The organism is Jannaschia pagri (genome assembly GCF_019655435.1).
Taxonomy (GTDB): Bacteria; Pseudomonadota; Alphaproteobacteria; order Rhodobacterales; family Rhodobacteraceae; genus Jannaschia; species Jannaschia pagri.
On record NZ_BPFH01000012.1, the window covers coordinates 1 to 44686 of the forward strand.

The following is a 44686-nucleotide window of genomic DNA, read 5'->3' on the forward strand; positions in this document are numbered from 1 at the left end:
CGTAAGCGTCCGGTGAAGACGCGGATTGCTCAGCGTTTTGTGGGCCGAACCCCGATCCATGGTCCGTTTCGGTTCTCTCGCATGATTGATATCCACCGGTTTTGGCCGGATTTGCACCACTCCACCACAACTGGGTCGATTGGTCTATCGATGTAGTCGATGCGGTTTCCTGTTTCGAGCTCGATCCGTTCCAAGTTGGTCGGGGGGATCAACTGTGAGATTGCCTCTCCTAGACTGGCAAGCTTACCTCGCGTGGTTTCATCGTCTTTGGTGAAGCTGGCGCTCATGTTCAGGCTATCGGTGATTAGCTCAATTTCTTTGGGCAGGTCCTTTTGCTTTCCCGGGACATAGAATGTTTGACCGAGCTCCTTTTCTGCCATTGGCAAGAGTGCCATGTGATGTTCGAGGGAGTACTGCCAACTTGAGAAGCTCGCCGAGATTTGCAACTGTCCCGACTTTGGCAAGATACCTTCCCCAGGGCTTACTTCGATATCAGTCAAAAGAGATGGGCCGTCGATCAGATATACGCTTGCAGTATCAAGCTTCTCTGGTGTCGTGAGTTCAACTCTGTCCAACACCAACCCTTCGTGAGGCTCTGGTTTCACATAAATTGGTTTTACCAAAAGTGCGTTGGGGAACGCTGACCGGGCTTTGTCGACGATTTTTCGCGACGTTTCGATAGTAATCCGATGCAGGTGGACTTTCCAAAATGTCGTTTGGCCGGTCAGATTTGCGTAGAGATGTGCTTCGGGATCAGTTTCTTCAGGAATGCCCCCTTCAACTGTCACGCCAAAGTTGGTGCAAAACTGGGTGAGTGACATTGTTCCGTCGAATGGAGGGCCGATTTCGGCTTCCAGGATACACTCTCCGTCGTCCAGAGCATCATCTCCTGGCTCGTGGGCAACGTGAACGCGTAGTGTTCCGCCGCGATACCTAACATAAACATCAAGGCCATCATGCGTTTCCCCATAGAACTCGGAGGGACAAGATCCGCCACCGTGAAGCTTAGCGAGATCAAGGCCAAGGGGGTCGGGAAGCTCCGGAGTATGGAAGCCGATCATCTTCATGGCTTGACGCTCCAAGGCAGCAGGTCGTTCACGCGGGTGATCTTGTAATCGGGGATGCGCGCGATGGTGTCAGCGAGCCAGGTCTGGGGATCAACGCCGTTGAGTTTTGCCGTTCCTATGAGTGTGTACGCCACGGCAGCGGCGCGGCCACCGGCGGGTGATCCGACGAAGAGGTAGTTTTTGCGGCCCAAAGCGATAGCCCGCATGGCGCGTTCGGCTGTGTTGTTGTCGAGTTCCAGGATACCATTGGCCAAGTAAGGCCTGAGCCGCCGCATGCGCGTCAGCGCATATCGGATCGCCTGAGCGAGCGGGGATTTGCCCGATATGATCGTGAGTTGCCTACCCAGCCAATCCTGCAGGTCATCGAAGACAGGTGTGGCCTTGGCCTGCCGGACGGCAACACGCTGATCTGGCGGTGAACCACGCGCCTCTTTCTCAACGGCGTAGAGCTGGCTGATCCGCAGGATCGCTTCTTCGGCGATGCTTGAGCCCTGAGATCGATGAACATCCACGAACTTGCGCCGGATGTGGGCCATGCAGGCGACCTCTTTGATGCCGTGGTCGCGATAAAGCGCCTCATACCCGGCATAACCATCGGCGTGCATCCAGCCTTTGTATTTGCTGAGATGATCCTTCGGGTGCGCCCCGCGCCGGTCTTCAGAGAACTGATACCAAGCAGCGGGAGGCACACCGCTGCTCCATGGACGTTCATCGCGGGCATAGACCCAAAGACGCCCGGTCTTGGTCTTGCCTGTGCCAGGTGCGAGCATGTTGACCGGTGTGTCATCCGTGAAGATGGCTTTGCCCTTCAGGGCATGTTTGCCGATGGCATCTGCCAGTGGAGCCAAGAGGGTCGTGGTCTTTCCAACCCAATCCGCAAGGGTAGAACGGTCGAGATCAAGTCCGTCACGTTCGAAGATTTGGCTCTGGCGATAGAGAGGCAGGTGATCCGCGTATTTGCTGACAAGCACATGCGCCAGCAAACCCGGCCCAGGGCGACCACGCTCAATTGGGCGCGATGGCAGAACAGCTTGCGTGAACTGTTCGCAGCGTTTGCAAGCAAAGCGCGGGCGGGTGATCTTGTTCACGACGAACCGCCCCGGCACGTATTCCAGTTCCTCGGTCACGTCCTCGCCAATCTGACGCAACGCCCCGCCACATGTGCAGTGGTCCTTGGGCGGCAAGAGCTCAATGTTGTTGCGCGGGATATGATCCGGGATCGGACGGCGCTTGGGTTTGTCTTTAGGCTCATCCGGTGGGAGCTTCATTTTGGCTGTCATCGCAGCCTCAGCCACTTCGCTCGCCTCAAGCGCCAACATGAGCTGTTTGGTCTGTTCAGACGTCGATCCGTAGCGCCAAGCGTTTTGCCCGGCGACTTGGTGCCGTAGCTTCTCAATGAGCATAGCCTGGGCTTTGATCTCAGCCAAAAGCTGGGTCGTGAACTCTTTGAGTTCCCCATAATCTTCCGGCAATGTCATCGCTTCAGCCATCATGGCGTGAGCTTACATCACTGGAAAGACAGAGGGAATCCTATCCCGCGCGCAAAGGTCGCCAGGTTCGGCCCGGTGTGCGCCAGTCGATGCCCTCCAGAAGCATCGCCAGTTGCGCAGGCGAGAGGGACACTTTGCCTTCCTTGGTGGCTGGCCACACAAACTTGCCCCGCTCCAAACGCTTCGAGAACAAGCACGCGCCCTGGCCATCCCACCAGATGATCTTGATCAGATCACCCCGGCGGCCCCGGAACACAAACAGATGCCCGACAAAGGGATCGAGCTTCAGCACCTTCTCTGCCTGCGCAGCCAAGGATGCATACCCCTTGCGCATGTCGGTGACGCCTGCGGCCAGCCAGACCTTCGTGTTCGCGGGAACGGGTATCATGTCAGATGCCGCACCAGACGCGCTATCGCCTCAGGATCATAGCTCCCGCTGATCCGCAGGCGGTGCCCGTTCGCCAGTTCCAGTTCGATCAACCCGGTCGGCTCCGGCAGAGGTTCTGGTGGGGTCGGCTGTGCAATCACTTCTACCGGCAGAAACGCCGCTTCACCTTCCTGGACATGGTCGTCCGGTGCAAACTTCGGGTCTTTCAGCCAATTGAAAATCTGGTTGGCGTTCAAATCGTACCGCCGCGCGACCTGTGCAACCGAAACACCGGGAACAACAGTCTGCGCGCAAATCATGCGCTTCTCGTCATCGCTCCACTTCCTGCGCTTGCGCCGCTTCGCCATCCCGGCCTCTTAAGTGTCCACTTAGCTAAGTGGACACTATCCGACATTAACGCACCTCCGGCAGGGCAGTCAGACCGGACGCTTACTCTGAGCCTCAGGGTAACGTCAATCAAATCTACATGTTGGGGCTGGGCTAGAGAAATAGACGTTCAACTCTCCAGGACGGCGCGATGCACGACCACCGCAGTCTGGGTCATCGAGGAGCGCTCTGGATATGTGGGCCGTCTTCGCACTTAGCTTCCCGAGAACGACCAGGCGTGAAGTGGTACGCATCGCCCAGCTTCTCAACTCTTCCTTGAAAAGTTCCGGATTGTGCTAGTCATTCCAGCCAGGTGGAGTGACTTAGGGAGTGGTGCACGTGGCGGTTCTGTTTTTCGCACATGTCACGCTTTTCTCGGGGTTTGCGCTGCTTCTATCGGCGATACCCAGGCCGTTTCGCGCAGTTTATCTGTACTGTTACTTAGCCGTTCTTCTTACTTTTGGGGGCTTTTTAGGCAGTGTTTATTCCCTCACGTTGGCGGACGGAGTGGTGATAAGCGGGGGGAACCTTCTCTATGGCGCGTTCATGGTGACCTCGGTGCTGTTCGTCCTGGCGGAGCGCGATATCTTCGTCTTGCGTCGGATTGTGCAGCTTGTAGTCCTCGTGAACGTGTTCGTGCTCAGCCTCTCCGTTCTGGCGTCACGCACACTAGGCGCGCCAGGAGTTGTGAATCAACTTGGCGTACCAGTCGGTTTGTTCGAGACATCGAGCTTTTTAATTGTCTTGGGCGGCGGGATGATCGTGCTGGAACTCACGTTCATGGCGTTTGTGTTTGAGGCGACAAAGGCCCGTATTCACTCGGCCGTGGGGATCAGGATCACCTATTTAGTGATCTTCGTTGCAGTACTATGTTTCGATGGCCTTGCATTTCCGATTGTCGCCTTCGGACCGTCTCCAGAGACAGTTGCAGCGGCCGTTGGAAGCCTATCGGGCAAGCTGCTGACAGCCGTGGCCTACGGCTTGGTCGTCGTTAGTTTTTCTTTGATCTTTCAGAGACGTTTCTCTGCATACCTTGATGAGCGCGTCTTCTCGTGGCGGGCCCTCCTCTCGCCCAGCGGTGCAATTCTACGCGACATGGAACGCAAAGACGCTCAGTTGGCGAAAGCGAGGGGTCGGTTGGCACATTCGGCTGAACTGGCTAGTCTCGGTTACGCGGTAATCGACGTGAAGGCCGACCGCGTCGTGGAATGCGATGCGATTTACGCTGATATGCATGGCCTGGAACGCGAAGTGCTCATGGCGATGCCGCCATCACAGATTATCGAAACTCTGATCGCAGAAGAAGACCGCAAGGCGGTTCGCGACCTCATTGGAGCTTTCTCGATCGAAGGAAAGCGCGCGTTGGAATTGCGCCACATCACACCTGACGGCTCTGTCCGGTCGTTGCGTAAGATCTATGCACCACTTCCACACGAACCTGGGCTTACCGGTTCCATGATTGAAGTCGTTGGACAAGACATCACCGAAGCTCGGCTACTTCAGGAACAGCTATTCAGAAGCCAGAAGGCAGAGGCCCTAGGGCGCCTCACGGGCGGCGTAGCGCACGACTTCAACAATCTTCTAGCAGTGATCCTCGGCAATCTTGAGCTTCACGTTCTCGAAACCGAACCGGCGGAGCGCGAAATACTAATTAGAAACTGCATTGCTGCTACGAAGCGCGGCGCGGATCTAACGCGAAGCATGCTCAGCTTTGCTCAACAGGCACCGCTCGAACCCAAGATCGTGAATGTAAACGACATCATCGAAGACTTAGGGCGCATGACCAATCGCGTGCTACCCGCCTCCATAGAAATCGCGATGGATTTACGCCCGAACATGCCACGGGTCCGGGTAGATCCCGGCATGGTCGAGAGCGCTGTGTTGAACCTTATACTCAACGCGCGGGATGCCATGCCGCAAGGGGGACGGATCGAGATTAAAACTACGCTTGTGGCGACCGAGAACAACCGCGACGAACGCCATCCGGGGGAGCTGCCACCCGGGCGCTATCTTGTGTTGTCGGTTATCGATACCGGTCAAGGCATCGCCAGAGAGAAGCTACCTCGTATTTTCGAGCCGTTTTTTACGACCAAGTCACCGGGAGCGGGTTCCGGGTTAGGGCTAGCAATGATCGACGGGTTCATGCGTCAGTCAGGCGGCGTCGTCCAAGTTGCGTCCGTGCAAGGGGAAGGAACTCAGTTCGATCTTTACTTTCCTGCTGTGAGCGATCCAACGAACGCGTCTACGAGCACTCAAAAGTACCTCGAAGCGCAACGGGAAATGTCAAAGAAAACAATTCTCCTAGTCGAAGACGATACCGATCTGCGGGCGTCACTAAGCAAAGCCCTGTCTTTCTCTGGACATGACGTCATGGAAGCCGCTGACGCAGAGGCGGCGCTAGCTTCATTCCTGGCGTCCGACCACGTCGATCTAGTACTGACTGACGTGATCTTGCCCGGGCCGATGCAAGGTCCGGCCCTGCTGCAAGCATTGCGAGAGCATCGGCCCTTTCTGCCTGCCATCGTGATGTCGGGAAACATGACAGACCAAGTTGCGCAGACTGGATCGCCTCAGGCCGAGGACATTCGATTGTCAAAGCCCATCGAACTAGCGGTACTTCTAGACGCCATCAAGCAAGCGTTCGCCGTGCGGCCCCCATCACCATAGATGATAGAAATAGACCTCTGTTTACCGCAAATAGTAATGTCTAGTTAGGCTTCTGAAGCTGCTCTACAATACAGAGAAAAGCTCACCACCTTTGATGATGCGTCGCGAATTGCATGTCGAGGCCCTCAGCACATGGCAAGAAACGACTCTTTGTAGTCCCTGCATAGCAAGATACCGACATCATCGCGAGCCCGTAACCCTATCAATACTTGCTAATCACATCCCCGAGGCGGTGGATGTGGATCTGACACAGAGGGCTACGATCCCTACAACACTGTATACCGCCAAAGCAATCACGGCCGTCATCAAGCGGGCCTCCCGTAGTGTACGGGAGGCCTTTCAACTCAGTAGATTTGACAATTTGATACGTTTAGTAGGCACTGCTAGGCCGCAGTCAGGCTACCAGACAGTGATTAACGGAAAGTTCTTTTCGAAAGCTCGATTTCCATCGCTCCAATAGACTAAAACCAAACGCCACTAAGACTCGGCATCCGGTTGTCTTATTTTCCATCCAAGCGCCCCTGATCTTAGAGACCATCTCCCGAGCCCCCCGCCTTAATAACGGATACGTGCCTGCTTCCATCGCTTCCAGCCTTCTAGCTGCGCACGTTCAGCGTGTGCGCACAGCGATCCGCCTTACCGCACATCAACGTAATCGTCCGTGAGCCAGAACCGCCTTTATCTCAATTAACGAGCACCATCCACGCGGCGCGCTCAGGCGCTTCTGAAGAAAACATCTTCGTAGCCTTGTAGCCTTATTCATCATGGTCCATCACACCCAGGAACCCGAGCGAGTGAAAATACCAGACCGGTTCCAAGTGCGGCTCGACAACATCTGAACATCGGAACCCGGCCACCTAATCGTCAATCCTCCACAACTGATGCAGCGACTACACTGGTAAGCGCCGAGAGTGGTGTCATAGCAACTAGAACCTCCGTGCATCTCAATATCTCATATCCTATCTGCTCCGAACACCAATCTGTACGTCCTATTAGTTGCTCTGTTAAGAATTGAATCTTTAGCAACGCTGACTGCGCCGACACAGCATCCATACAAAGCACTTCTTCACTAATTTTCAATGCCTCTTCTTCCATGTCACATATCGTGTTCTCTAAAGAACAGCACTCTTCTGTTTTTGATTTTATGTCAAAGCACACTGTGCCCCGGAAAACGTCTTGTTCTGGCACGCCAAGACAAGACCATCTCGATTGATGCTCATGTAGGCGATAAGACAGCTCCCTAGGCTGCTCAGAGTGGCGCCTTTGATCGTTCAAGACATAGGTCGCCTTTTTCTGTATACTGTCGAAAGTTCTCCTCTGCCTGCACTGACTCGTCAGACTTCTTAGATTTAGCAATTCGACTTCAAGCGTCCGCAACCTGACAGTTAACAAGGTTACCTTTTCTCGGATTTGAATATGTCTTCTTATTAAAACAGGAAGCACATCTCCATAGTTTATTTCTCTTGCATTGCTCGCAGATTGAAGGACCGGTTCCATTACCTAATTCCATTTTCTGTAACCCGGTGTTTTTCACTCTTAGGTTAGCCTTCGCCATACTGCTCAACTGACGGGCGTACCGCCCGGCTCTTAACAAGGCGTTAACTACAATCGGCGACCAACTCCACCACGCTCCATGCATGTTAGATGCAAGAGGTTAGTCTTATAATTCTCAATTTACTGTTTATAAAAGAAAAACTGTTACCTTCCCCTCGTGCTTATTAAGCTGTTTTTTACGGATTGTTCGTTTAATGTTCGGCGCTATAGTCAAGATTTGCACTTAAAGTAGAGGTTTTTTGACCCTACGTAATGCAAGCGTCCGTTCGCAACTCTCTGACCGAGATTGTCGCGCAAGTGGGGTGAGGGTGACCCTGTTCAGCGTACATTGACGTCATCTCAACGTGCTTAAGTCTGACGCCGCCCAGCTCAACCTGATCAGGCATAGAAGGCTCTGTACAAACTTAGTCGTCTGTCGAATCGGGATGTCAAAGAGGAGCCTTCTGCCAGCCAAATCTACATGGCCTCATTGCCGCAGGCCTAGCACCGACCGCACTTATCAGGTGGAGGATACTGATTTGTGTTATAGCTCTTTCACTAGATTTGCGCAAAGAGGCAGCCGGATCACGTGCAAGCGCTCACCACAGAGTATAATAATTTACATAATAAAAATTTTTATATACTACATTATCTAAGCATGCGACTTCGACAGTGGCGCACATCTTGTTCGCTCGCTACTGTATGAAGGGACGATAACATGTCTGGAGGCGCAATATGACAGATATCAATCTGAATAGTCTTTCATTCGAAGAGCTTAGAGCTCTAGAAAAAAATGTCGCGAAGACGATCAAAAATTTTGAAGAGCGTAGGCGGAAAGAAACGCTCTCCAAGGTTGAGGCGATAGCGAAAGAAGCCGGATTTACTCTTGCTGATCTGTTGGACAGCGTAAAACCTTCCAGTAAGACAGCACTACCACCGAAGTATCGACATCCCGAGAATGCCGACCTGACGTGGTCTGGACGTGGTCGGCAACCGGCCTGGTACAAAGAAGCGATTGAGGCAGGTGTGACTGAAAGAGAGCTGCTGGTCATGACGTAATCCGCGCGCGGCTGATCAAGATGGCGTCGTTAGTGAAGTGTTAACCATTTTGACCGTACGGCATGTCTATGACTGATAACTGCGAACTTTGCGGAGGCATTGGCCAGGTCGACGAGATCGACGGCCATCCCGTGCGATGGATGCGGCGTATACCCTGCCCCGCTGGCTGTGACGATGGTCTATTATTCTTGATGACATGGCCGCGGTTGGTAGATTTACCATGGGAGCCAGTCTTAGATGATACGTCTCTGCGCCCGCCATATGGTTGGATACGGAGCCGATCACCGGAAACAGCGATAACAATCACCCATTAAGTTGGGGAAACTGTAACTGCAAAACGTATCAGCCTTTATTCAACCTCTCGCTTTGTAGGTGTCTGAACGCTTTGTTTCGTACAGCTTGACGGAACATCTGCAACCCCCATTGCGCAGGTTCAATAAGCTCGGGCATGCCTCGCAGGCTACACTGATTGAACCAGTGGATGCTTCTCACACTTACCGCGTCGTGGCATAGTCACCCCACCATATCTGCTCTGTGTCTCTTCTCTGGACCGCCTAGGTCTGAAGTTTCTGGGGGCAGAGCACATCCATCGCCTTCCAGGGCTTTGCAAAGACATGTTTGCAGGGAATGCGAATATAGGTAGTGGAGCCCGCTTCGATGTTGATGCCGGCGCGCATGGCAACAGACAATCATCGCACGAGCTTCGGCCGACAGAGCGTTTCTTTGATCCCAGACGAAGCTCGTACAGGTTTTAGGCCCACGTGGCACCTCAGCTCACGTCTTCTAGACAACGCACTGCGCTTAGAATTTGGTTAGTTCATCTGAGACAGATACAAGAGCTAGCCACCACTCTTTTCAAACGTCGATCACGCAGGAGCGGGTCCTGACTCGATGAGTCTCGGAAAGAAAGCTCGATAAAACAGATACTTATTGGCACCCAACACTTCGTTTCGGCGCCGAAGATTTCCTTAATAGTCGCTAAAAAACAACGCTTATCATACACCTGTGCGTACATGAGGAGCATGAAAACCTTGATAACGATTTGGTAACTATTTCGATAGTTAAGATGGCCTTCACACTTGTGGCTCAAAAAAGGCGCGGAAGGAACGTATCTTGTGCAATCTGTGTGACGACTACGGACTGATGGAAGAGTTGGATCAGGTTCCTCCAACTAAGTCTCGGATCGTGTTGTGCCCCGTGATGTGCTCTTCCGCCCGCAAAAACGCTGCGCTGTTTCGCGCCGAGGATACTATTTGGCAGTCAACCGATAGAGCCACTGAACTGGAAGCACTTGTCATCCCCGGGACGCGCCTTGTGCCGTTGGGAATGAGGCAGATCCTGCAAGTGACCGAAGGTAAGCGGAGATCACCCGCTCGGAAATTGCGCGTCTTGGACAGACGCGTTCTTCAAACACTTGAGCCTGGCAACGTGGTAGCCCATCCGACGTCAACGTCCGCTGATGTAGCGTCAGCAATTGCCCCGACTTATGGTAAGACTTGCAGGCCGGCTCCTCCACTTGGTCATTAGCGTGACAAGCAATATCCTGGAACAGGATGTCGCATTGCTGATTGAGGCCAATAGCTAAATGCATGACAAAAGATCTCCTCAGCGAGTAGTAGCCATTACGTCGAGGAAACACATTAACACGGTGTTAAGATCTGTTGATGGAGTGGCTCAGTGGCAGGTTTTTGCCCAGTTATGGCTTAGAATGTGTTACTAACTGGTCTTCGCTTTCACGGCTGGCTCCAAGCCAGCCATCGCCCGCGCCTGCTGAGTTACCCCCGAAGTTCGGACACTGACGTGAGCTACGAATTGCAATCTGCTGATCTTCGACGGGAAGGAGATCAGAGATGTCGAAACGGAAGCAGCACTCGCCGGAGTTCAAGGCGAAGGTGGCGCTGAAACCGGTGAAGGGTGAGCAGACGGTCGCGAAGCTGGCAAGCCGGTTCGGGGTGCAGCAGGTGACCTAGCATTTGCGCAACGCTGGGCACTTGGTGAACAAGGAATGGATCCGTCGGTTGATGCGGCTGATCGGTCTCATTCCGATCTACCAGAAGCCCAACACCAGCAAGGCGGCGAAGGGGCACAAGATCTGCCCCTACCTGCTGAAAGGGCTGTGGGTGACCCGACCCAACCAGGTCTGGGCGGCCGGTATTACCTATCTGCCGATGCGACGGGGCTTTCTCTATCTGATGGCGATCATGGACTGGCACACCCGCAAAGTGCTGGCCTAGCGCATCTCGAACACACTGGAGGCCGACTTCTGCGTCGAGGCACTGAACGAGACCATCTACCGCTTCGGTCTGCCCGAGGTTATGAACACAGACCAAAGTAGCCAGTTCGAAGGCTACGCCGCGTCCAACGGTTCGGCCTTGTTCCTCTCCATTTCGACACCGCGGCTCTGCTTTCGGATTCTCTTTGACGCAAGAGAATTCTTTTCGCGGAAGTACTCTGATATCAAACGTCTTACATATCCGGCCTGCAGGCATTCTCGCGCAGGCGGGCCGTTCACGGCTGCGGCAAGAGACGTCGCAGGCCCGAAAAGTCGCATGACTTCATGGTGGTCGGTTGCGTTCAAACCGTTCATGACCATCGGTCCAAGCAACAGTGATTCCGACAGACAGCCGTTGGCGGTAACAACCTCATGCCTGTCAAAGGCGAAGTGAACCCAGTTTACGTGAGACTTACCTTTCATATAACGGATGCCTGGCAGGCCTGTCAGTGATTTCGCCGGCGCGAATACCTCAGAGTTGAAAATCGCCTGTAGCTGCCCGGCAGCGCCGACCAAGATACGGTGTTGCGGCGATATGACTAAGTCCTCTGTCGGCAAACATTGACCTAGCGCCCCCGCCTTGACCAGTACCGGTTTAGCGTCGGGCTCAGTATCCCTTAAGTAATGCGCGCTGTTTCGTACCCAGCGGATAACTTGCGCTCCGTTATCCACTGTCATGACTTGGTCGCCGGGTTTGAGAACCTCAACGGCGCGCGGGCCGTCCGGGGTATCGATCAGAGTGCCTGCGGCGAAACATACGAAACTGGTGTTGTCTACCGACCGCGCAGCACTGGTTGTGTACATCCCATCATATTCATCGACAAAAACACTCGTCAGCTCGACGGATTGGATCTTTAAGTTGTCAAGGTGTACTTCATTAGTTGGGATAATGTAAGCTTCGCCGCTTGAAAGCTGTGCGACACCTAGTATTGCAGTGAATGATGAACCATCGCCGAGTGTAATCGTAGCGTTGTATGTTTGAACGCTATCGAGTCCGCTCGTAACGCCATCGACGGTTACGGTTTCCCCACCGCCGAGATCATCTTCCCATATGATGCCATCACCGTTACCATCGTTGGAAACGGCTGAGACAATCGACATCATGGTGTTGTCAATTGTCCCGAGCAAACTGGCAGAATTCTCGCTCTCAAAATTGCCTTCGGTTGGGTCTAGGTCGGCACGGACCCCGATACTAATCCACTTTGCCATTGCACATCTCCGTTTCGAGCAGGTCGTCGAACCCTTTCGGAAACGTCTTAGTGACAAATTGTTGCCAACTGGTTTGTACACGACAACACACGCGCAAAAGAACAAAAGATGAACAATTGAAGTAGAGCGCGGCCAAACAGACAAGGCGCGGCATCGGCGATGCTGGAGAGATGTTATCGCAGCTGAAGGCAGGACGGGCAGGCGCAGTCGCTGATCTCGGAGAATACCTGACTGACGATCACCAGTTGTTTTGGTCAACAGACGCAGCATCGAACCGATCAAAGCCTCCCCCGGCTTCGAAGGGGGACGCCTGAGCGGCGTCAGAGCGACCACGGGGCGTTGATGCCCCGGCAGAAAACCCGGCTCCCTGCGGCCACTGTGCCGCGTCGGAGGCAGGGTTTTCAGATGGGGTTGAGAGGGACCGTCAGCCTGCGTGGCAACTGAACGCGCCTCCCCCTTGAGGGGACGGGAGGGGGTCTGATGCTCGTACAAAGCGCGGCTTTGTGTATACGAGCATATTAACACTCTCTTCACTCTCCCATGCTACGCTGACGTCGTCATGAGGAACATTACCTGCAAAACCACACCAGTTTCCCGATCACGCAAAGGAGCACAATCCGGGCGACGCGCCAGTGCAGTCGCAGGCGCTGCCTACCGGGCCGGAGAGAACCTCAAGCACGAAAACTACAGTGATGACGGAAAAGACAAGTGGTTCCGCTACGCCAACCGGAGCGACGTAGTCCGCGAAACTTTCATTATGGCACCGAGCGACGCACCCGAATTCGTCCACGATCGATCCTCGCTTTGGAACTGGGTCGAGGACAGGGAGAGGTCGGCGACAGCACGGCTCGGGCGCGAGGTCCAGCTGGGGTTCGCCTATGAGCTAAGTCACGAAGAACAGCGCAGCCTGGTGCAGCAGTTCGTTCAGAAGGAATTCGTCGACAAAGGCTTCGTGGCTGATGTCGCAATCCATAATTACGGGCGGACAATCCCATCTATGGGCCTCTCCGAAACCCAAGCCGAGAAGATCCGTGGCCTCGCAGAGGCGGGGATCCGTTTCCTCAGTCGTGAAGACGCACAGGGCGTGGAGAGCGTCCATGTGATGGAGATCACGAACCGAGACGGTCATGTCACAGGCTTCAAGCTCTACCAGCCACATGCACATGTCAGGGTCACCCCTCGCATCGTCGAGGACGGTGAGTTCGCCAACAACAAATACGCCTCCCGAGAGCTCAACAGACATGAGACAGCCATGCGTTGGCGCTACGAATGGCCAGAGCTCCAGAACGGATCTCTCGAACGCATTGGCTCAGAGGTCCGCGTCTCCGCCACCTCTGAGACAGAAGACGAGTTCCCCGATCTCCGTTTCCTCGGTCGCGCGCAAAGCCAGGAAAGCCAGGCCATCGAGGAGCGGCGTGACGCGCTCGACGAGAGCCACGCGACCGATCATGCCGAGGCCCAAGAGGCCGAGGCCGCCGATGATGCCTTCCGGGCAATCCATAACGAAAGTGTCAAGGACGCCTACCTGGAGTTAGAAGACCCAAAGGGGTCGACTAGCGAAGAAGGGCAACGCACGCGCCTGGCGCTCTGGTGGCAGCGACAGGCAGACCGGTTTGGCGAATGGAAAGAAACCTTCCGCGAGCACGCAGACGCGTGGCGAGACCGCTTCGACCAGCATGCACAACGCATTCGGGGCGCGTTCGGATGGGAACTCGATCCCGAGGAGCAGGAGGTCGCCTCCGAGACCCCATCGCCGGAAGTCGAAGCGCCACAAACCGGACCACCCGAGGCCGGGATCGATCGGCCACCGGAACCGGAGCAAGAGGAGCCTGACCGATGATACCGCAGGAAGAAGGCCGATTGATCTCGCGGATCGCGCAGCGCGTGATACGCTCCCGGGGCGAACGACCGCAGGGAGGGCGCGACGGTTTGGCCGAGGGCAGCGCAGACTACGAAGCCTATATCGTAACCCCCGGCTTTCCCCGGATGGGGTTCACGCTGGGGACGTATCTCCGCAGCCCGAAGGAGTTTGGGGTGCAATCCCACGGGATCCTCTACCCTGATCTCAAGAAGCTCAAATGGCGCCAGTATGACGGCGCAGAGTACATCACCTTCACCCATGCGGGAGAGGCCTATACCCTTCGGGGCCGCGGCCTCTACGAGATGTATCTCGCGATGATGGACGGCACCTTGCAGTCCGTTCTGGAGTACGACGCCTCCGTCTTCGCTCCGATCGACCCAAGCCAACCCATCATCGACCGTGTGGCCGTGACCGACGTTGCGGAGATGGTCCGACGAAGCCGCGAGGATCGAGAGAGCCGCCGCACGCATTAGCGAATATTGTGGCATAAAGTATTACTTTATGTTACTCTAATCGTATGGAGGGTCACATGCAGAATGTCGAACGCCTAAGCATCACGCTCCCTAAGGACATGGCGCAAACGGTCCGCGGCGCGGTCTCAGGGGGCGGATATGCCTCCAACAGCGAAGTCATTCGCGAAGCCGTCCGTTTGTGGCAAGAAACCCATGCGGCGCGGCTTCAGCGCGCTGAGACCCTACGCGCCGCCGTCGCGGCGGCAGACGCTGACCCCCGTCCGAACCTCTCAGAAGCCGACGTAGACGCACATTTTGCGGCTAAGCTTGCAAAGGCATCTATGGAGCCGCGTGACTAAGCTCGAATATCGGCCACTCGCCCTCGACGACCTCAACGCGATCTTTGAGATCGTCGGATCCGACTACCCGCAGCGCGGCTACGACTTTGTCGAAGCCATTCGTGAGCGGTGCCGGACCAACCTCCTCCCAACGCCGGGCCTTGGACCAAGCCGCCAGGATCTTGGCCAAGGGATCCGCATCTACCCCATCAAGACGATGCGTGTCGTTGTCGTTTATCGCGTTTCAGATAACGCGCTTGTCATCATCCGGGTCTTCTACGGCGGTGCGGATTACGCCGCCGCTGTTCAGCGGATGGACGACGTCACATGACTACGACGATACGGGGCGCCTCAGGCGCCCCGGTTATGATCAAGTCGGCCCACTGCCCTATTGGGCTGCCAGGGGCCCCTGCCCCGGCTTCCGTTTCGGCAGGGGAGGTTTCGCGGGCTTTGCCGCGGCCGATGTTTTGCGTGTGCGCCGAGGCGCCGGCGTGGTTGGGGCCTGAGACGCCCTAGGAGGCGACTGAGGTGGTTTCGACGCCGTTGCAGCCCCCTGCCCTGCCACAGGAGCTTGAACGACACTGAGAGGCGCCTGAGGCCGTTTTTGCCGCAAAGCCGTCTGAACCTTCGGATCAAGACGCGCCAGGAACGTCTCGATCCGCCCATCCACGAACCGCAGGGGCAGCTCAGGAACCGCACGATAGACGGAATAGGCTTTCAGCTGATGCGCCGGCGGGACCCAGTGTCGGATTGGCGGCATCGGCCGCTGTGGCATAGGGAAGGCCAGAAGGACGTGCTTGAGTGGCGCTTGGAACCACCAAAGACCGAGGAACAGCCCTGCCCCCGCCGCAAGGGCTCCGATTTCGTAGGGCGCGCGGCCCGCGAACCGCGCGAAATCCCCCTGCCAGGTTCCAAGCGCGCTCCGCGTCAAGTCGGCGTGCCAGGCCAGGACATACGGCTCGGCCCAGTCCCGGCCAAAATAGGCTGCTGCTCCGAAGGCAACCGTCACGAGGAACGGCGCCGCACTTCGCGTCAGGAAAATGAGAAGCAGATAGACCCGGAAGAGCGCCGAAAACACGAGATAGAGCGGAAGGCGAAGCAGGTAGATGATCCAATGAAAGAGATTCATGCGCGGGCCCTCTGATCGAACGTGACTTTGAGACGGTTGCGTTTGGCGGCGCGAAACCGTGTAGCGGCGCGCACGACGATCGCATCGACCTTGAACCGGTTTTCCTTGCCGCCATTCCGCAGCTCGTTGCCGAAATAGTCCGGCAACACATCCGCCTCCTCATAGGTATCGATGCTCCGGGTCCGGCCCTGGTTGCGCCCAGCTCCTCCACCCGTACCGCTTTCACGCTCGCCCTGATTGCCACTCCCGCCGCTATTGCGACCGGAGCTTGTGCTCCAGCTGACCTTGTAGCGCCGGGACTTACCAATGATCTCGCTGGCAAAGGCGTTCGTCACCGGATCCGTGTTGGCATGGAACAACCGGGTCTGGAACTTGGCGACGATCTGTTTGCCGCGGTTCTCGGCATTGTCGCCACCCAGAGCCGCGTAGAAGGTCGGCAGATCTTGGGTGATGTAGACGGGACAGGCGCGGTATTCGCGCGATGTCGAGAGAAACTCGGCATCGGCCTCTGAGAAGAAGTACTGGCATTCGTCGATCCAGAGGAACTGCGGCCGCATCTTCGCGTGAATGCGCCGATGCTGGATCGATTTCATCCAGAGCAGCTTGAGAATCTGCTGCGCGACAATGCCAACCGATCCGAACTCGTGGGCACTCATATCGAGCACCAGGATGGCGCCTTCTTGGGTGATATCCGGCACGATCGTGGTGTCGGTCGAGAAGAGCTCCGCGATCTTGCCCGTCATCAACCCATTGAGGGTGGCGCTCAGCGTCGCCACGACGCTGCCGCGCGTGCGATCCCCCAAAGTGGCGAACTGCACCAGCCAGAAATCCGCATATTCCTCAGCAAGGCGCGCAGCATGGCTGTCACCTCCCTGAGCCAGGGCAGCCAGCTTGATCAGCACCTCCGAGCAGAAGGAGGATTTCTGCCAATCAGGAGAACTCGCCTCATCCATCGATCGCGGTGCGCTATCGATGAACCGCTGAAGGTCGCGAAGCCGCAGCTGCGGCATGACCTTGTTCAGAAGCGGCAAAGCGCTGTTCAGGCAGAGCTCAGCGTAGTCGCGGAAGAAGGAATTGTCCCCACCGCCGCCGCTCGCGCTCTTCAAGATCCGCGAAGCCTCGGCGGCCTCCAGCAAGACAGCTGCAAGGTTCTGCTCAAACCCATCCCGAGCGAGCGTAGACGCAACATAATCCATGATGTTGATCCGGTGCGTCCCAGACGCATCGATCACAAACAGACTGCGCTCACGCCCCGCGGCCCTAGCCCATTTGCGCCAGCGATCCGCCTCGTTGTTCTTGGCGCAGAGCACCATGCCACCCATACCTGCCGTGAGGAACGAGGCCGCGATCGTCTGACCAGACCCGCTGGTCTTCCCGGACCCGACCCCACCAAGGATACCGGTGCCCTCGCAGGCATCTCGCAGACGCCAGACATCGCGCCGCCCAAACCTAAGCAGTGGCGTGCCGAGTCGGTGGTGATAGGAGACAGGCGAGGCGGACAGAGCGCGTAGCCCATGCGTAAACGGCCAGGCCATCACTCGATCTCCTGATCGATTTCGATCGGCTCTGGCTCCGGTGCTTGGCCATAGACATCCTCGAAGCCGGCATCGGTGTCGAAGACCTCGTCCTCATAGTAGATCCCGTCATCGGGCTCCGTACCGAAGCCCGGCGCCATGCCAGGCATGTCGTTGGTATCGATGGCATTGGTGGTCGGGCGTTCGCTGCCGCGCCACCCACGCTCCACGACTTCCTGCCGTACGGAATCGTTCACTTCGGCGTACCAACGCCAGACGGCTGCATCACGGGCCATATCGGTCCCCCCTCAGTGGAGTGTCGGTCATAGAAAAGGGCAGGAGAGACCCCCTGCCCTTCGCGCTGCCGGAAGGCAGAAGGTTTTCAGGGGCGAGGCCCTTCGAGCATCTCCCGCTCCTCGAGCTCAGCACGCCGATAGGCGAGCGCAATCAGAGTCGCCGTCGGTACAAAACCGTCGAGCTGCTCGGTCGGGTCGATGGCCTCGACCGCGTACCAGATCCCCTTAGTCCCGAAGAGACTGCAGGCGAGTAGAACGCCGACGATCTCGCCCGCAAAGGGCGTGGCGAAGAGCAGGCGCCCCGCAGTCATGTCGAAGAGATCGTAGAAGACGCAGATCGCGAACTTGATCCAGTACATGCTCCGCCCTCCTCAGTGACACGTGCCGTAGGCACGGTCGCCCAGGAGACAGCCAATGCTGGTATCCGGGCCCGGGAGATTGGGCGCGTCATACTCAAACGGCGCCATCCCGAAGAGCATGTCAGCAACCGTATTGCCGATCGCGCGATCAAGATCGGACGTGGCATTCGAGGCCGATCCATACTTCTCGCGCAGTTCGCCATTGACCGCGTCTTTGGCGAACTGGCCCGCCATCATCGCTCCCCAGAAGCAGACATTCGCTTCGGCAAGGCCCTGAGCACACCAGTGACGCTCTCCTTGGGCAAAAGACGGGTTCGCACAAAACGCCATGGTCGCGGCCGCACAGAGTAGCTGTTTCATATGAGATTCCCCCAGTGAAATGTGACGGTGGAATCACGCTGACATGCAGGCTGCGGCCGCTACCAATTTCCGGCACGCATCTTCTGGAGGATGTTACAGACCCGGCGTCGCCCTGCATAAAAGCGCAGCAAACCAGGCGATTTCTGCTCTCAACTTTCCTCAACTTTCGGCGGCACGACCGACGAAAACGCAGCCGCGTTCTCCATCTCTGTCCAGATCCAAGGATCGACCTCATTTACGGGGCGAAGCCGCAATTGCTCTTCGTTAAACCGTCGTTCCCGTTCTGGATCATCACCCTCACGCATCGCGTCGAAATGGGGCAGGTCCGCCAGATGCTCGATCACGACGGGCCAGATCATCGGTTTGGGTGCATTCTCCTGAGTCATGCCCGTCATCGTGCCCAGCATGAACCGCTTGTCCGGATAGAGCGCCTGTCCAGTCTTGGGGCCGTCCGTCGTAATGGAGATCAAGTCTCGCTCGGAATACGTCCGATGCTCGAAAAGCATTTGGAACACCCCGCCCGCTACGCGCGCAGTGATATACCCATCATAATCAAGAGGGCGCCCGGCTTCGAGATAATCTGGTAGCGTCAACTTGCAGCGCACACGGTTCAACCCCTTGCTGAACCGCTTGGAGCCCGGAAGCCGGTATCGGATCGCGAGGGTCGCGCACAGAAGCGCGGTTGGCTGGCCCGTATGAGCCTCGACTTGTTGGTTCCGCTCCAACCGATAGATCGCGTAGAGTCCACCAAAGCGCCGCATCAAATCTCTGGCAATCTGCGGATCGTGAGAGAACGTCGAGAAGGTGGGCCCCAGACTACCTGCGAGCATATCTATAGCGTACTGACAGCGCGACCGGGTCAGACCCAGGAGCTCGCCAAACTCCATCACTCCCACATCGTCATCGAAGAGATTGAGCGAATGCTCGATCTCGAAGGCCGTTTTCAGTCCTGCATCGACCTTTCGCAGCCTAGATGGTTCCCGGGTACTACCGTTGATCCATTTGCTTAACCCCGCTGCGGAGATAACTCCACCAATCGCATCCAGGCGATCCATGCCCCCAGTCGTTGGCCACTCATCGCGCTGGTCCAGAAGATATTTTACCAACCCAGCTTTGCGCTGAAGCGGAGTTAATCGCGTCATGGCTATTTCTCAATGTCGTGGTCAAAATCCCGACTACAGTCGCATGTCCATGCATCAATACAAGCATTCCTCTCCTCAGAGAGGGACGACGGTGAACCGTCGGGCTCTAATATTGCTCGCCTCCTTCGGAGAGGTTTAGCAAAGAGTGGGGTATCGAACTGGTTAGATTGGGCAGTTCCCAATATTCCAAAATCTAAATCTCCAAGAGTTAATACTGTTAGAGATAGAGTTACGCATTTCGCGGATCTTCACTAAGATACTGATTATATAAAATAAAGTGCTTTTCTTGGGAGGCCTTCGGTGTGTGAAGTGACGAAAAGTGGTGTGTGAAGTGACGAAAAGTGGTGTGTGAAGTGACGAAAGATCCCATATTTACTAACAGAGTTATCCACAGCTTATGGTGTGTGAAGTGACGAAGATTGACGTGGGTGTGTGAAGTGACGATAGTCAAGCATGGTGTGTGAAATGACGAAACTTCTGAAGGCTGCCTCCATGCGGTGTGTGAAATGACGAGCGAGCGCTCCCCGCTCCTTCCGGACCGTCATCCAACGCGGGATATGTTCGTCTGCGATATCGTCGATGCCGTTCCCAAGGGTGACATGTCATCGATGGAGCACCCTGTCTTCTCTCTGGCGACGAAGCCGGATATGCGTCCACGCCGATACGAGAGCGGGGATAGTTGGATCGAGGTCCAGCCGTCACAGCACGGACTCGCTACGGTCCATGACCGCGACGTTCTGATTTACTGCATTAGTCAGTGCATGTCGGCGATCAATGATGGGCGGAAAGTATCGCGGCGCATGCGGTTTAAGGCGTATGATCTCCTGGTAGCGACAAACCGACAGACGTCGGGCCGGGGGTATGATCTCCTTAAGGACGCGCTTCGTCGCCTCCAGGGGACCCAAATCGAGACGAATATCCGCCAAGGCGGGCGAGAGTATTTTAAGGTATTCGGTCTAATCGACTCGGCTGAAATCGTCAGAGAAACCCGTGACGGGCGCATGCTTGATGTGGAGATTGCCCTGTCAGACTGGGTATTCGATGCGATTGAGAACAACCACGTTTTGACGCTCAATCGGCGGTACTTCATGCTGCGCAAGCCGCTGGAGCGGCGTCTCTACGAATTGGCGCGCAAACATTGTGGGCACCAGCCGCGCTGGCCCATCGGGCTGGAGAAGCTCCGTGAGAAATGCGGATCTGGATCGACACCGAAGGAGTTTCGCCGATTGATCGGTAAGATCCTCGAGGACGACGCGGCGCACGACTACATGCCTGACTACGCTTTCAAGTTGGATGCCGACAAAGTTGTCGTCACTCCGAAGCGTGTGGCGCAGCAAACCGACTTACCTTTTGAAACCCCTGCCCTTCGCCTGTCCGCTGACGTTCATGAAAAGGCGCGGACCCATGCGCCTGGCTGGGATGTCCATGCGCTTGAAGGTGAATGGCGCAGCTGGGTGATGAAGAAGAGCATTGAGGTGAAGGACGCGGATTCGCACTTTCTCAGCTTCTGCAAACGCCGTGGAGCCTATCGCTTCACTTAAAGCGCTAACGCGCAAAGGCGTATTGCATGCAACGCGCCTTTGCGACTTTGATGCAACGCGTCATTGTGGAAAAGCGGCTCGCATGCTTCGCGCGATAGCGCAAAGCATGTTATCATTCTGAAAACACAGACGAGGCAGAGAGCAACATGGCTTACATCATTGGAATGGTCTCCCAGAAGGGGGGCGTGGGGAAATCGACGCTTGCACGTCTTATGGTCCGTGAGTTCGTCGCGGGAGAGATGACCGCAAAAATCGCAGATCTCGACACGCAGCAGCAGACCTGTACCTACTGGGCCGGACGACGCGCTGAAGAGCAGATCGCACCTGAGATTCAGGTCCAGAGCTTCGCAAGTGTCAAATCGGCTCTGAGTGAGGCTGCTCGGTTCGATGCCTTCGTACTCGACGGGAAGCCGAACGCTTCAGATCAGACCCTTGAGATTGCCAAAGCGGCAGACTTGGTCGTGATCCCGACCGGGCAGACCGTCGATGATCTTCATCCTGGCGTGGTGCTTGCCCATAGCCTTCGGAAGAAGGGCATCGGGGCGGAGCGGATCGCCTTCGCGTTGTTCAAGACGACGGGGAGCGACCGCGAAACTGAGGCGGCCAAAGCATATTTGGCTGAGGCAGGCTACTGCGTTCTTGAAGGGGCTGTGCCGGTCTCAACGGCCTACGGCTCGGCATCGGACGGTGGGAAGGCGCTGACGGAGACGTCTTTCCGGTCCCTGAACAAGAAAGCGTCTGTCTTGGCTCAGAGCGTGATTGATCGGATCGTCGAGCTGTCGGAACGGGAGGTGGCGTGATGAGCACGAACCTCGCAAAACTGAAGAAAGCCAAGGGCGCTCCGCCCGCAGCCGCGTCCGTTCCAGATGTGATCGCAGAGAACCCGCGTAAAGAAGCCACTGAGCTGCGCCCGATCCAGGTTCGGGTCCCGATCCAGGTTTTCGAAGAATTCAGCGAGCAAGCGGGGCGCGAGTTTGGGTTCACCCATGGCGCGAAGAAGCAACTCTTTCTGAGAATGTGGAAAGCCTACAAGAAGCAAAACATGTAATGCGCTAAGACGCTTTGCATGATTGCATGCAAAGCGTCTTAGCGCTAAGCGATGATCCTTCCGGTCCTGGCCGCCTCATTCGCATACGCCGACAACGGCTTAGTCACTTTGAACCAGCGATCTCGTTCGACGGGGAGCCCGAGGGCGCCGCGACAGGTTTCGAGATCAGCAAGCGCGACATAGCCGAGTTCGGGGAAACCGAAGCCCAGATCGCAGAGTCCGAAGAAGAGCTCCGTACAGGGATCGAACTCTGTGAGGAGCCAGGTCGCATTGGCATCAGGGGTGATGATCTTCACCACGGGACAGGGGTCGAGTGTCTCGAGCCCCTGCTGGTTAGCGCGGAAGTTCGCGATAAGCTTCGTCCGCTGACCTTCCGTGAGGAGGCTCATTGCGAGCCTCCCGCCGTTTCGTCGGTGCGCGGCACGCGTAGGACAATACGACCATCGAAGGCAATAGGCAGGGCGTCCAGGATCAGGCTGCCGCCTTGGCCGTCCTTATGCGCGAAGAAGGCGCCAATATTGCTCCAGCGCTCGGTGTCGGGTTTTGGCTCTGCGACATGGTAGGCGATGTAAGTTGGTCGGTTGGTCTCGGTTTTGGGGTTGGTGGACATAGTCCTCTCCTTTCGTTGGTTGACGGCCCGAAGGACGCGTCCCCATGGCCCGGCGGCGAAGCGCGGGCGGTCCTCCCCCACACGGGAGCGCAGCGAATGGAGCGGGCAGGGTATGGACGGCCCGGGCGCGCCGGGCAGGACCGCGGATCAGGCTTCGGGTGTCCGCAAGGAAAGGACAGAGACTGTTGTCGACCTCAAACCGGGGGCAGGGATCTCGAGCACAGTCGCCATATCGCTCCAGCCAATTCTTGCTTTTGGTGGTAATTAATGCTACCATCGGTCTAGGAGGATCCCATGCCGACAGTCGAAAAACGCAGCATCAGTTTGCCGCCGGAACTGGCCAGCTTGGTCGATCGCGCCGTGGCCGAGGGTGAGTTCGGCAATGCGAGCGAGGTCATCCGTGAGGCTTTGCGGCAATGGAAGGACCGCCGGGACCTGCATGGCTACACCGTTGAGGAGCTGCGGCTGCTCTGGGATGAAGGGCAGGGCAGCGGAACGCCCCGGCCGCTCTCCGATGACTATGCTGCGCGGATCAAGGCGGAAGGCCGTGCCCGTCTGAGCGGACGTGACGGCCACGCGTGACGACGCTCCACCGATTGCCTATCTTTGATGCTGATCTTGTAGAGATCTGGCTGCATGTGGCCGAACACGATCCCATTGCAGCTGATCGTTTGATCGACCGACTTGTTGCGCGTCTCGATATTCTTGAACAGCATCCCAAAGCGGGACAGGCCCGTCCGGAGATCGCCTCTGATTGCCGTCAGCTGGTCGAAGACCCGGTCTTGATCCTTTATCGCTGCACCGAGACGGGAGTTGAGTTGGTCCGCGCGCGCTATCGCGGATGGCCCGTGTCGCAGGACGACTTTCAGGACAGAGACGCCTAAACCTAGCGCTTCAACCGCCCCCAACAGGGTTTCGCGTGGGCGCGGAGTTCCACACCGATGAGCGCGCCGTATTGATCGTTGGCCGTCTGCGTGCGGTGCCCCAGAAGGGCGCGGCGGACGTGATCGGGCGTACCTGCAAGCTTGCCGCGATCATTGTAGCTGTGCCGGAAGGTCTTGGTATGGGCCAGATGTGCCGGAACCCCTGCCTCGAGAAGCAGGGTACGGATCCGGCGCAGCGCGGTCCATCGGCTAAACGGCCAAAGGCGATCCTGCGGGGTGGCAAGGTGGGCCAGGTTGATCGCGACCCGCTCAGGCACAGGGACGGCGCGCAACCGTTCTGCGCCGCGCTGTTTGAGGGTGTGGAAGACGACCAGCCCTTCCTCGGTATCGATGCAATCCCCGCGCAGCGCCAGCGCCTCGGAAAGGCGGCAACCGGTTACGTAGAGGAGCTGACAGAGCAGACGGAGGTCTTCCGGGGCTTTGCACGCTGTTGCGAGCACTTGGCGCTCCATTTCCTTGGTAAAGCTCTTGCGGTCCAGGTTCAGCTTGGCGCGGAGCTCCGGAGATAGAGGATTGCGAGGCTGAGGGCTTGCACCCGTTTGACCTATTCGGGTGCAAGCCCTGATAATCCAGACGGTTATACGCCTTAGCGGCGTGAACGATGCCCTGCCGGACACTGAAATAAACGAATGAAAACAGAATCTAAACACGGGCGCACCCGAATAGGTCAGACGGTAGCATGGCGGCAAGGAAATCTTGCCGACCGGGGCGATCATGCGCGCCTTCCTTCTTTGCTGTGTCGCCTTTCTGGCCGGACCTACGTCTGCCGAAGAAGCGCCTATCTGGGCGACGGCACTTCTGCCGCAGGCCATGGATCGAACCCTGCTGAGCGAACGCATGGTCTGCGCCGCAGGCCAGTTCCACATCGCCACGCGGACGCATCTCCAAACCGTCTCCGAGCGATCCTTCGCTTTGCCGAAAGTGGTCCCCCATTGTCTGGCTGTCTTGGCGGAGACGGCGCGACGAGAGGCGGCGCTCGATCTCTATTGGCGCCTGACGGTCGATAACGTGCTCTTCGATGCGCGTCAGATCGGGCCCCTGCAGTCTGACGAGTTCCGCACGGTTCTCGCGGCGGCGCAGGCCAATGCGACCACCTATGTCAGCATGACAGGTGAGACGCGGGCGTTGCCTTGCCCGCTCGCGTTCGATGCGGGGTTTCACTATGGGGCGGCTCGGCCGAGTGCGCAGGTTGCTGGTCTGGATGTGTCGGAACGGGACAGGTTGACCGCGACCTGTTTCGAAGAGGGAAGCGCCTTGCCATCTGCCTATGGGCTGACGGCGGGCATTCTGGCTGGCCAGGCATGGGCGCGGGCGGCGAATTAGCGAGGTCGCGATCTGTCCGCTGATGGGACGGAAGGGGTTCGATCTGGGACGACCAGCTCGTCTGCCACGGAAAGATCAAGGACGAGGTCCGGTAGGGCAGGGAGGCCGAGAGCGGGCTCAGTGCCTTCGGTATCGCCTGAGACAGGCGAGGACGCTGCCGTGAGAACGGCCTTGGCTTGCTGCGCGGCTCGTTCCCAAGACGCGTCCCGTTCTGTGACATGGGTCGCGATCTCTGTGGCTGCTGTCTGAGAGACCTGGCTTGCAACCTCTGCCCGAAGGGCCGCATCACGGGTGTCCAGGTCGGAGATCGCGCTCTGGCGGTCCTCCTCGACGAAACGGGTCAAGGATACGCCTGAGAGGCCCTGTGCGCGTCCTACAGACAGTGTCTCGACCGCGCGCTCCGTGAGGTAGCGGTCGCGCGCGTTACGTCGCTGCGTTTCCGCTTCTGCCAGGATCGCCTCGTCGGCACCCACAGCCTTGAGCCCATGGACGGTATGCCCTGCGATGACGGCGTCCAAACGGTAGAGGTCTACGCGGTCGCCGCGCCGTTCGGCATCGGCGCGTTCGGCTTCCAGGACGTCTCGGGTTCGACGATAAGCTTCGACATCAAGACCGCTTTCTGCTGCCAGCTTCTCGATTTGAGACAGGGCCGAGCGTTCGAAGGCGAGATATCCTGTGCGCGCGGTGTCATGCTGTGCTTGTAAGGCGCGTGTTTCCGTTGCGGATAGATCCGCCAGGTATTCGATCTTGTCCTTCGGAGAAGATGAGGCGGCGCTGGATCGCAGTAGGCTTCCAACCGCGCCCGAGGAGGGCAGGGACACCATCGCAGAAACTGTTTTGAGACCTGCACTGAGCGCGGCGCGTTCGGCAGTTAGGTTGGCGAGGAGGGTTTCAAGTTCCTTCTGTTCGGGCGATCCCTCTGGAACCTGATGCATTGCCTCCTGAACGTCCGCGATAGCCGCAGACAGCGCGTCCTCTTGTGCTTGTTGATCGTCGTCGTGGCTGTTTGCTGATGTCGGAGGTCTTTTCATGGTATCATAGTACCACAAACTATCCGACCGTATGTTACGGTTCTGTTAAGATTGGGTTTTCAGGCGATCTGACTCATCGCCGATGCGTCCACCTGACCCGCAGGTTCTTTGAAGAAGAGCCGAGGAAAACGGGCCTGGAACCGGCCCGTCTCCATGCTCCCACAGGGAGCACGAGAATTTTGTTTTCTGGCTTCGCTTTAAGGAAAAAACCCGCTGCGCGGGATGCGCAGCGGGTCTTGTCGCCCGGATGAACCAACGGTCAGGCGGCTTCGTTGCGCGCGATTTGCTGCAATCCATCGGTCTCACTTTGGGACACATCCTTCTGCCGATAGCTCCCCTTCGGAAACCCCATGAACCGTGGGACCCAGGTTGGGTCTGCGGGGTTACGTGTACCGTCGATGCAGGCGGTGAGGATGGTGCGCTGCACCTTTGCTGTCGCAGAGAGGTTGGCGGTCGCGGCCTCGGTGCCGGCGAACTCCCCGACCATGGCATTAAGCACCTGCTTATCGCGGACGAGGTCGAAGAAGGTCTGATCGGGGGACCAGTGCTCGCGCATGTCTGTGCCAAGCATCACGCCAAGGCCGTCGATGAGGGGGCTGTCCACGGACAGGCTCTCGATCATGAGGAAGGTCAGAATGCGCAGGATGTCCGCATCGGTGAGCGACTGCAGGCGGGTGAAGATGTCGAGCATTGGCGGACGCGGGTTGTAGTGGCCCGCGCCAGGGAGAACGGTCTCGACCTCGTCCAAACCAAGTAGCGTGGCGATCTCAGCACGTTCGGCTTCGAGGGTCTGCTGGCCTGTGTTGGCAGCAATGCTGTTGGCAATTTCTTCCTTCGGGCTGCGTTGCGGGTCGGCCTCGACGGACCAGAGAGAAGAGGATGAGAGCATATGCGCCGCGATCAGGCGCAGGGCGAGGCTGCCCTTGCCCAGTATGTCGGCGCGCACGGCGGCGTGGCGGTGCAGATCGACATAGGTCTGGGCGGGCTTGGTGAGTTCCGGCTTCGGTGCTGGTGCATCGCCCGTCGCTGCCCTGTCGCGGCGCTGCGCCTCGGCGTGGCTGAGATAGCCTTCGTGCTTGGTGACTTCGCCCTTGTTGCTGACGGCGATGAAGACTTTTCCGCCGTTCTTCTTTGGCGTCTTGCGGTGATCCCACGTCGCGAAATACGCGCCCGTGTCCATGACGACCACGTCTGACCAATCGTCGGCGCGGTAGCAGGTAGCGAGTTGGGCGATGGCCTCGTTCTGATGTGCCCAGAAAGCCTCGGCATCGGCAAAGTAGGCCTCTTCTCCGAAGAGATCTGAGATGACGGTGAGCCCTGCCGCCTCGTGGTCGAAGATGGCATTCTCGACGGGGATATGCGCCCCACCGAACAGCCAATCCTTGAGCCGCTGGCCTGTCGGGGCATAGGCCTCGTCATCCTTGACCAGCGCCCACCAAGCTCTCTGTTGCTTCGGACTTGCCATCGTCAGGATGCGAATGTCGCGGGCATAGATGTCGCCCTTGCGATAGGCCGTCAGGATCGGACCATGCAGATTGCCGAGAGCGAGCCGCTGCGCCACTAACCGCTCGGTCAGACCGAACGTGTCCGCGATGTCCTCGGGGCTGCGACCTTCCTTGACCAGCTTGGTGAAGGCCTTGAATTGATCGACCTCGTCCATGGGCAGGCGCTCGATGTTCTCGGCAAGGCTGGCCTCGACAGCGTGGGCGTCGTCGCCCGCCGCAAGGATTAGGCAAGGCACGGCGGACAACGCGGTGCGCTCGTCTTGGCTTAGGGCGTCCTCGCCAAGGATCGCGGTAAGCGCATGTAGGCGGCGCTGGCCCGCAATGACCTCGAAGCCATCCCCTCTCTCGCGGACGAGGAGCGGTTGGATCACGCCAAGGGCGCGGATGCTGGCCACAAGGTCATCGCAGTCCTTCGCACCATGCTTGCGCACATTGAGGGGGCTGACAGTGAGGTCGGTGATATCGATGTGATGCAGGGTCATTGATCTATCCTTTCGCTGTGTTTGTCGATGCGGAGGCGCATCCCGAACCCCCTTGGGACCGAAGGGGATCGGGGCTGCGCTCCCGTCATCCGCAGCGATAGATCAGGCGCTTTCCGGCGATCTCGGCCTCGGAATAGTCCATGCCGAGGTCCCGCCCGATGGCCTCATAGTCGAGATACGGCGCGAGCCGCTCGGGGATGTCGCCGAACACACCTTCTTCGACGAACTGCTCGGCAAGCTCGCGCAAGTTGTCGTATTCGTAGATATCGAGATCGAAGTCGTCTGGGGTCGTGTCTACATCGAAGGCATAGCCGCAGTCTCCGACCGCCAAGATCACGCGTGTCTTCTCGTCCTCGTCCCACGCGTCAACGATCTCGAAGAAACGGCGAATGGTGTTCTGGTAGAGACCAACCGCACCAGCGAGAGCACAATCGATGGCCTCCCCGTCGATGAACTGGAGTTCGAACTCCTCGACGGGATCGCCGAAGTCGTTCCGCAAGACGGCGGCCTTGGCAGCATACTCATCAAAGGACGTGAAGTAAAAACCAACGGCTTGGATATCGTAAGGCTGGGCATGGAGCGTGACGGTCATTTTCTGTTTCCTCTCAATGGGTCAGGGGTTGCGCATGCAACCCTTGCCCCTCGGCGAGAGCGGGGGTGCAAACGGAGAGGAAAATCGACGAAAGATCCGCTATCTTTTGCGGAGGGTCCGCGCCTCATCGGCGTGGAAGCCGTCAAAGTACGGATCTCTTCGGCCTATTTTGTTCGAAGTGCGCCGGGGGCGGAGACCCAAGCCCGCGGCGGCGCTGCCGACGCTAGCAAGGATTCCGCGGAACGCGGATGCGCCAAGGATTGAAGCCCGAAGGGCGGAGACGCTCTTTCAGCAGCTCCGCGCGCGAGAGCCTGACCCGAAGGGGGGCGGAGGTCACGTATTTACAGAAAAGGGCTTATGCGACTTTGGCACGCTTTCTAATGAACACGATGGCTGTCCCATAGGGAAAAATTGCACAAAGAATCGACCTGACTATCGATAGAGAGTGGGTGCAAAAACTCCTAAAGTATGCTCATATCTCTTTTCCAAACAAGGGATTCGAAAAATGCATTTCAATAAAGATATGTTCTTGTCTATATTCAAGTTATTTCATATATCTCTTTTTTTTGGTGTTATGGTCACTGTCGCAACGAACGCAAAAGCGGATGTGAGGTGCAAGTGTCCGTCGATCAGCGCTGAGGGAGAAGGTAACAGTAGCTGTTCAGCCAATGAAAGCGGAGGTACATGTACCATCGACTTCAACTTGTTTGGAGTCCGTGAAGTGCGGGCTTCTGAGTTTCTCAGCGAGCAACTGGAGCCAAACTTCCAGCCTTTCCCCAATCAAAATACGGTAGACTCACTTCGCCAAGCGGAAGAATCAGGTATTCTTTTCGATCAGGTATTTATGTACCTCAATGTTGCCGCGATTAGTCAAGGAACCCGTAATCCAGAGTCTGTTCCACTCAGCGAAATTGAAAGCCTTTTTTCTTTAGCTTCGGAGTTTCAAAAGGAAATTGAATTTGCTTTCTCACAGCAAGTTTTTGGACAGGTTATGAGCGGAAGCTTAGTGTTTCCAACAGATATGTTTGTCGACATGGGTGAAGTAGTTATTTCACCTGGCTGCGTTGAGATATTGCATAGCGGGCAGTGGTTGATGTTCAAAACGCATTGGTCATTAGCCGCAGAAGCGCCCGGATGTAGTAGCTGATAGGTGATACTGTGAAACATGTTGTAATGATCTTAGTAGGTGGGGCTTTGGTCGCCTTTCTTTTCTGGCGTCTCTGGGCCCCGGATGTAGATGTAAGCCTTTGTGAAGCAGATCCTACCGTCTGCCCCTGTATGCGGATTTTGCCCGAAGATAGACAACTAGGAATAAAGTTCTCAGTGGACAATGGAAAGCTGACTGAGCTTGAATTTGGTGGAAGTAGAGCGCAGGGAGAAGCACCTTCGGCAGATTTAGCCGAGAAATTCGTTCAATGCATTGAACGTGTTCGAAAGGATGCTGTCGTCAAGAATTTCTCAAAATTGAATACTTCGCCAATTGGCCAGATTGCTAATCAATGGCTGCGGAATAATGGACCACAGATCACCCTTCGCCCGCAGAATGAAGAAGAGATCCCTATCATCAACAACTTACAAATTGGCCCTACCAGTGGAGTAAGATGGAAGATTCTTGAGGAATGGTGCTCGGGAGAGATGAGCGATTGCGTCGAGTGTAGTGATACACTTGCTGGCGAACAGACAGTGGCTGTCGAGGTTCGTTTGAGAGAAAATGCGCCAGTATTTCGAGAATTCTGGTCGGACGATTGGCCAATAGTTGATCCAAAGCGCAAGGCTTGGGAATTGGTAGATAACGAAGGCAAGCGTTATTTGTACGCATGCCGCTCCCAAGAATAATCTACGTTTGGTGCACGTGTCATAAGTTGTGCAACATGACGCTTTTTTATTCGCACGCGAGGAGCGCGGATGTAGTATTTCCCGATATAGTTTGAAAACGATAAAGTCAATTTTTCTCTTGGCTGTTGTTCGAGATTGGTTCAACTTCCACGTTGTTTTTTGCAAGCGAAGCAAACAATTCAGTTGTGCCTCGGGTCGCATCCAGTGAACCTAAACCGCCGGTATCACGCAGCACAGACATGACACCATTTACAAAATTGGCCAATTTTGGAGCGCGATTTATGGCATGGACCCCTTCCCGTGCGCATGCTTCTATGTTCCCGTAGAATAGTTGATGAAAATCGTCGTCTTTCTTTTTGCTTAGCTGTCGTCTGGCCATCTTTAAGGTGTCATAGGTTCTTGAAACGTTCACTATTGTTGGTATGTAGTCGTAGGCAGACAGGTATACCGATACTCTCGACAACAAAAAGAAGGCCGCTAGGCTTGTAGCATCCAGCACGGGTAACTCTGAGACGTGTCCAAACCACGCGCCAACCGCAAGCCCAGGCCCTATCATACCGATTATCGCGTTCCGAATTTCAAGTGGCCTGTTTGACGAAAACACAATATTAAACAGTAGATAAAGAGCCGCGAGCGCAGCGCTCTCCCAGATTGCAGCGCTAATGGGGTCTGTGGGAAGCGACAAGGTTTCTAAAATTGGCTGGCCGTCGATCACAGATGGAAATAAGGCGACTGAAATAAATGCCCCCCAACGTCTATAGTATGAAGCCAAGCTTGTTCCGACAAACCCGACAGGCCCAAAATCTAAGTTTATCACTCTATGTTTCCTAGTGTTTAGTAAAGATTGCCAATTATCTTAAATCAATACCAGCGTTAGGCGGCAAGTAGCTGGCCGTGCTGTTTGACTAATGGTTTTGCTTTGAGAGCGCTCCATCGGATCAGCATTTTGAAAGAGGAAGTAAATCTGCGTGATATTTAACACTATTACTAATTCTGTTGGGCAGCAGCACGCGCAGCTGTGACTGACGAGCGGGGTAGCCGAAGCGGAGGCGAACAAAGCAGGGGAGGGCACTAAGTTCACTCCTTCTTGCAGTAGTAGAGGGCAATGCAGGGGGGCAGGTCACTTACTAGTCAGTCTCTACCACAAAATCGAACGGTATCGACACAGGTTTGCGACGACCCTGAGTGTACTCTCTTCGTAAAAACTTGTTTCGAGGTGGCAAGGTGCGATCCATGCTGCTTAATACCGTTGCAATATGTGGACCCTCGCGATTAACAAGAAGCTTTGCCAGAACATTACCATGAACAAAAAGCAAGCTGTTGATCGGACCCTCAGCACCCTCACCATGTCCATCTTGAACGCTTGTAATGATATAAAAGAGCTGTTCCTTATCTAGCGTGTCCCCAGAGTTCCATTTTGCGCTAGCCCTATCAAGTGCACCAATAGCAAAATCAAAATGCTCGATGATTGATACACTCTTTTTTATCTGCTCTTCATCTAAATAATTCACGAGGATTTCAACCCTATGTCGCAACGCATCTAGTTGCCGTTTTGCAAAGTCCAACTCCCTATCAAAGGCTCTTAAGTTGTTACACAAAATAATATAGTTGCCTTCAATCCGAGCGAGTTGTGCGACTGCAATCCGATGCGTTGCCTCTCTATATCCATGCGTCCACTGAAATTCTTCGGCTCCGAGTTGCATGGATTCATAGTCGGCGACCCATGTCATGCTATAGATTGAAAACTCGACATTTGGAGCCTTGTCTTCGACCAAGCTTGTGATCCTCATAGCCTTCCTTACATTTAGGAATCTTATTGCAAGGGGAATTGCAATTGCCAGGAAAACAATCTCCAAGACGACAGAGATGAAGTCATATGAAGGCCAGAAGCAAAACCAGTAACCTAGCTCTCCAGCATCACAGCTTTCAGAAAGCTGTGCCACCATTCTGAATGTATAACTTAGGGCGACATAGGAACATACTATAACGATCAGTAGTATGAGCAACATCATCGCTGAGTCACTTGTAAGACTTAATGTAAATCTACGCGCTGAACCGATTCTAGGTTTCACTACCAGACTCCACCCTTTAAAAGTACAGCATTAGATCCTTCTGCTCCTTGGCGACAAGGCCGTCGCATCATCAGATACAAACTGATCTGGCTATTTAATACTATTGATAATAGTGTTAAACACTTCACCATCCAAGTCTGTGGATCGATAGGGCAGGGGAGGGATTCCTGCTTCGTGGTTTAACAGTTATCGGGTATATTGTTAAATATGAGCGAAATGCGCCTCCACGACACGGCCGGAAACCGGCTTTATCTGAACGCCGAAGAGCGCGCCGCCTTCCTGGCCGTCGCTCGGAAACAGCCGGCCCGGGATCGGACGCTGTGCGAGACGCTGCACTTCACCGGCTGTCGACCGTCCGAACTTCTAGAGATCACCCCGGCCAAGGTCGATCTGTCTGGTGGCACGATCACGATCCGCAGCTTGAAGAAGCGCAAGGATGCCTCAGGAGGCCAGAAGATCGTTTTCCGAAGCGTGCCGGTGCCGCCGGACTACCTGGACACCCTCAACACCGCCCACGGCGTCAGAGAAGCCCAGAGATCACGCAAGGCCGCCAACGCACCGATCTGGCCGCTCAGCCGCGTCCGCGTCTGGCAGATCGTCAAGCGCATCATGATCGAGGCTGGGATACCGGACGCGCCGCAGCGCACGCCCAAGGGCCTGCGCCACGGCTTCGGGATCAACGCCACGGTCAACGGCATTCCGCTCCACATGCTCCAGAAGTGGATGGGGCATGCGCAACTCACGACCACGGCGATCTACGCCGACGCGGTCGGCAAGGAAGAGCAGGACATCGCGTCCCGGATGTGGGGGTAGGGGATGTATCTGATCCGAACGGAACCCGAGGCCAACCTCCACCAGTTCTATCGCATGGAGATCGCGCGCGGTCTCTTCGGCGACTGGAGCCTGATCCGGGAATGGGGGCGGGTCGGGCAGGTCCGCACCGACTGGTTCACCACAGAAGCCGACACCAAGGATGCCCGCTTCGAGCTGCATCGTAGACAGCTATAAACGCGAGTAAGCACCCGCATTGCGTATTAAATGACTGTACTACCCTCACTCCCTACAGCCCTCTTGCACTATTGAGCCCAATGATGTCCGGTAGCATCGGAGGGTTAAGGCATACCGGAGCGCTCAAACTACGACTCCGGCACGTGTACGGCGCGATGGACGGTCAGCGCAATCGCACAAACTTTCCAAATTATCTTATGCGAGGAAAATTAGGCGCATCATTAGTATGAAGACAATCATCGCACTGGTGGTGGCCACCACAACACTGTTTGCCATCGACTATTTGGCAAGTAGATTGGCAAATAACACTGCTCGAGATGCTTCCCTTAATATTGATGACAGTAAGGTCGACTGGCAATCAAGTGGGCCACAGAACTGTATCTCTGAGAGATCCTTAGTGATATATATATATCAAGTTTGCCATGATGTTCGTGCTTGGGGTAGTGATCCAGGAGAATGGACTGCTTCCGTATATTATCACCCACCTCGAGCCATCTTTGATCCAACGCGCTTCCTCATGTCTACTGAATACTACTTTAAGGAGGTGCCGTACGGTGATGTCTTGAGAGTAATTGGCTATAATAAAAATATCAGGCGGGTTAAAAAATGACGGATCTACTCGGACTTTCCCAACTATCAATTGACGTCTATGAGGAAGTAAATCGCGCAAGTAGCCCAGGCTATACTGAGGTGACGGGAGCTTTTGATGTAGATTCAGACACTGGATTCCAAGCCAACGCATATTATAATTCGAGCACTAACACGCTAGTTATTGCGTATGCTGGAACAGATTGGTCATTGACCAATTGGGAGGATATTGGTGACGACGCAGTTCTAGCGCTTGGCGGCCTTCCGGAGCAGGCACCACAGGCGATATCATACGCCGAACAAATAATCCAAGACTTTGAAGATCCAAATAATCCTGATCTAAAAATTGTTTTTTCCGGTCACTCTCTTGGTGGCTATCTTGCTCAGCATACGCACTTAACCTTAGGCCGAGGTTCAGCAGTTGTTTTTAATTCTCCAGGTGTGAATTCAAATACACAGATTTCGGGCGCTCCAAGCGTAACATATGTATTCTCAAACCCTACATCCTGGGGGACCTCTAATTCAATTCATACTCTAGGCGACTATATCGGAGAGGACTATTTCTTTGCGATGGATGCGGTCGGGCATGGAATTGCGTCCATAAGAAACACTCTCGGAGCAGACGGGCAGTCGCCGTTGTCGCTAAGCCAGATAAAACAAGTGATAATAGAGGAAATTGAGGCCGTACAGTTTGATAGTGATATCACCTCGATTGTTGACACCTGGGCTATTCGAGGGGTCATTATTGATGCCCTATTGGAAGCGCTTGAAGAAACAGGGAAATATTGCTTTAGGCCGGGAACGAAGATATCTATGTGGCCTACGGAAACCGCACAGTTTCAGCGGCCTCAAAGAATCATTGGTCGAGAAGACTTTCTACAAAATGCATGGGAGAAATCGATTGAAGCTGTCAAGGAGGGGGATGTAGTAGTTTCGTTCGATTTTGATGGAAACTTAGTTCCTGGCGTCGTAACGCGTCTTTTTAGATCGGACGCCAAGACAGTCTTGGACCTTCATGGAACTCACGTTACCCCTGGCCACGTGTACTACCGCGCTGACAGCAAGAAGCCGCACAAGTTCGAAACCCTGATCGATATTCTCCGTGATGACGGTGTCATCCAGATGCAGGACGGTACGCTCATCCGCGCGTCGACGAATGCGCCTGTGGGCGACCGACTTGATGGTTTCGTGCAGGCCGTAACAGGGACGCGCAACGCAGATGGAAGCCTGACGGAGAAGGAACGCGGGCGCATTCGTCTGGGGACACGCTTCATCGTGGATGGTACGCGCTCTTACTGCGTGGCTGATCTGATCGATGCTGCGGGGGGCACGGTAGATGAAGATGAGCTGATCCGGGTGGGCGACAGCGCATCGATGGCCTTCCACTGGGAGTTCGATGACGCTCTCCCGAAACCTGAGGATTTCGTCCTGGCCTGCTCGGGCACAACACTCGAAGACATCTATCGAGTCTCGGAGTGGGAGGGCGCGCGTCCGCATTTGCCTGCGCCTTTGGTGCGGGATGGGGGACCTGTTCAGCCGCTGCGGGAACCGGCCCGGGCTCTGATGCCGCGCAACCAGCCGCTCGGCATAGATCAGCCAGGACCAGGTAACGGAGCCAAGCCGCGCCAATAGAGCGCTGTTCAAAGAACAGAGAAGCCGCCCCTGGTGGGGCGGAGGGGGACACGCAGGGGGCTGTGAGATCTACTCGCTTCCTGCACGGACATTCCAGAGGTGCGCATGTCTGAGCAATCATATTTCGCCGTTGATCTTTCAAGCTTGAAGGGAGGCGGCGTTCCGCTTGCCGCCTATCCGGATGAGATGGGCGACCAGTCTCTCGATACGGATGCAAGCACGTGGAAGGTCTACAACTTCGAAGTCGCCGAGCATCATACTTACATCGCCGATGGCGTTCGGGTTCATAACAAGTCGGTACTCGCCAATCTCCAGACCGGCGATAAACTTCTCGATATTACTATCGATGATAATGGCCTTCCCCGCGACATGATCGTAGAACGCGATATTGACGCTGATGGCATTCCTGAGACAGTTGAATACGATGGGATCGGGATTCTTGGAGATACTTGGTTAATCTCAACTACAACGACAAAATCCGATGGAACCCTCGAAACAAGCTATTCCGTCTTTGACTTCCTAGAAGGAACTACTGATGCGATCGGAAAGGGAGTCCAGCAATTACTATCAGATGCGGCTGATCGGATCTACCACTATGCTAGTGGGCTCCTTGAGGTGTTCGATGGTACAACTGTTTCGCCTCTCGTCTTGGACCTAGATGGTGATGGGATAGAATTAACCTCACTAGAAGGTGCAACCGCCTTCTTTGATCTGGATCTAGACGGCTGGTCCAATGCAACTGGCTGGATTGGTCCCGATGACGGTCTTCTCGCATTGGATCTGAACAACAATGGATATATTGACGACGCACGAGAACTCTTCGGTGATCAAACTGGGTGGGGCAACGGCTTCCGAGCTTTAGCGGTATATGATTTCTATGCACATGGAGGAACGTTCGACGGCTATATTGATGATCAAGATGCAATCTTCTCTGATCTCGTTATCTGGCAGGATAAGAACTCCGATGGCTATAGTCAGTCACATGAGATGCAAGCGTTATCAGAGGCGGGAATTGCATCTATTGACTTGGGCTATATCGACTGGAGCGCGAATCCTGCGGATGATCTAGCCGGAAATGACAGAATCAAACCTCTCGAATCGACATTCACGTGGAGTGACGGCTCCGCTGGACGAACACTCGATGTTTATTTTGAAAGCGATCTGCTTCGGACAATAAAATCGGTAGATAATGAGTTTCGCTATCACGATGAAGTCTTTGATCTACCGTTTCTTCCAGGAGTTGGGAAGCTAGCTTCAACATGGATCGCGATGAGCGAGGATGCAGCTCTTCGCGCTTCTGCTGGGTCTTTAGTAAATAAAGCTAGCGAAGGGGAAATTATTGAATTTTTGTCGGATTTCCAAGGGTTTCTGTTCGAATGGGCTGACATCCCGCGGGCCTGGGGCGGAGATCACATGGATGGTCAGATATTATCTTTTGTTGAGACGGTATTAGGCCGAGATTTCCGAGACGGTGATATCCCTGGCCATACTCAGGCCGGCCTTCTCACTGGAAATGCCGGTCCTATGATCGCTGCTTTGGCGCTAGAATTTCTGACCCAGGTAGCAAAAAGTGATGCTATGCGGAACTCGCTCGATGCAGATGCATTTAAGGGTCACTTCAATCAACATCCTTTGCGATCACTGACATCAACGGAAAGTGACGCTGCTGCAATCGTAAGTGGCCTCCTTGCGGCGGTTTATGATGGTGGGCTAGAGCTAACGGAAGCTGGCGTTATATTGAACCTATATGTCACTGCGGGTGTCCATTCGAGGAGGTCTATATTATCCGCGACTGAATCAGCTATCTTGGAAGATGGCACAGATGAAGCTATCGGGCTGGATACATTTGCTAGAGTCGCCTTAATCAGATCACATTTTGTTTTCGGAACTGGTCTTGTCGATGATATAAATCAGTATATAGAACCATTCTATCGTCAGGTTATATTTGGACTTGAGGGTGATGACGAAATAACAGATGGAAGAACGGCTGATCTTCATATTTATAGACGGGGTGACGGCTCAGACACAATTACTAATCAGCATCAGAATACTAGTAGTAGCCCGACTCCGGACACATTGTTCTTTGCAGATCTTGATTCGAATGAGGTCATCTTCAGGTGGGAGCCTCATTCGTACGGTATCTATAATTTGGCGATGACCACAACTGACGGGGCAGAGATTGTTTCATTGCGTCAGTACCTTTCGAATACTTCAGTCTATTCACGCAATAGTATTGAACAGATTGCCTTTGTTGATGGGGTGATCTTGGATTTGGCCGGAATATCTGCAAAAGAGTTGTCGGATACTGGTAGAGAGATTGTTCATGGGACATCGGAAGATGACGTGCTTACTGGAAACATAAAAGGGGATTTTCTGTTTGGGTATGTTGGGGATGATCACATCCTAGGAATGGAGGGTGATGATTATATAGATGGTGGCGAAGGCGTTGATACGCTTCAAGGTGGGCTCGCAGATGACAAAATCGAAGGCGGCGCAGACACTGACAGCCTAGACGGCGGTGATGGTGCGGATGAGCTCTACGCTGGCGTAGAGGGGGGTGGCTCAGAGTACAGCTACTACTTCGGCGATGATACGTTACGAGGTGGGGCAGGCGATGACCTGCTCGTCGGGGCCAATGGTGGCCAACTGCTGGATGGGGGCGCGGGCGACGATACGCTCAATGGCGGAGATGATCGCAGCACCGCTGATACCGATAGCCTCTACGGTGGAAACGGAAACGACCTCCTCATATCGGGGCAGGTCATTACACCCAGCTCACCTACGCAGTCTAAAGGCGATCAGCTGCAGGGCGGTTCCGGGCAGGACACACTCGAAGGTGGTGCCGCGAACGATACCTTGGAGGGTGGCTCTGGGACAGACAGTCTAGATGGTGGTGCCGGGGACGATACGCTGTATGCGGCTGACGCATTGGGTTCGAACTTCGTTGGGGCCGACACTCTCCGAGGCGGAGCCGACGACGATCGCCTCGTTGGGGCAAACGGTGGGCAAGAACTCTATGGCGATGCAGGTAACGACACCTTGGAGGGTGGCGATGACATGGGCACATCGGACATGGACATCTTGGTCGGCGGCGCCGGAAACGACCTGTTACGGTCCGGGCAAGACGCAGCCGTCTCGGAAGTAACGCAGTCCCAAGGCGATCTCCTAAAGGGCGGCTCAGGTGACGATACGCTCGAAGGTGGTGCCGCGAACGACACCTTGGAAGGCGGTTCAGACACAGACGACCTCCGCGGAGGCGCAGGGGCAGACGTGCTTTGGGCGTCGACGGCCACGGAGAACGATGTTGGGAGCGACACCCTACGGGGAGAGGAGGGTGACGACATCCTCAATGGCGCCAATGGTGCGCAGCTTCTGATCGGCGGTGCTGGCAACGACACCATCAGAGGAGGCGATGATTTTACCACCTCAGATCAAGATACGCTCAGGGGCGGCGATGGAGATGACTTACTGATCTCTGGACAAGGGGTCGCACCTTCAGCGGCAACCAAGGCAAATGGTGATCGTCTCGAAGGTGAGAAGGGTAATGACACCCTTCAAGGCGGAATGGCGAATGACACGCTGCAAGGTGGAGATGGGGACGACAGTCTGTCCGGCAGCGATGGCAACGACCGCCTATTTGGTGGCGCGGGGGCCGATACGCTGGATGGCGGAGCCGGAATCGACCTGGTGCAGTATTACGTGGCTGATGCGGGTATGGTGGTTGATCTCCAGCACGCCAACTTGAACACCGGTCACGCAGCTGGCGATACCTTCCTGAGCATCGAGAACCTACACGGGGGCGGCGGAGACGACGATCTGCGTGGGACATCCGGAGATAACGTCATCTGGGGCGGAAATGGGGATGACGTTCTCTATGGGCGCGGGGGAAATGATGTTCTATCAGGCGGAGACGGCGCTGATCGCTTCGTCTTCCGTCGGGACTACGACATCGACACGGTCACCGATTTCACCGACGGCATCGACACCTTACATCTTCAAAACCTAGGCCTCACGAGTGCGCAGGACGCTCTGGCCGTCGCGGTCCAATCCGGTAGCGACGTGCGCTTCGACTTCGGCCAAGGCGACGTCTTGGTCGTACGGAACGTGACAAAGGCCGACCTCGCCGACGATATCTTGGTCTAGCCAAGCCGCAGCAGATGCCGAGGGTGGAAACCTGCCCTCGGTGATATGCAGAGAGTAAATATCTTACATAATCTGAATTATAGACGGACCTTCCCAGGATCAGAGCGCACTACTTCCGCCTGCGACTTTCTTGGGATGACAATGGCTTGTCTGGTGCAACGGGTCGAGGAATAGGGCGGAGATACGCGCAGCTGAACGTTGAGGAACAGCGGAAGATCGAGCGCTCTGGATCAGCTATGCGCTTACGCCATACAGCTTCATCCACTCCATAGCTGCAGGTTTTGGGCGACGGTTCACAATAGGAACGAACCGTGATGTTGCATCCGAGCAGCTATGTATCGGATCATCCTGCGACACTTGTCGCCAAACCATATCCTCAGCCCTGAAATACGATCGTTTAGACAAGGAAAAATCACATCTTACCGGACAAGGTACTGTTTTTACAAAGCGAATAGGATGTCCATCGACCTCTTCAACGAGCCCTACCGACATGCATGTCGAGCATTCCTTGCGATGCATCTCAAGCACCTTTTCTCGGCGTTTCTGCGACTGGATTATTACCAGTAACATAGTTACCAAATCATTAAAGCCACTGCGTAGCGCCTCGCATCTGCCCGCCTGCGAGAACCGATCTTTGCCGCAGGTATCACAAGGTGCAACAAGGGCGCTCAGCCACCTTCACGGGTCACTAGCAGTTCAGTCACAGATGTTTCTGATGATATGCTATTGCCTATACACCCTTCAGAGATCCGGTAGCAGACGATAAATTGCCCCGGCGTTCCCAACGAAGCCTCGTCCTTAGTGCACCGGATAAACTGCAACACGCTCCACAAGAACCACATGGGAGGCTAATCTCGGCCTGACCACAGATCATCGCATGACTGCATCGAAACACGTTCCCCCCTTTGGTCACTGCGTGTCGTAAAGCTCCAACATGCACACATGCCCAAACTGCAGCGCCAAACACTATCCTATAAAATCGACAAAATCGTCAAAATGCGGTTCCGGAAGATCGGCGAAACCTTCCAATTGAACCTGCAGAACATCTAACTTCTGACCTTCTCGGTCGATTAAGTCTAAAGACAGCACTTCACCTTCGAGGCTGAGACTCTCTGCTGCGAACTGAAAACCACCAACATTATAGAACAACAGCCTGTCGCCCTCCGACACGTTGAAATCTAAAACTGTGACTGCTCGCGAGGACGCCGTAAACTCAAAGGTGTCAGCCCCTCGGCCACCCGATACTGTATCATTTCCCGATCCCGAGAATATCTGATCATCACCCGCACCACCTAGGATATACTCGTCTCCATGCGTACCCCATATAACGTCATTTCCTTCGCCCCCGTCTATCTTGAGCGTACCTCCAATTGGACCGAACTGCGCACTTGTTAGATCAATAATGTCATCTCCACCCTCGCCATTAATTTCTTCTATATCAGTCAATCGAACAGAGTTCGCAGAAACGCCACCAGGAACGGCCGACAGAGTATTGTCCAGGAATAATGCACTGGAATTATTTCCAAGCCTTAAAACATCATACCCCAAACCACCATCAATAACACCTTCATAAATACGATACGAATCGAGTGGTAAGTATTGACCTGTTCCGATCTGCGAGCTGCTACCAATGTTGTACGCCACCCATCCGATCTCTGCCTTTACCCTCGCATCAATTATAAAAGTGTCGTCTCCAGAGCCGCCGGATAGAAAATCAATCCCCGGACCGCTAAAAATTATATCGTTGCCATCTTCTCCAAGAAGCCAATCGTTTCCATGTCCACCTTCGAGGCGATCATTTCCTGCTCCAGCGGAAATCCAGTCATCTCCTGCCGCGCCGACGAGCCGATCATTTCCACTGCCACCTGCTATCGTGTCGTTTCCATCCTCGCCATGAAGCGCATCATTACCCTCCCCACCGTTTATTTGATCGTCGCCAGCATCTCCATGCAAATGATCGTTGCCACCCGCACCATGAATCATGTCATCGGCCGATGTCCCTTGAATGTCATCACGGCCAGAAGTAACCGTGTAGATATCAATCTTTGCCATCTCATAGGCGCTAAGACCAATATCGACATAGGCATCACTCGTCATAAAGCCGTCATGATGCGTGAAGATGACATCACCGTCGTCATCAAATAGACTGCTGGCATTAGTGTATAATGACGTCACGCTAACGAAGAGTTGCATGCCTTGGCCTAGCTCTGAAACGTCAAGTCGGACTTGATGTGTACCCTCGCCTAGATCCGATCCACTTCGTTCACTTACAATTATTGAGTAGCGTTCCTCATTTCCAAAAGTGTGGATGTCGATTGATCCTTGGACCTCAAAGTCATCGAGCGGAGCCAAGCCGACCATCGTCTGTGATAGCCAGCTCATTGCAGCGCCACCGAATGTCAGATCGTTATCGACTGTATCAATAAGCGTGCGCTGCTTCTGATTTGGACTTCCAAATGTTAATGGCCAAAAGTTTGCACTGTCGATACCATATTCGGCTAACTCATAGAACGCTTCGACAACCGAATGTGCATAATGTATTCCATTCGCATTGCCAAGGTTGTCGCTACTGTTGCTACTTAATGGATTGCGCGGGCTCCATTCGGTAACGAAATAGTCAATACTATCGACCTGGAATGCATCTATGAAAATTTCCGGAACAACACCAAGTGAAAAGTGCCGCTGCGAGTCGATCCCCTCAAAGCCTGCGTCGAAGTAGACATGCCCAACGATCCCATCAACTTCATGAGCATACCGCGCCCCCTGAGATATGGCTTCAGCGATCGTCTGCGTTTGCGTTGCAGCGTTGCCCGAGCCGGGTATCGTAGCGTCGTGCCAGCCGGGCTGCCGCACTGCCTCGAGATTACGAACGGTATGTACAATGTAGTCTTCCCCGTCTGTTGGCTCAAGTAAAACCGCGCGGTCGGCAAGCGGACTAAATCGGTTTGCACTGGCAGCCACTTGAATAGCAATGTCGAGTCCAGGATAGCGACTTGTCAGGAAATCGGTAAGTTTTGCGGCCAGCCAACCATATTCCGCGGCGGTCATCCGACCGCTACCCCAAAATTCGTTTCCAATCTCCAGGCGCGAGATAGAGACGCCCCTGTCCGTAGCTTCTGCCAGTGCATGGTTGATATAGCGCTCAACATTCTCAAGATATCCGGTCGCCAATTCCTGACGTTCTCCGTATGTCCCGTTGAATAGCGCCTGGCCTGCGGACTGCGAAAAGGCTACCCGAGTAGGCACGACAAGTTGAACGCTAGCACCTTGATCCGCTGCAACGTCCAACATCTCTGCGATCGGAGTTAGTGTGCGCGTGTTTCCGTTCTCGTCGAGGCCCTCCGTAGCCTCCCAGTTGCCGGTTAGAAACGAAGTATCTGCGAAGATACTCTCCGTTACGCTTCCGCCTGGGAACCGGAAATTAGCGATTCCAAGCTTAGCTAGCTCATTCAAAGCTGCAGAGTTATTTGAAAATTCGAAGTCATAAGTGGTAACGTAATTGGCCCCGAAGAGGCTTGTCGTAATTACCTTGGAATCGTCAAGGTTCGCAGACTTTACTTGATACGCAGATTCCATTGCCAGCTCCATTGCTTATGGAGCAGTTGACGGTAGCGACTGTTATTTCTGGACCATTATTGTGACTAGAAATTGCATATCACATATAGATTATATAAAAGTATAAATTACCAGATAATTGGGGGCAAAGAATTATATGCAGAATATGGCGGCCCCGCGACAGCCAATAGTCACGTGTGTGCCTATTCGTTAAATTTGTAAATTAATCCAATTGGCAATTTTATTTCGGTAGTGCGCCAATCGAATGACATACATTAGCCATGAAAGCCCTTAATGATTGAACTGCTTCCCTAGGAGTCGTATCAGGGCAACAGAGGTGCATAGTATGCTAGGTGTCGCTTTTGCAATAAGTGCAATTCTGGGCCTTACTTTTCTCCTGGTAGGAGAAGATGGACCAGAAGAGGAACAAGATAATGAGCATTCAGACGGAGCAGATGGGGATACTTCCCCTCAGAAGGAATCGCAAGATTCTAGCTTGTTAGCGGAGCTATATGACGGTGAACCTAAGGAACTGGTTAAAGATGTTGTAGTTTTAGATGGTACAGACAGGGAGGGAGATGCGGAAACGCATATTGGAGTAATTAGCATAGCGGATACTGATATTGAGAATTTTCCGTCACATTTTTCTGACTGGACACAAAATACTGAAGTGGTCGTTATTGAAGCCTCGGAGGGTCAAAGTATTGATATTGAGGTTGATCGCCCCGGCAGCCTCCACGTAATGAATGCAAGTTTTTTCGATTACGGTGATCGCGGTGATGCGATCGAGCGGCACACGGGTGCAAATGTATACTTCGTACCGGACGGTCAGCAGTTTGGAAACGATCTACGTTGGTCGGAGACAGGCGCCGTTCTGTACTCTGACGCGGATGCGGCGAGTGAAAGCTCAGAGACAGGCGGGATCAAGCTTATCGCCCGAGTGAATACTGGGATTTGGTCTTACTTGAACAATGGGACAGAGGTGGAGACGCTCTCTGATTCACGAGTCTTTGATTTTCAGATCACAAGCTCAATGGGTATTTCTCTTTCATAGAGGTCTTCAGAAAGCACCGTTGTATAGATTGTTCCACTATAAAGTGTATTGCCCAGAAGCGCGAGCGCTCCAGCAGAAGACAAATCAGTCATACTCTCCGTTCCCATCATCATTGGGGCGCAACCCGGATAGTCTAGCGAACTAGGTTGGGCACTTCTTCTGAGCCGTAAGCGTCCGGTGAAGACGCGGATTGCTCAGCGTTTTGTGGGCCGAACCCCGA

41 protein-coding genes and 1 pseudogene are annotated in these 44686 nt (G+C 54.9%); 22 read left to right on the forward strand and 20 right to left on the reverse strand.

Translation table 11 applies throughout. The annotated features are described in order from the left end of the window. Positions 1-29 precede the first annotated feature (29 nt). From K5R33_RS18570 to tnpA, 4 genes are read right to left on the reverse strand one after another with little or no spacing between them, the layout of a single operon-like run. Positions 30-1067, reverse strand: a complete 1038-nt coding sequence (locus K5R33_RS18570) for a hypothetical protein (RefSeq protein WP_220750584.1) — start codon at positions 1065-1067, stop codon at positions 30-32. Further along, a complete protein-coding gene (gene tnpC, locus K5R33_RS18575) occupies positions 1064-2560 on the reverse strand; it encodes an IS66 family transposase (protein WP_220750585.1) in 1497 nt (498 codons plus the stop codon). Before tnpC ends, K5R33_RS18570 begins: the two co-directional genes overlap by 4 nt. Before the next feature lie 37 nt (positions 2561-2597). Beyond that, positions 2598-2945 carry an IS66 family insertion sequence element accessory protein TnpB gene (tnpB, locus tag K5R33_RS18580; RefSeq protein ID WP_132248985.1) on the reverse strand — a complete coding sequence of 116 codons (348 nt, stop codon included), beginning with the start codon at positions 2943-2945 and terminating at the stop codon, positions 2598-2600. Next, a complete protein-coding gene (gene tnpA, locus K5R33_RS18585; RefSeq protein WP_220750586.1) occupies positions 2942-3292 on the reverse strand; it encodes an IS66-like element accessory protein TnpA in 351 nt (116 codons plus the stop codon). Before tnpA ends, tnpB begins: the two co-directional genes overlap by 4 nt. A gap of 358 nt (positions 3293-3650) precedes the next feature. On the opposite strand from tnpA, the gene K5R33_RS18590 reads away from it, so the two are divergent. The 4 genes and pseudogenes from K5R33_RS18590 to K5R33_RS19145 all read left to right on the forward strand — a co-directional run. After that, entirely contained in the window at positions 3651-5978 is a 2328-nt protein-coding gene (locus K5R33_RS18590) for an ATP-binding protein (protein ID WP_220750587.1), read from the forward strand. Positions 5979-8246: 2268 nt separating this feature from the next. Next, on the forward strand, positions 8247-8570 hold the full coding sequence (locus K5R33_RS18600) for an H-NS histone family protein (protein ID WP_220750589.1): 324 nt from the start codon (positions 8247-8249) through the stop codon (positions 8568-8570). Positions 8571-10420: 1850 nt separating this feature from the next. Then, complete coding sequence (locus K5R33_RS19275; RefSeq protein WP_505744262.1) at positions 10421-10540, forward strand: transposase; 120 nt, start codon at positions 10421-10423, stop codon at positions 10538-10540. Then, positions 10541-10912, forward strand: a pseudogene (locus K5R33_RS19145) (DDE-type integrase/transposase/recombinase); the annotation flags it as partial. Between the two features lie 5 nt (positions 10913-10917). On the opposite strand, the gene K5R33_RS18610 reads toward K5R33_RS19145, so the two are convergent. Next, positions 10918-12051, reverse strand: coding sequence for a Hint domain-containing protein (locus K5R33_RS18610; protein ID WP_220750591.1), 1134 nt, complete (start codon positions 12049-12051; stop codon positions 10918-10920). A gap of 559 nt (positions 12052-12610) precedes the next feature. On the opposite strand from K5R33_RS18610, the gene K5R33_RS18615 reads away from it, so the two are divergent. The 4 genes from K5R33_RS18615 to K5R33_RS18630 are packed head-to-tail and all read left to right on the forward strand — an operon-like array spanning position 12611 to position 15033. Continuing rightward, positions 12611-13891 carry a MobA/MobL family protein gene (locus tag K5R33_RS18615; protein ID WP_220750592.1) on the forward strand — a complete coding sequence of 427 codons (1281 nt, stop codon included), beginning with the start codon at positions 12611-12613 and terminating at the stop codon, positions 13889-13891. Beyond that, positions 13888-14385 carry a hypothetical protein gene (locus tag K5R33_RS18620; RefSeq protein WP_220750593.1) on the forward strand — a complete coding sequence of 166 codons (498 nt, stop codon included), beginning with the start codon at positions 13888-13890 and terminating at the stop codon, positions 14383-14385. Before K5R33_RS18615 ends, K5R33_RS18620 begins: the two co-directional genes overlap by 4 nt. 56 nt (positions 14386-14441) lie before the next feature. Then, on the forward strand, positions 14442-14723 hold the full coding sequence (locus K5R33_RS18625; RefSeq protein WP_220750594.1) for a ribbon-helix-helix domain-containing protein: 282 nt from the start codon (positions 14442-14444) through the stop codon (positions 14721-14723). Then, positions 14716-15033 (forward strand): type II toxin-antitoxin system RelE/ParE family toxin, encoded by a 318-nt coding sequence (locus K5R33_RS18630; RefSeq protein WP_220750595.1) that lies wholly within the window; start codon positions 14716-14718, stop codon positions 15031-15033. The genes K5R33_RS18625 and K5R33_RS18630 overlap by 8 nt, the downstream gene beginning before the upstream one ends. A 57-nt stretch (positions 15034-15090) precedes the next feature. On the opposite strand, the gene K5R33_RS18635 is transcribed toward K5R33_RS18630, so the two are convergent. The 6 genes from K5R33_RS18635 to K5R33_RS18660 all read right to left on the reverse strand — a co-directional run bounded on the left by K5R33_RS18635 (position 15091) and on the right by K5R33_RS18660 (position 19415). Continuing rightward, entirely contained in the window at positions 15091-15831 is a 741-nt protein-coding gene (locus K5R33_RS18635; protein WP_220750596.1) for a hypothetical protein, read from the reverse strand. Next, positions 15828-17366 (reverse strand): type IV secretory system conjugative DNA transfer family protein, encoded by a 1539-nt coding sequence (locus K5R33_RS18640; RefSeq protein ID WP_220750777.1) that lies wholly within the window; start codon positions 17364-17366, stop codon positions 15828-15830. Before K5R33_RS18640 ends, K5R33_RS18635 begins: the two co-directional genes overlap by 4 nt. Beyond that, positions 17366-17641, reverse strand: a complete 276-nt coding sequence (locus K5R33_RS18645) for a hypothetical protein (RefSeq protein ID WP_220750598.1) — start codon at positions 17639-17641, stop codon at positions 17366-17368. Before K5R33_RS18645 ends, K5R33_RS18640 begins: the two co-directional genes overlap by 1 nt. Before the next feature lie 86 nt (positions 17642-17727). After that, entirely contained in the window at positions 17728-18000 is a 273-nt protein-coding gene (locus K5R33_RS18650; RefSeq protein ID WP_220750599.1) for a hypothetical protein, read from the reverse strand. Between the two features lie 12 nt (positions 18001-18012). After that, complete coding sequence (locus K5R33_RS18655; RefSeq protein WP_220750600.1) at positions 18013-18360, reverse strand: hypothetical protein; 348 nt, start codon at positions 18358-18360, stop codon at positions 18013-18015. 149 nt (positions 18361-18509) lie between these two features. Continuing rightward, positions 18510-19415 carry a hypothetical protein gene (locus K5R33_RS18660; RefSeq protein WP_220750601.1) on the reverse strand — a complete coding sequence of 302 codons (906 nt, stop codon included), beginning with the start codon at positions 19413-19415 and terminating at the stop codon, positions 18510-18512. A 593-nt stretch (positions 19416-20008) separates the two neighbouring features. Here K5R33_RS18660 and K5R33_RS18665 point away from each other — a divergent pair. From K5R33_RS18665 to K5R33_RS18675, 3 genes are all read left to right on the forward strand, one after another. Next, a complete protein-coding gene (locus K5R33_RS18665; protein ID WP_220750602.1) occupies positions 20009-21043 on the forward strand; it encodes a replication initiator protein A in 1035 nt (344 codons plus the stop codon). Between the two features lie 146 nt (positions 21044-21189). Beyond that, complete coding sequence (locus K5R33_RS18670; RefSeq protein ID WP_220750603.1) at positions 21190-21843, forward strand: ParA family protein; 654 nt, start codon at positions 21190-21192, stop codon at positions 21841-21843. Next, the gene (locus K5R33_RS18675; protein ID WP_220750604.1) at positions 21843-22091 is read left to right on the forward strand and encodes a hypothetical protein; all 249 of its coding nucleotides are present in this window, start codon (positions 21843-21845) and stop codon (positions 22089-22091) included. Before K5R33_RS18670 ends, K5R33_RS18675 begins: the two co-directional genes overlap by 1 nt. Before the next feature lie 44 nt (positions 22092-22135). On the opposite strand, the gene K5R33_RS18680 is transcribed toward K5R33_RS18675, so the two are convergent. Both K5R33_RS18680 and K5R33_RS18685 read right to left on the reverse strand, forming a co-directional pair. Next, entirely contained in the window at positions 22136-22480 is a 345-nt protein-coding gene (locus K5R33_RS18680; protein WP_220750605.1) for a DUF2958 domain-containing protein, read from the reverse strand. After that, complete coding sequence (locus tag K5R33_RS18685; RefSeq protein WP_220750606.1) at positions 22477-22701, reverse strand: hypothetical protein; 225 nt, start codon at positions 22699-22701, stop codon at positions 22477-22479. The genes K5R33_RS18680 and K5R33_RS18685 overlap by 4 nt, the downstream gene beginning before the upstream one ends. Before the next feature lie 294 nt (positions 22702-22995). Between K5R33_RS18685 and K5R33_RS18690 the strand changes: the two genes are divergently transcribed. Together K5R33_RS18690 and K5R33_RS18695 are read left to right on the forward strand one after the other, a co-directional pair. After that, positions 22996-23283, forward strand: coding sequence for a type II toxin-antitoxin system ParD family antitoxin (locus K5R33_RS18690; protein WP_220750607.1), 288 nt, complete (start codon positions 22996-22998; stop codon positions 23281-23283). Next, the gene (locus K5R33_RS18695) at positions 23280-23585 is read left to right on the forward strand and encodes a type II toxin-antitoxin system RelE/ParE family toxin (RefSeq protein ID WP_220750608.1); all 306 of its coding nucleotides are present in this window, start codon (positions 23280-23282) and stop codon (positions 23583-23585) included. Before K5R33_RS18690 ends, K5R33_RS18695 begins: the two co-directional genes overlap by 4 nt. A 2-nt stretch (positions 23586-23587) precedes the next feature. Here K5R33_RS18695 and K5R33_RS18700 read toward each other — a convergent pair whose 3' ends face one another. Further along, positions 23588-24361, reverse strand: coding sequence for a tyrosine-type recombinase/integrase (locus K5R33_RS18700; RefSeq protein WP_220750609.1), 774 nt, complete (start codon positions 24359-24361; stop codon positions 23588-23590). Between K5R33_RS18700 and K5R33_RS18705 the strand changes: the two genes are divergently transcribed. Beyond that, complete coding sequence (locus tag K5R33_RS18705; protein ID WP_220750610.1) at positions 24360-24968, forward strand: hypothetical protein; 609 nt, start codon at positions 24360-24362, stop codon at positions 24966-24968. The two genes, K5R33_RS18700 and K5R33_RS18705, sit on opposite strands and share 2 nt — an antisense overlap. Here K5R33_RS18705 and K5R33_RS18710 read toward each other — a convergent pair. From K5R33_RS18710 to K5R33_RS18720, 3 genes are all read right to left on the reverse strand, one after another. Then, positions 24965-25903 carry a hypothetical protein gene (locus tag K5R33_RS18710; RefSeq protein ID WP_220750611.1) on the reverse strand — a complete coding sequence of 313 codons (939 nt, stop codon included), beginning with the start codon at positions 25901-25903 and terminating at the stop codon, positions 24965-24967. The genes K5R33_RS18705 and K5R33_RS18710 overlap by 4 nt on opposite strands. Positions 25904-26258: 355 nt before the next feature. Further along, a complete protein-coding gene (locus K5R33_RS18715) occupies positions 26259-28085 on the reverse strand; it encodes a ParB/RepB/Spo0J family partition protein (protein WP_505744263.1) in 1827 nt (608 codons plus the stop codon). Continuing rightward, on the reverse strand, positions 28072-28578 hold the full coding sequence (locus K5R33_RS18720; protein WP_220750613.1) for an antirestriction protein ArdA: 507 nt from the start codon (positions 28576-28578) through the stop codon (positions 28072-28074). The genes K5R33_RS18715 and K5R33_RS18720 overlap by 14 nt, the downstream gene beginning before the upstream one ends. A gap of 505 nt (positions 28579-29083) precedes the next feature. Here K5R33_RS18720 and K5R33_RS18725 point away from each other — a divergent pair. Together K5R33_RS18725 and K5R33_RS18730 are read left to right on the forward strand one after the other, a co-directional pair. Continuing rightward, a complete protein-coding gene (locus K5R33_RS18725) occupies positions 29084-29725 on the forward strand; it encodes a hypothetical protein (protein WP_220750614.1) in 642 nt (213 codons plus the stop codon). Between the two features lie 11 nt (positions 29726-29736). Next, entirely contained in the window at positions 29737-30414 is a 678-nt protein-coding gene (locus tag K5R33_RS18730) for a hypothetical protein (RefSeq protein WP_220750615.1), read from the forward strand. 106 nt (positions 30415-30520) lie between these two features. Here the strand turns inward: K5R33_RS18730 and K5R33_RS18735 are convergent, their stop codons facing one another. Both K5R33_RS18735 and K5R33_RS18740 read right to left on the reverse strand, forming a co-directional pair. Continuing rightward, positions 30521-31231 carry a hypothetical protein gene (locus K5R33_RS18735; protein WP_220750616.1) on the reverse strand — a complete coding sequence of 237 codons (711 nt, stop codon included), beginning with the start codon at positions 31229-31231 and terminating at the stop codon, positions 30521-30523. A gap of 310 nt (positions 31232-31541) precedes the next feature. Then, on the reverse strand, positions 31542-32486 hold the full coding sequence (locus K5R33_RS18740) for a hypothetical protein (RefSeq protein ID WP_220750617.1): 945 nt from the start codon (positions 32484-32486) through the stop codon (positions 31542-31544). A gap of 207 nt (positions 32487-32693) precedes the next feature. Here K5R33_RS18740 and K5R33_RS18745 point away from each other — a divergent pair, with 207 nt between their 5' ends. The 5 genes from K5R33_RS18745 (at position 32694) to K5R33_RS18765 (ending at position 39857) form a co-directional block, all read left to right on the forward strand. Then, positions 32694-33299, forward strand: coding sequence for a tyrosine-type recombinase/integrase (locus tag K5R33_RS18745; protein WP_220750618.1), 606 nt, complete (start codon positions 32694-32696; stop codon positions 33297-33299). A 3-nt stretch (positions 33300-33302) separates the two neighbouring features. Then, positions 33303-33494 (forward strand): WGR domain-containing protein, encoded by a 192-nt coding sequence (locus tag K5R33_RS18750; protein WP_220750619.1) that lies wholly within the window; start codon positions 33303-33305, stop codon positions 33492-33494. Between the two features lie 226 nt (positions 33495-33720). Then, on the forward strand, positions 33721-34104 hold the full coding sequence (locus tag K5R33_RS18755) for a hypothetical protein (protein ID WP_220750620.1): 384 nt from the start codon (positions 33721-33723) through the stop codon (positions 34102-34104). Further along, positions 34101-35714: a Tle-like phospholipase domain-containing protein gene (locus K5R33_RS18760; RefSeq protein ID WP_220750621.1), complete on the forward strand. Its 1614-nt coding sequence runs from the start codon at positions 34101-34103 to the stop codon at positions 35712-35714. The genes K5R33_RS18755 and K5R33_RS18760 overlap by 4 nt, the downstream gene beginning before the upstream one ends. A gap of 105 nt (positions 35715-35819) precedes the next feature. After that, positions 35820-39857: an SPM autocatalytic domain-containing protein gene (locus tag K5R33_RS18765; RefSeq protein ID WP_220750622.1), complete on the forward strand. Its 4038-nt coding sequence runs from the start codon at positions 35820-35822 to the stop codon at positions 39855-39857. Positions 39858-40823: 966 nt separating this feature from the next. Here K5R33_RS18765 and K5R33_RS19180 read toward each other — a convergent pair. After that, on the reverse strand, positions 40824-43433 hold the full coding sequence (locus tag K5R33_RS19180; RefSeq protein ID WP_305067761.1) for a calcium-binding protein: 2610 nt from the start codon (positions 43431-43433) through the stop codon (positions 40824-40826). A 325-nt stretch (positions 43434-43758) separates the two neighbouring features. Between K5R33_RS19180 and K5R33_RS18775 the strand changes: the two genes are divergently transcribed. Next, positions 43759-44466 carry a hypothetical protein gene (locus K5R33_RS18775; RefSeq protein ID WP_220750624.1) on the forward strand — a complete coding sequence of 236 codons (708 nt, stop codon included), beginning with the start codon at positions 43759-43761 and terminating at the stop codon, positions 44464-44466. Positions 44467-44686 lie beyond the last annotated feature (220 nt).

What these genes read in the sequence shown, in the direction of transcription:
- K5R33_RS18570 (WP_220750584.1), bottom strand. Translation starts at nt 1,067, where the DNA reads ATGAAGATGATCGGCTTCCATACTCCGGAGCTTCCCGACCCCCTTGGC.
- tnpC (WP_220750585.1), bottom strand. Translation starts at nt 2,560, where the DNA reads ATGATGGCTGAAGCGATGACATTGCCGGAAGATTATGGGGAACTCAAA.
- tnpB (WP_132248985.1), bottom strand. Translation starts at nt 2,945, where the DNA reads ATGATACCCGTTCCCGCGAACACGAAGGTCTGGCTGGCCGCAGGCGTC.
- tnpA (WP_220750586.1), bottom strand. Translation starts at nt 3,292, where the DNA reads ATGGCGAAGCGGCGCAAGCGCAGGAAGTGGAGCGATGACGAGAAGCGC.
- K5R33_RS18600 (WP_220750589.1), top strand. Translation starts at nt 8,247, where the DNA reads ATGACAGATATCAATCTGAATAGTCTTTCATTCGAAGAGCTTAGAGCT.
- K5R33_RS19275 (WP_505744262.1), top strand. Translation starts at nt 10,421, where the DNA reads ATGTCGAAACGGAAGCAGCACTCGCCGGAGTTCAAGGCGAAGGTGGCG.
- K5R33_RS18610 (WP_220750591.1), bottom strand. Translation starts at nt 12,051, where the DNA reads ATGGCAAAGTGGATTAGTATCGGGGTCCGTGCCGACCTAGACCCAACC.
- K5R33_RS18615 (WP_220750592.1), top strand. Translation starts at nt 12,611, where the DNA reads ATGAGGAACATTACCTGCAAAACCACACCAGTTTCCCGATCACGCAAA.
- K5R33_RS18620 (WP_220750593.1), top strand. Translation starts at nt 13,888, where the DNA reads ATGATACCGCAGGAAGAAGGCCGATTGATCTCGCGGATCGCGCAGCGC.
- K5R33_RS18625 (WP_220750594.1), top strand. Translation starts at nt 14,442, where the DNA reads ATGCAGAATGTCGAACGCCTAAGCATCACGCTCCCTAAGGACATGGCG.
- K5R33_RS18635 (WP_220750596.1), bottom strand. Translation starts at nt 15,831, where the DNA reads ATGAATCTCTTTCATTGGATCATCTACCTGCTTCGCCTTCCGCTCTAT.
- K5R33_RS18640 (WP_220750777.1), bottom strand. Translation starts at nt 17,366, where the DNA reads ATGGCCTGGCCGTTTACGCATGGGCTACGCGCTCTGTCCGCCTCGCCT.
- K5R33_RS18645 (WP_220750598.1), bottom strand. Translation starts at nt 17,641, where the DNA reads ATGGCCCGTGATGCAGCCGTCTGGCGTTGGTACGCCGAAGTGAACGAT.
- K5R33_RS18650 (WP_220750599.1), bottom strand. Translation starts at nt 18,000, where the DNA reads ATGTACTGGATCAAGTTCGCGATCTGCGTCTTCTACGATCTCTTCGAC.
- K5R33_RS18655 (WP_220750600.1), bottom strand. Translation starts at nt 18,360, where the DNA reads ATGAAACAGCTACTCTGTGCGGCCGCGACCATGGCGTTTTGTGCGAAC.
- K5R33_RS18660 (WP_220750601.1), bottom strand. Translation starts at nt 19,415, where the DNA reads ATGGATCGCCTGGATGCGATTGGTGGAGTTATCTCCGCAGCGGGGTTA.
- K5R33_RS18665 (WP_220750602.1), top strand. Translation starts at nt 20,009, where the DNA reads ATGACGAGCGAGCGCTCCCCGCTCCTTCCGGACCGTCATCCAACGCGG.
- K5R33_RS18670 (WP_220750603.1), top strand. Translation starts at nt 21,190, where the DNA reads ATGGCTTACATCATTGGAATGGTCTCCCAGAAGGGGGGCGTGGGGAAA.
- K5R33_RS18675 (WP_220750604.1), top strand. Translation starts at nt 21,843, where the DNA reads ATGAGCACGAACCTCGCAAAACTGAAGAAAGCCAAGGGCGCTCCGCCC.
- K5R33_RS18680 (WP_220750605.1), bottom strand. Translation starts at nt 22,480, where the DNA reads ATGAGCCTCCTCACGGAAGGTCAGCGGACGAAGCTTATCGCGAACTTC.
- K5R33_RS18685 (WP_220750606.1), bottom strand. Translation starts at nt 22,701, where the DNA reads ATGTCCACCAACCCCAAAACCGAGACCAACCGACCAACTTACATCGCC.
- K5R33_RS18690 (WP_220750607.1), top strand. Translation starts at nt 22,996, where the DNA reads ATGCCGACAGTCGAAAAACGCAGCATCAGTTTGCCGCCGGAACTGGCC.
- K5R33_RS18705 (WP_220750610.1), top strand. Translation starts at nt 24,360, where the DNA reads ATGCGCGCCTTCCTTCTTTGCTGTGTCGCCTTTCTGGCCGGACCTACG.
- K5R33_RS18700 (WP_220750609.1), bottom strand. Translation starts at nt 24,361, where the DNA reads ATGATCGCCCCGGTCGGCAAGATTTCCTTGCCGCCATGCTACCGTCTG.
- K5R33_RS18710 (WP_220750611.1), bottom strand. Translation starts at nt 25,903, where the DNA reads ATGCATCAGGTTCCAGAGGGATCGCCCGAACAGAAGGAACTTGAAACC.
- K5R33_RS18720 (WP_220750613.1), bottom strand. Translation starts at nt 28,578, where the DNA reads ATGACCGTCACGCTCCATGCCCAGCCTTACGATATCCAAGCCGTTGGT.
- K5R33_RS18725 (WP_220750614.1), top strand. Translation starts at nt 29,084, where the DNA reads ATGCATTTCAATAAAGATATGTTCTTGTCTATATTCAAGTTATTTCAT.
- K5R33_RS18745 (WP_220750618.1), top strand. Translation starts at nt 32,694, where the DNA reads ATGAGCGAAATGCGCCTCCACGACACGGCCGGAAACCGGCTTTATCTG.
- K5R33_RS18750 (WP_220750619.1), top strand. Translation starts at nt 33,303, where the DNA reads ATGTATCTGATCCGAACGGAACCCGAGGCCAACCTCCACCAGTTCTAT.
- K5R33_RS18755 (WP_220750620.1), top strand. Translation starts at nt 33,721, where the DNA reads ATGAAGACAATCATCGCACTGGTGGTGGCCACCACAACACTGTTTGCC.
- K5R33_RS18760 (WP_220750621.1), top strand. Translation starts at nt 34,101, where the DNA reads ATGACGGATCTACTCGGACTTTCCCAACTATCAATTGACGTCTATGAG.
- K5R33_RS18765 (WP_220750622.1), top strand. Translation starts at nt 35,820, where the DNA reads ATGTCTGAGCAATCATATTTCGCCGTTGATCTTTCAAGCTTGAAGGGA.
- K5R33_RS19180 (WP_305067761.1), bottom strand. Translation starts at nt 43,433, where the DNA reads ATGGAATCTGCGTATCAAGTAAAGTCTGCGAACCTTGACGATTCCAAG.
- K5R33_RS18775 (WP_220750624.1), top strand. Translation starts at nt 43,759, where the DNA reads ATGCTAGGTGTCGCTTTTGCAATAAGTGCAATTCTGGGCCTTACTTTT.